Origin of the sequence: Aedoeadaptatus coxii, from assembly GCF_001553115.1 — a bacterium.
GTDB lineage: Bacteria > Bacillota > Clostridia > Tissierellales > Peptoniphilaceae > Aedoeadaptatus > Aedoeadaptatus coxii.
The window spans coordinates 1-57,671 of record NZ_KQ960183.1 but is presented as its reverse complement, the minus strand read 5'-3'; the positions used below and the strand labels follow the sequence as shown (position 1 = coordinate 57,671).

Genomic DNA, 57,671 nt, shown 5'->3' with positions numbered 1-57,671 from the left:
GCAATCTTTATTTCTTCAGCCATTCCAGGACTTATCTTGTCACCAAAGACCCATACTTCTTCACATTTTCCAAGAAGGACATAATTAAAATGCATGGCAAGTCTTCTCTCACTTTCATCACTCATAAACTGAGGAAATAAAAGATGTGGTGCGATGGGAATATTTCCTTCATCTAAAGCATAGCGAGAATACTTCTGTGCCTTGATTACATTATTTTCTACATCTCCAGAAAATGGACTGCAGATATATACCAGGGGATAGTATCTCTTCTCTGCATTTTTAATTGTTTGATAAGGAGTGGGGTCCTTGCACCCACTCCCGTTGTATAGTTCCTTATTCATAAATATCCCTCATTGTTTCACTACAAGTATTACAGCAAACTTGGGTAGAAACTAAATCCCCCTCTTCCAATACTTCAACTAAATCGACTCGAACTTCTTTTCCGCACTTTGGACAGGTGCAAAATACATTCTCATCATTTATTTCAATGCTTACTTCCATGACATCATTTATTTTTTCTTTAACATAAAACATGAATAAACCTCCTTAGTCTTTCTTATAAAATTCACTTTCAAATCCATCTGCATCTAAGATAAGTCCAGGTGCCCAAATAGGAGCTATGGACATGATTTCATTTATCTCTTCGATACTAGATGAATCACTTTCTATTACAACTTCATCATGAATATGCATGACGATATTAAATCCTTTTTTCTCCAGTCTCATCATAGCTTCAGTTAAAATATCTCTGGCTATTGCTTGAACAATATTTTCTACAAACTTTCCTCCGTAAGATTCTATCTTGTCCCACTTATTTCCTACTACGATTCCTTCATAGACAATTGATTCTCCACCAAATCGATTCATCCCTATTTTTGCCTTTGGATAAGCTAGTCTTCTTTTTGAGGGTAGTTGTATAAAAAGAATGCCTTTTTCATAGCTAATAACTAGGCTCTTATATTCTTCTTTACTTCTAGTCTTTACAACTCTTTTTACGACTGAATCTATATCCCACCACAAGCTTACGATGTTAGGATTAGCCTCTCTCCAAGAATCGACTATTGATTGAAGTTCATCTTCAGATAAACCCATCTCAATACCACCCATTGCTTTAAGAGCACCTAAGGCTCCTTGGTAGCCACAGTTGTGAACTAATTTCCCTGATACGGTAAAACGGTTATTCTTTCCGGCATTTCGTATATCATAAAGTCTAGTCTTGCTTCTATACCTTTCCAATTTTTTCTTTTCTCGAATACAGCTAATTCTGCATCTTCTATAATTTCGTCTCGGCTTAATCCTTTTGAAAGTTTCCTTATAACAACACTTCGTGCATAAGGCCAGTATTTTTGATGAAATTCTGTTAATACAGTATTTCTCTTGTTCGAAGCATTCTCTATACGAGTCGCAAATCTTAAGTTGCCTCTTTCGTAATGCCCATTGTTGTCTATTCTGTCTATTTCTAGTTCTCTTTTTGGCAATCCAAATCTTTCTATTAAATAAAGACCTGCCTCTAGAATTGATGGAAACTTGAATTTTATTCCTCTTTCTCCATAGTTTTTGAACTCTGGATCTTTTGGGTTGGTACACCTTTGCTTTGCTGCTGTTAGCCTTCTGTCCAACCATCGTGGAATTTGTCTTGTCTGGGAGCAAGCTTGACATCCTTTTGACCTTCCTGTTGTTAAATTTCCCCTGTCTTGCCATTGAATGCTTCCACAGCCTTGACATCTTGTGAGGACATAACAAGAATTCCAGTTTTTCGCCCATCTTTTTTCTGGGCTTATAATCTTCACCCACCCGTATTGTTCTCCTACCATCTCCTGATTGTAGGAGATGTGCTCCGCTGGTGGCAGCTTCTCCAAATTGTATTGGCTTTTCTTGCCCCTCGATCCATACGATATGGTCTTTTGTTGCTCTAAGCCCATCATATTCAATCACTTCTCCTATCCCCTTATATATAACTCCATCATGTGAAACCCAGTTTTCTCCATCCCATAATTTATGAGCTTTTGTAAGTTTTTCTATAGGAACTAACCCCTTATCTGTAAGAACCAACTCGCCTTCAGCAATACAAGCTAACGTCGCTATCTTTCCTTTTTGTCTAAGATGACCATTAACTCCATGCTTTTCAACTGGAACGCCAAACATCCTCGATGCTGTTCTGCAATAGATATCTTCTCCATTTTTAAAGGCATCCAGTACCCATTGTTCCCCTGCAAGCCATGCAAGGACACGGGCCTCTATTGCTGAAAAGTCTGAAATAATAAACCTGGTGCCTTCTTTTGCTATAAAGGCTGTCCTTATTAGTTGGGATAAAATATCAGAGGGCGATTCATATAGAATCTCCATAGTTTCGTAATCTCTATTTTTTACAAGACTCCTAGCTAGTTCTAAATCTTTTAGATTATTTCTTCTTAAGTTTTGAACTTGAATAAGTCTGCCTGAATATCTGCCAGTTCTGTTTGCCCCATAAAATTGGATCAGACCTCTTGCTCGATTATCTTTTCCTTTTACATTTTTCATAGCATCGTATTTTCTTACTGAAGACTTAGATAATTCTTGTCTAAGTTCCAATACCTCTTTAATATTACCTTCAGCATTTTTAAGAGCAGACTCTACGTCTTTTTTAGCTAATGAATCTATCTCTAAGTCTTTATTATTTAGCCATTCTTTTAGTTGTAAGGGAGAATTTGGATTTTCAAGACCAGTTAGTTCTATGGCTCTGTCCATATTCTCTTCTCGTAATATTTCATCAAATTTAATAGCTGAATCAACTAAAACTTCATCAATCAAAATCCCTCTATCATTGATGTTCTGGTCTGTCCAGTAGTTTTCCCATTCTGAATGAGGCATAGAGAATGCTGATAATTTTTTCTTAATCGCCATTTCTGTTTCCACATCTCTTCGGTTATATTCCTTAAAGGTAGACCACTTTTCTAAATCGTGATGTGGTAGATTTCTTTCCCTCATACCATTTGTCTTAGTTGGTTTACATGGAATAGAAAAATATCTTATAAGAGCCTTGCCTTCATTCATCTTTTGCTTATCTAGTTTTAAAACCTCTCCTACTTTTTCAAGCGATAGAGGTAGACCAAGATAGGCTGACCAAATCATAGTGCAGTACCAACCTTGAGGTTTTAATCTCTCTCCAAGAAATTTTGATAAACACACCCTTTCAAAATTTGCATTAAAGGCCCACTTTTCTATACTTTCATCACTAAGTGCTGCTAATATTTCTTCAGGAATAATCTCTCCACTTGCCAAATCTATGACCTTAACTTCTCCATCATCTATAGAATAGGCAAAAAGGAGGATTTCAAAATCCTCACTCTCGGCATATTTGTATACACCACTTTTGCCTAAATCAACTGAAGAATAGGTCTCAAGATCTATGGACAATTTCTTCATAGCTATCACTAAGCTTTGTTAATTCTGCTAAATTATTTTTTCTATCTTCTTTTATTTGTTTTTCTATTTTTCTGATATCTCTATCTAGTTCTTTTAGTTGAGCTTGTAAAAATCCAAGCTTATACCATAAAAAGGACCAAATAGCTAAAACTATTGCTGTAATTAAATAGTCCATTTCTACCTCCTATGCTAAGAAATCTTCGTCATCATCGTCCATAGCATCGAAGTCATCTGCTGCATTAGACCTATTTCCTAGAGGTTGACCATCTCTTAGCTTTTGAATATTTCCAAGCCCAACCGCTACGCCCTTATTGCCATTTACATTGTAGGCATAGAAGTTAAGGGATACCCTTGCATAAACCCCTGAGTAGACTTCACTTCTATCAAGAATAGGTTCTACATTTCTATCTACAATTTGAGGTGCTGTCATAGAGTTGGCATTTAAGAAATATGCATCAGCATATGCTTTATCATCTTTTTCTGTGTCACCATCTCTTAATGGAAGTTTGATAGCTTTCTTATTAGGTTTTTTCCCATTGAATTTAGAAAGTCCTTCATCAATAGCAGCATCTACTGCCTTTTCAATCTTCTCAATTGTCTTTTGGTCGCTCTTTGGGATAATGACAGATACTGAGTATCTTTCTTTACCACCATTGATTGACTTTGGTTCCCAGACATTTGCATAAGATAATCTAACCTCACCTGTAATTACTTTTGTTTTATTTATATTTGACATATTATTTACCTCCGAATTCTTCTTTAACATTGTCAATTTTTACTTCCTCTCGTTTGTCTCTAATGCTTACTAAGGTTAACTTTCCTTTTGGTTTTTCTAATAAGTCGGTGATATTTTCATCAAAGACTTTCTTACCTAGTAACTTAGTCATAGCTGTGATGCCAAGTAACTTCTCTTCAAAGGGGTTAAATCCCAGTTCTTTTACTTTGTTTATAACTTCATCTTCATCTCGGTATTTCCTATTAGACCTACCTTCGACAAGTTTTAGGTCCTTCCATCTATGGCCCTTCATTGCTTTTTCTAAAGCGTAAGCCTTGATATCTTTGACCCATTGTTCCAGTTCGTCTAATCTTGGTAGGATTTCTTCAATTTCATCGTCAGATAGTTCTGGTGGTAGGGTAAATTCCTCTTGTGCCAGTTTTAGGTTTTCTTCCGCTCTTTTCCTGCATTTATTCTTAGCTTTGCAGAAGATACACCATTCTCCACAAGAGAATTCTCCTTCGCCTATATATGCTTTCTCAGCAATCTCTCGTATGGTTTCTCCCCACTCATAAAGTTCTATCTTCTTGATTTCATAAGTTGAGATATTGCATCTTCTTGGTTGATAGATATGAAGAACTACTTTCTCGATATCATAAATTCCATCGAAGAGAGTCAAAGCACCAAGTCCATATAACATGAGTTGTGAATTCTCTTTAGCATCTACTAAAACTCCCTAACCATACTTTAGATCTATTACATGAAGTTCTTTTTCTCCAACAACTACACAGTCAGCAGTTCCAAAGGACTCCTTAACATATTCTGAAAGGTCAAGCCTTTCTTCAACAAAGACGGCTGAGCTTTCGTATCTACTTATTACTTCTGTTACATATGATGCATATCCTTCGGTTAACTCATCCATTTCTTCATCATAAAAATCCAAATCATCAGTAGGATCTTTAACATCTATGCCTAATAAATTCTTTAGTTTATATTCTGCTAGGGCATGAGCTGAGGTGCCTTCAAGTGCATAAGGACTAACCTCATCCTCATATTTTTGAGAAAGCCTAACGCTTGGTGGACAGTGAATCCATCTATTAGAAGATGATGCTGATAAAATAGCATGAGCACTCATTACAACTTCTCCACATCTGCTACCAAGTCTTTATAGTTACTTGGATCAATCTCAGATAATTTTTTAGCCCCATACTTTTCTAAGAGTTCTCTTATCTTTGCTGTATGACCTAATCTTGATTTGTCGGCTAGTATCTTTCTAACATCTTCAATCTCATAAATCTTTTCGTTCTGATTTACTTTTTCTTCCTTTTTAGGAACTTCCTCATTACTTTCTAAAGCTGTGAGAAGGACACCTATACTAGATGCAAGATTCTCTGCATCTTCTTTGATTTCCATTAGTAGCTTTATTCTTGACACTTTTTTCTCCTTTCTCGATTTCTCTAACATCCACTGAATCAACTGTCATCCCAGGGTCTAATAGATAAATTTGTCTGTAGCCTCCAAACAAAAATTTTATTAATCTGTTTGGAATTTTTCCGACTGCACCTTTAAGGACATTTGTCTTTTGTCCTTTCTCATTTGTTACATTGATGATTATTTTGTGCCTCATGTTTGCCTCCTTTCTGAAAGGGTCATCTCCCTTACAAATCACAGGCAAAGAAAAAGGACGAGTTTTTAACCTCGTCCTAAAATATTTAAAAATTATTTTTGATTGTTTCTTTTGCCTTATCCAAATGTTTCTTAACCGCAGCTGAAGATATATTCATTAAATCTGCAATTTCTGACTGCTTGTATCCATCCACAAACATCAACTTGATTACTAATCGCTGTTTATCCGTTAATAAAGAAAGTACATCTTCCATATGCTCCGACCATTCAAATTCTTCATTCATGTCTTTGGATTTAATAGTTGCTATTAATCTTTTATCGGGATCAATATCCCCATCGTTATCGAAATCAAGAGATAAGTTATAGTTCCTTGGGAATCTTTCCTCTACTTCTCCTTTTAACAAATCCTCATTAGGTTCGTATCCATGACTCTTTTTAAAGTCGCTTATAAATTCTTGTTTCCACGCATCTATTTCAGCTTTCTCTTCTTTAGTTCGTTCAGGTCTTAGATTCTTGTTGTTATAGTAAACTTCACTGTCGTCTAAAGCATGTAGTTTTTTGATGTCCACTTCTGTTATCCCATCTTTTCCTGGTTTTAGTTCCACTTTTGTTTCATCTGCAAACCTATAAACATACGTGGTTCTTTCGTCCGATCTAGTCTTTCTAATTTTCAAAATATTCCTCGCTTTCTTGCCCGATAGCAAGGAGCGAGAAATACAAATTTTACCTACAGTTTATGGAGCATAGTTGTCTTTCACCTAAAAAAGGCTATAAGAAACTAGAGGTACTCCATATACTTCTTTCAAAATTGATTGAAATTAGTTTATATGTGTATCTCACGCCCTTATAGCTAATCAGGCTTGATATAATTTGTAATAAAAAAAGCCTAATTCATCCGTTAAGATAAATTAGGCCGTCTTGCAGCTCTTAAAAATTTATGCTGATTTTTTGTAACTCTTTATGTCGTACTCTGTTTTATCTATTCTTTTAACTAAGGTGATACATCCACCTCTAGCTAGTTCAATACTTTGTCCGACTTCAAGTCTAACTTTAATTTCTTGTTTTTTATAGATATTTTGTAATATCCCAGTTTCTGCTTCAATTTTACAAATAAGTTTATTATTTGCATCTTTTACTTCTTGAATTTCTTTAATAGGCATCTTCCTTTCTTTATATTTTAGCTTGTGATAAAATAACTTCTTTCTTGTTGTTGATTTAATGGAACGCTCAACTTAAAAAAATATAGAAGTTATCTCGTTCCATCTATTCAACATAAATTATACCACATGTGTTGATTGCATGCAACACTTGTGCTATAATATTATTATAAGGAGGAAGTTTATGAAAGACACTTTGGGAAAGGTTATATCCAATAGACGTGAAGAGCTAGGCATCTCTCAGCGTGAATTGGCAAAAAAAGTAAAAATTAGTAATTCTACTGTTTCGAGAATTGAAAACGACGATAAAATAACTCCAGATAATAACACTCTTAAGGCTATATCTGAAGTTCTACAAATCGACTATAACTATCTGCTTGCCTTAAATAAGCAAATAGATGATGAACCAGAAATTCGTATTATTCAGAGAGCAGCAAGAAACATGGATCAAGGAAAAAAAGAAGAGATGTTAAAGGTATTAAAGAAGCATTTTGAAGAAGAATTTGGCAGTGCAGATGGAGATATGCAATAGTGAGGTATACTCCAGATTATAAGATTTCCCTAGAGAAATCATATGAATTATTGGAAGATGCCGATATCTCTGAAATTCCTGTTGATTTAAATAAAATTATTGATTGCTTTAGCAATGAAATCAGTGTAAAAACTTACTCTGAATATATGAATGATGCTAACTGTTCTTTACAAGATGTGATTGATTTTTTCGATAGTAATTTAGGCGCCTGTAGTTATAGACCCGATACAAATAAGTATATTATTTATTATAATGACGTGGATAAAACTGAAAACTGGATTAGATTTACCATAGCTCATGAACTAGGACATATTTTTATTGGCCATCACCAAATGTATGGTGTTGATGTTCTGTCCAGAAAAGGTGTTAGTAAGAATAAATACGAAGAACTTGAAAAAGAAGCAAATAATTTTGCTAGAAATCTATTATCACCAGCACCTCTTGCTGAACAAGTTGTTGTGTTTGAAAAAAAGAAAAATCCTAGCACACTATCGGATTTATTTAGCATAACAGTCCGAGCTGCTGAAGTTAGATTACAATATATTTCAAGAGACTTAAGAGATTTTTCTAATTCTATGCTTTCTTTTTTTAAAAACACATTTAATCCTCTCAGTATATATTGCCCTGAATGCGGAATGGAACATGAAAAAGAAGCAGACTATTGTGTTAATTGTGGTTCCAAGTCTTTGGCCTTTGGTTTTAAATATCAACCTTTAACTGATGGTATAGATTCTACTAAATATGATACGTGTATTATTTGTGGTTATAGAAACTCTAATCGCAATGCAAAATTCTGTCCAATTTGTGGAGTTCCCATATCTAACACTTGTTCAAATAATAAGGATCACAATGTTAAATTAACCGATTATTACTGCTCAACGTGTGGAAGCACTACTACAATGAAAGACCATATAAAAGAAAATAACCAGGAAAGAGGTGAGATAGATATGATTTATGATGATGGTGTAGAATTTGATGAATCAACAATGAAAGTAAAAATTTGTCCTAAATGCGGAAATGAAGAATTTAGTGATAATGCATTGTTTTGCAAAATATGTGGAACTAACTTATATAATGATTGTGAAGGAATTCATACTCAGAATTTTAATGGTTTTGATGATATTGTTGAAATACATCATAACCCAAGTAATGCCAGATACTGCGAAACTTGTGGGGCTAAAACAATATTTTTTATAGATGGAATCTTATGCGACCACAGTGAATACAATAAAAATTTTACTGATGATTCTAATTCAGGATTTGATTTTCCAAGTGATGACCAGCTTCCTTTCTAACTAAAAGAACTAGCCTATTTATTTTTGGCTAGCTCTTTTTTTATATTTTATATGTCTATTCTGTCCACTCTCCTATAAATATCTATTCTGTCTACACACCCCTAAGATTTTTACTATTAATATATTCCCACAAGGTGTTTTTCTAATAGAGAAATGGCTTTTAGGATTTCTTCTAAAACCCCAAAAGCCATTGATTTCAACAGTCTTATATCCTGTTATCTTATTTTCTTGACATCAATACTACAGTCTCCACGTGTGCCGTTCTCGGGAATTGGTCCACGGCCTCCAGGTGTTCCACTTTGTATCCGCTCGCTTCGAGGATTTCGATGTCTCTTTTTTGCGTCACGGGATTGCAGCTGATGTAAAGGATGCGGGGGGCGTTTAATGCGGCCAGTTTGTCGATGGCTTTCGGATGGATGCCGTCGCGAGGCGGATCCACGACGAGGAGATCGGGGCGCGTGGTAAGGGTATCGATAAGCTCCAGTACGTCGCCGGCGAGGAAGCGTGCGTTTTCGATGCCGTTGGCTTTTGCCGCGCGATTGGCATCCTCCACGGCGGATTCCACGATTTCGATGCCGATAACTTCTTTCGCTTCCTGCGCGAGGATTTGACCGATGGTTCCCGTGCCGGAATATAAATCGTAGACCACGCCTTTTTCTCTACCGGCCAGGGCGCGGGCTTTTTCGTAAATTAATTTCGCCGTATCGGGATTGGGTTGGAAGAAAGAAAAGGGCGCGATTTGAAAGTTTAAATCCAACAGACGCTCTTCCAAATAATCATCCCCTTCCAGGCGAAGAATTTTCTCCGGTTTAATGGCGTCGGCCCAATCGTCTGAAATGGTGTGATAAATGCTGGCGATGGTGCCTTTGAGGTTTAAGCTTTGCAAGAATGTAACAAAATCGTCTTCATCCACAGGATCCGACGTGGTCACCAAGTTCACGAGGTACGTATCCGTGGCGCGGGCATGGCGCACCACGAGGTAACGCAGGGTGCCCTCGTGGCACATGCGATGATAAAAGGGCGTGTTACGTTCGCGGAAATAACGCTCCACTTCCGCGCGAATGGTTTCCATATCCTCGGGCACCAGGAGACAACCTGAAGTGGAGACGATGTCGTAAAATCCTTTTTTATGATGAAGGCCGAGGGTTAAGGGTCCTCCCTTTTCCTCGTCGCCGAAAGTGTATTCCATTTTGTTGCGGTAATGGTAGGTTTGAGGCGCCATGGTATAGGGCACGTCCCGGCCATAGAGGTCGTCGAGCATGTCTTTTTTTAGCGCCGACTCCTTTTCGTAGGTCAACGTCTGATACATACAGCCGCCGCAAATGGAAGCGTGGGGGCAATCGGGGGCAGTTTCCATAGGCGACGGCGCCAAGGTTTCCACGATTTTTCCCTTTTTATTGTTTGCACGATTGCGCGTGATGCGCACGCCTACTTTTTGTCCGGGCAAACCGCCTTTTACGTGAATCTCTGTGCCGTCTTCCGTTTTTACTACGGAACGATTGGGAAAATGACGCTCTACAATCTCGCCTTCTCTATACTTTTTTGCCATAATGCCTCCTTTTCTGTTGCCCATATTATACCATGGATGGGTGAACTACCTTTATGAGGGTAAGTATTTACCGGTGATATTATGTTTAATTTTGACAATTCTTACGAAAGGCTGCCCGGTGCTTTTTTCCGCAAGGTGGATCCCACGCCGGTAGCGCAGCCTTCTTTTTTTATAACCAATCCTTCGTTCGCCGAGGCGTTGGGTTTAGACCCCGATGAACTTTTTTCTAATGAGGGGCTAAATGTTTTAAGCGGCAATAAGATGCCGGAGGGGGCGTCGTCCATCGCCATGGCCTATATGGGCCACCAGTTCGGCTACCCTGCCATCTTAGGCGACGGCCGCGCTATTTTAATCGGCGAGCAGATCACGCCCAATGGCGAGCGCCGCGATATTCAGCTGAAGGGCGCCGGCCGCACGGATTTTTCCAGGGGCGGCGACGGGCGCGCGTGTCTCGGCCCCATGATCCGCGAATATATCATGAGCGAGGCCATGTACGCTTTAGGCGTGCCCACGACCCGCGCTCTCGCCGTGGTAAAGACGGGGCAGCCCGTCTATCGGAGCCAAGAGGAAGAGGGCGCCGTTTTGACCCGGGTGGCGTCGAGCCATTTGCGTGTCGGCACTTTCGAATGGATTGCGAATATGGAGGGCGGCGATGTGGAAGCTCTTTTGGATTACGCCATCCGCCGTCACGATCCCGATCTCGCCGATTCGCCGGACAGGGCTTACAACTTTTTATGCCGGGTCGCCGAACGCCAGGGGAACCTCATCGCCCAATGGATGGCTTTGGGTTTTGTTCACGGCGTCATGAACACGGACAATATGACGATCTCCGGAGAAACCATCGACTACGGGCCCTGCGCTTTTTTAGATGTCTTCGACCCGAAGACGGTGTTCAGCTCCATCGATCACTTCGGCCGCTATCGCTTTGAAAATCAAGGGCAGATCGGCATTTTTAATTTAGATAAATTGGGGGATGCCCTTTTCAATCTTTTAGATAAAGATCCTGCCCGTGCAGACGAAAAAAAGAAAAGCGCCCTCAACCATTACGCCCGCACGTTTGAGACCGCTTATGTTAAAAAGATGGGCGAAAAATTGGGCTTTAAGAATATTTCCAAAGAGGACGAACCTATGATTCGGGAGTTCCTCTCCATTCTCTACGACGACACGCTGGATTACACGGAGGCTTTTTTACGCATCACTTACGGCGATCAAAAAGAAAAGTGGTCGCCCGCTTTTCGTGGATTTTACGAAAAGCTCGCGGAAAAAACCGGCGAGGAAGGGCAAGCTCTCCGTTTAAAAACGAATCCGGCAATTATTCCGAAAAATTATTTGGTGGAGCGGGCCATTCAGGAAGCGGAAGAAGGTGACAGCAACTTTTTGTTCCAGTTTCTTGATCTCTTAAAAAATCCCTTCGCCCACAGCGAGGCGCAAAAGGCGCTACGCACCGCGCCGGGCATTCCTCATTACAAAACCTTCTGCGGCACCTAATGGTACGTTTCGGCGAGGGATTCTTCTATGGTACAATAAAGAAAATATAAAAAAGGATCTGACGCTATGAATTACGAACTGGGCATTGTGGGCGGCATGGGGCCTTTGGCCACCTCCGTTTTATTCGATTACATCGTCCGCCACACGGCCGCTACTAAAGACCAAGACCATATTAACGCCCTCATTTTAAATCACTCCACGCTCCCCGATCGAACGGATGTAATTTTACACGGCAAGGACGAAGATTTCCTCGACGCCGTCAAGGGCGACTTCGATATTTTAAATGATTTAAACGTTCCCCTGATCGCCTTCCCCTGCAACACGGGCCATTATTTTTTCGACGCCATGTCGAAAATGGCGAAGGGCAAGATCATCAACATGATCGACGAGACTCTCGCCCGTTGTAAGGAAATGGGCGCAAAGAGCGTGGCCGTCTTCGCAACAGAAGGCACGCGCGCCACAAAGCTTTACGATCACTACGCCACTTTCCACGATCTCTGGGTGATCTACCCGACGGCGGAAGAGCAGGCGACGATTACGCGGATTATTTACGATGTAAAGGAGCTGGGCAAGACCCGCTTCCCCGAAATGGACGCCCTTCTCGACAAGTACACGGAAGATGCCGTAGTGATTTTAGCGTGCACGGAGCTTTCCACTTTGGGCATCGAAAGGGAACATGTGGTGGATACCACTCAGGTTTTAGGGGACGCTATTATTAAACGCTGCGGAAGAGAGAGGATGTAATGGAATTTACTTCGATTATTTTAGGAACGGATATTAACGCTTACGGCGTGGCGCGCTCACTCCACGAAGCCTACGGCGTGTGTTCCCACGCATACGGCGTCAAGCCTTTGCGCTTTACGAGGGCATCGAAAATTGTCGACGTGGAAGTTCACGAGGATTTCGACACGGACGAAGGTTTTTTGCGCACGTTAAAAAAGGTGGCGGAGCGTTTTCAAGGCGAAAAGCCCCTTCTCCTCACCTCCTGCTCCGACGGCTACACCGCCCTTATTGCCAAGCATAAAAAGGCGTTGGAAGAGGATTTCGTCTTTAATTACATCGATTACGATCTTCAACAAAAGCTGGAAAATAAAATCGACTTTTACGCTATCTGCGAAGAATACGGATTGGATTACCCGGCGACGAAGATTATTTCCAAAGAAACGAAAGACAATTTGGATTTAGGCTTCACCTTCCCCGTGGGCCTCAAAGCTAACGACAGTATCGAATTTGTGCACATGCACTTCGAGGGTAAAAAGAAGTTTTATAAAATCGACGATGCCGCGGAGTTAAAGCGCGTAGTCAATTTAATTTACGACGCCGGCTACATCGGCGAGTTGATCGTGCAGGATTTTATCCCCGGCAATTCTTCCGCCATGTTCGTCCTAAACGCTTATGTGGATAGCAGGGGCGAGGTCACCATGATGTGCCTGGGTAAATGCCTTTTAGACGAATGTCTCCCCTACGAAATCGGCAATTACAACGCCCTTTTAACCATCGGCGACGACGCCCTTTACGATCAGTACACCCGCTTTTTAAAGGCCATCGGCTACAGGGGATTCGCCAATTTCGACTTGAAATACGATGTGCGGGATCAAAAGTATAAGGTCTTTGAAATCAATATTCGCCAAGGCCGCTCCTCATTTTACATGACCGCCGGAGGCTGCAATTTTATGCGCTATCCCGTAGAGGATCTCATCGAGAACAAAGCACTCGCCCCTCATTACCACGACGAACGTGGACTTTGGCTTTTCGTCGATCCTTCCGTGCTTCGAAAATACGGCAGCAAAGAGGACAAGGAACTTATCGAAACCTATTTAAAGAAGGGCTTTAAATTTACCCAATGGTACGAAAAAGACCGCTCCCTTCCCCGCTATTTAGATTATATGCGCCGCCGCCTCTCCACGAGGAAATATTATCCGCAGTACGAGCCGGCGCGGCAAAACGATTAAAAAAAGAGCATGCCCTTAAAGGCGTGCTCCTTTTTGATTGTTATACATTTAAGGCGAATCGCAAGATGGCGAGAATAAGAATGTGGGCGGGATAAAAGGCGTAATTTAACCATTTATACTGCTTACCCCGCTCCCCGTTATAGGTAAGGGTGGCGAGAAAGCCGAGGCCCGACCAGAGTTCCTTGATAATGGAAAGGTAACCGAGACCTGCCGCCACCACGGGGCGATCTCTGAAGAGATAAAACAAATAGGCCACGATAATGGCGTGGTAATCGTAATCCAAACTGAAAAACATGGCGACGCCGCACATAAGGGCTACTACGAGAATGGATGCGCCGTACCAGCCGGCTTTCGATTTCTCGGCGATTTTGTCTTTTAAAATGTCCACGATCCAAATGGTCACTAAGGAAAGAGCCAAGGTGAACATCATATTGTTCCAATTCTTGTCGAAAAACACTTTCGATGTAAAGAGATCGAAGGGGATTTCCGAAATCAGCGCGAAAATCAGAAGATTGCGTAAATATTTCTGTTTCGAACGGGTGTTGAAAAAACCTTCCACGAGAAAAAACATAAAAATGGGAAAAGCGATGCGGCCCAAAATACTTAAAAGATTGCTAATGTGAAGCAAAGGCCCCGATCCCGTTAAATAGGGCGTGATCATCGAATTGTTCACGTGATCCAGTAACATGGATAAAAAGGCAATGTATTTTAATTGGGCGCCGTTTAAAAATTGATAGGGTTTCCCCTTGGTTTGTATAGGTGCCATAAAATCCCTCCGTTAAAATATGAATGAGTATTCATTCTATACTGCTATGAAAAATTTGTCCAGACTTTTTTACCCATCTTCTGTTTTCTTTAATACTCTTTTGTCTCGGCAAGTTCTTTTAACGCCCTCACCAAAGCGGTGAAACCTTCTTCCATTACCTCGGGCGCCATATTGCCGAAGCCTACAATAAGTTTGGGATAGGGCGCATTGTATTCCCCTTCGAAAAAATCCGAAAGGCCGTAAATGTTCATGTCGCGCTTCCGCAAATACTCTAAAAGTTCCTTTTCCTCCACGGGGATTTTGCAGGTCAGGATAAAATGAAGCCCCGCCCGCTTGTCGTCGATTTCAAAGAGAGGATCTCCTTCAAAAAAGCGAAGAGCCGCCTTTCGCTTTTTGTCGTACTGTTTCCTCTCCCGATTAAGTCGCCGCTCGAAATAGCCCCTCTCCATGTATTTGGAAAGGGCGCGCTGCACCATATTGGGAATGGGGCATGCCACCAGGGGATCTTTTTTTCTGTACATGGCCATAAGCTCGTCGGGCAAGACCATAAAGGACACTCGAAGCCCCGGGGAAAGGGATTTTGAAAAATTCGACATGTAAATAACCCGATCGGTAGTATCCAAACTTTTAAGCGCCGGAATCAGGCGGCCGTAGTATTTATATTCGCTGTCGTAATCGTCTTCGATGATGTAAGAATCGGTAGCTTTTGCAAAATTCAAAAGCTTCACCCGTCGATCCACTCGCAAAATACTTCCCGTGGGAAATTGATGAGTAGGGCTTACGAGGTAGACTCCACGCCTGCCGGAAAGTTTTTCGGGATCGATGCCCCCTTCGTCGATGGTGACAAAACCCGGAGAACGCCCTGTGGGCTCGAAGATTTTCTTCGTGTCGATATAGCCCGGGTTTTCCAAAAAATAACGATAATCTTTCGGCAAAATAAAAAACAAAATCCGAAACAGATATTCCATGCCGGCGGATAAAATCACATTTTCAGGCGACGCGTCGATGCCGCGAGATGCGCGGAGATAATGGCATATGGCGCGGCGCAAAGATGGGATTCCCTCCTTATCCCAAGCGTTCATTTCCGAATCTTCCCTCATGCTGTCCATCATGGCCCGCTGAAAGGGAACATCGGGGAAATCGAAAATACCGTTTTTATTTAAATCGAAATCGTAGCGGTAACGGGGGGCGAAAAGTTTCGCCTCCGCTTTTTCCTGCCGCGGCGTCTTATGTAAACACTCGATGGGCGATACGAAATAGCCGACGCGCTCCACGGCGTAAAGATACCCTTCGTCTAAAAGAACATCGTATGCCGAGGAGACCGTGTTCACGGAAATCCCCAAATGATGGGCGAGATCCCGCTTCGAGGGAAGTTTGGTGTCCTTAGCCATGCGATTCTGAATAATATCTTCTTTAATGTAGTCGTAAAGCTGCAGGTAAAGCGCTTTTCCCTCTTCAAAATTGACGGTGATCATCTGGTACCTCCCGATTTTTATGTTTTGGCACTTTTGATGATATCAAATTCCCCTTACAATGTCATTAGATTAACTTAAGGAGGTTCCCATGAACGAAGCATTTATTCAACTCACCGATTCCATGAAAGGTGGCGTCATTATGGACGTCACCACCCCCGAACAAGCGAAGATTGCAGAAGAGGCCGGAGCCGTCGCCGTTATGGCGCTGGAGCGCATCCCCGCCGACATTCGCGCTGCCGGCGGCGTGAGCCGTATGAGCGATCCGAAGATGATTAAAGAAATTCAAGAAGCCGTTTCCATTCCCGTCATGGCAAAAGTGCGCATCGGCCATTTCGTTGAAGCTTCTATTTTAGAAGCCATCCACATCGATTACATCGACGAATCCGAAGTCCTTACCCCGGCAGATACTACCTACCACATCGACAAAAAAGCATTTAACACGCCTTTCGTCTGCGGCGCCCGCAATCTCTCCGAAGCCCTTCGCCGTATTGAAGAAGGGGCCGCCATGATTCGCACAAAAGGGGAAGCCGGCACAGGCGACGTGTCTCAAGCTGTGGATCACCTCCGCGCCATTATGGGCGAAATCGCCATGGTGCAAAATAAAAAGAAAGACGAACTCTACAACCTCGCCAAGGAAATGGGTGTAAGCCACGATCTTCTCCTCTACGTGAACGAACACGGCAAACTTCCCGTGGCAAACTTTTCCGCAGGCGGCGTGGCCACCCCGGCGGACGCCGCCCTTATGCGCCGGCTGGGCGCCGAAGGCGTGTTTGTGGGAAGCGGCATTTTTAAATCCAACAATCCCGAAAAAAGAGCCAAGGCCATTGTAAAAGCCGTGGCACATTACATGGACGACAGCGTCATCGCCGAAGTGAGCGAAAACATCGGCGAGGCCATGGTGGGCATCAACCCCGACGAAATCGAAACCATTATGGCCACGCGATAAAATTAAAACTTCTTCTCCCTTAACCATAGAAAAGGCTGTGAGCGCAAAACTCACAGCCTTTTCTATTGGATGTTTTTAGTTTTATTTCGCCTTTTTAAACTGGGTTACATCTTTAAAAAAGTTTTCAGCAGGATAACCGCCGATGCCCGTTGCGAGAACTTGTTCCGGCGATACCGGGTTTAGTAGCGTGACGGCGTAGGCGATGCCCGTTTGTCCGTAGACATTACCCGAAAGGCTCAAGGCGAAGTTTAAGTCTTTTACGATCATATCGCCCTGCTCTTTTTTCGTAAATCTGGGATAGGTTTTAAAGAGCTCTCTATATTCTTCTACTCTTTTCCCCACGGGGGTAACGTAAATTTGCATGGTTTTCGCATCGTAAGTGCCTTTGAAATAGATCCCGCCCTCTTTATTTACGGCGGCGGCAAGTTGTTCGCCGACATTATTTACGACTTTTTCCGTAATGGGCCCTTTCATATAATCGCTGGATAAAATCACTACGCGGCGATCCGCATCCCAACTGATGGGCTTCGCTTCCAGTTCGCTTAGGATACGAATGGGGACGAAGGTGCGGCCGTCTTTAATGCGCGCCGGCACGTCGGAATGGATCGTGGTAGTTCTGTCGGCTGCCGTTACGCGAACGGCGGTGGAATCGATGGTATAGACGATGCGCGTGTCGCCGACGCTCAGGGTAACCGTGCGATCTTTTCCATTCCACTTCACATCGTAACCTAAACTGGTGGAGACGAAGCGAAGGGGCACGAGTGTTCTTCCGTTTTCGATATAGGGATTCACATCGCTTATGACGAAGTGATCTCCAACCCAAAGGCGAATGGGCGTGGCGGCTTCCGCCAGATTAGGCAGAATTAAAAGAATGGCGAGGGCCACTATGGCGGGCAATGATTTCTTCTTCATAACTCCTCCTTTTAAACTTTAAAGTATTATCTATTTCGATTATAGTGTAGAAAAATTTTTATAGCAAGTTCAGAAGCTTATAGTAAAAAACCCTCCGTGAGGAGGGTTTTTACCGCGCCGAGCGATGGGCTTCGGCGATTTCTTCGTTTTTATTTTTGTTTTTGTTCGCCTGATTCATCATCAGCTTGATCCGATTGGTTTGGTTTACAGCCGATGCCGAGGCGTCGTAATCGATGGGGATAATATTGGCCGTGGGGTACGCTTCTCTCACGGCTTTAATCACGCCTTTGCCCGTAATGTGATTGGGTAAGCAGCCGAAGGGTTGAACGCAGACGATGTTGCCTGCGCCGGCGCGAATAAGTTCCACCATTTCCGCCGTTAGGAGCCAGCCTTCCCCGTATTGATTGCCGAGATCCACAAATTCTTCGGCGTATTTCATAAGGGTTTCCACTTTTTCAGGGCCGTCAAATCGGCTCTTTTTAAGTTCTTCACGAATAATGCGACGATAGCTTTCCACGTAATCGATCATGCGATCGGCGAGGAATCCGCCCATTTTCGACGTGCCGTAGCGTTTTTCTTTGATCCGCGCGTTTTTAAAGGAATAGATCATGAAATCCGTAAGATCAGGCACGACGACTTCGGCGCCTTCCGCCTCCAATTGCCGTTGCACGTGGTTGTTTGCCTCGGGTAGGAATTTCGCCAGGATTTCCCCGACGATGCCCACTTTGGGGCGCACCTTGCCGTCCACTTCCACGGCGCTGTAATCCGCCACCATGTCCCGCACATTTTTGCGGAATTCTCTCCGGGAATAGTTAAAGTCTTTCGCCGTGAGTTTTTGGATCCAGCGATCGGTAATGGCTTTTTCCGCGCCCTTTTCCACTTCGTAGGGCCGGGTAGCGTTGGAAAGGCGCATAATTAAGTCGCCGTAAAGGAGATCCTGCACGCCTTTTTTTCCGATGCTTACCAATTGCCTTTTGGTGAAATGAAATCCCGGATGGCGTTCGATTCCCTGAATGGATGCCGCAAGGACGGGAATGTGGCCGTAGCCCGCGTCTTTTAACGCCTTCCGAATAAAGCCTACGTAATTGCTCGCCCGACAGGCGCCGCCGGTTTGACTCATTAATAGTGTCAGATTATCCGTATCGTAGCGGCCGCTTTTAACGGCTTCCATAAATTGGCCGACGACGAAAATAGACGGGTAGCAAGCGTCGTTGTTCACGTATTGCAGCCCCTCGTCCACTACGTGAGTGGAAAGATTAGGCAGCACTTCCACATTAAATCCTTCGCCGCGAAGCATAGGCTCTAAAATGGCGAAGTGAATGGGCGCCATTTGAGGAATTAAAATGGTGTGGGTTTTGCGCATGTCCTCGGTAAACACGACGGGGTCGTCGTAAAGGGCTTCCCGCTCTTTGTCCACTGTGCGATTTTCCACTGCCTGAATAAGAGAGCGAAGGCGAATTTTCGCCGCGCCTAAATTGTTGACCTCGTCGATTTTCAACACCGTATAGATCTTGTGATAAGATTCCAGAATTTCGTTGACCTGATCGGTGGTAACGGCGTCCAGGCCGCAACCGAAGGAATTCAGCTGCACCATTTCCAGATGGTCACTTTCCCCGACGATTTTCGCCGCGCGGTAGAGACGGGAGTGGTAATTCCATTGGTCGAGGACGCGAAGTTTGCCGTCTAAATTTTCTTCGCCGACGATGGAATCTTCCGAAAGGACGGGGAGCCCGAGGCCCGTAATCATTTCCGCCATGCCGTGGTTGATCTCCGGATCGATGTGATAGGGTCTGCCGGCGAGGACGATGCCCACGGTGTCCGTCTCTTCCAAAAATGCCATGGCACGTTTACCTTCTGCGCGCACATCGTCGCGGTAGCGAGCCTGCTCGTCGTAAGCCGAGGTCACGGCGCGCTGAATGTCTTTTTTCGGCACATCGGCGAATACTTCTGCTAATCGCTCCGCCAGTTTTTCCCGATTGTCGAAAGAAAGGAAGGGATTGATGTAATCTATTTTTTCTCTTTCCAAACTTTCCACATTGTTTCGAATCACTTCGCTGTAACCTGCCACTACCGGGCAGTTCAGCGTGTTGTCGGCACCTTTTAATTTCTTTTCTTCGTAGAAAATGGCGGGATAGAAGATTTTTTTAATCCCCTTCTTCACCAAATTTTCGATGTGGCCGTGAGTAATTTTCGCCGGGTAACACGCCGTTTCCGACGTAATGGATTCCAGGCCTTCCTCGTAAAGTTCCCGAGAGGACATATCGGAAAGTTCGACTCGATAGCCGATGGCGGTAAAGAATGTGTGCCAGAAGGGGTAGTTTTCGTACATATTGAGGACGCGGGGAATACCGATGGTGCCCCGCGGCGCCGTTTCAGGCAAGGGATCGTAATCGAAGACCCGCTTCAATTTGTAAGCGTAGAGATTGGGCAGGCGATCTTCCTCGCCCCTTACAATGCCCGCTCCCCGTTCGCAGCGATTGCCCGTAATGTAGCGGCTGCCGTCGCCGAAACGGTGGACGGCCAGGGCGCAGTTATTGGCGCATTGGCCGCAGCGGGTGTGTTTTGTCGTGTAAGTAAAGGCATCGATGGCGCTTTGATCTAAAAGAGTGCTTTCCCCTTCCCCTTTTTCCATGGCGATAAGCGCCATGCCGATGGCGCCCATGGTGCCGCTCATTTTCGGGCGGACAACTTCTCTGCCCGTAATTTTTTCAAAGGCGCGGAGCACGGCGTCGCTGTAGAAGGTACCCCCTTGGACGACGATGTGTTCGCCGAGTTTTTTAGGATCCCGCACTTTTATAACTTTTTGAATGGCGTTTCGAATGACGGAATAGGCGAGACCTGCCGAAATATCCGCCACGGTGGCCCCTTCTTTTTGCGCCTGCTTCACTTTCGAATTCATAAACACGGTGCAGCGGCTGCCGAGATCCACCGGCGCCTTCGCATCCAATGCCACGTGAGCGAAATCTTCCACGCTGTATTCCACGCCTTTGGCAAAGGTTTGGAGGAAGGAGCCGCAGCCCGATGAACAGGCTTCATTTAAGAGAATGGATTCGATCACATCACCGGACACTTTCATGGCCTTCATGTCCTGGCCGCCGATATCTAAAATAAAATCCACGTCCGGCTCAAAATATTGCGCGGCGCGAAAGTGGGCGATGGTTTCCACTTCCCCGTAATCCACTTTCAGCGCCGCCTTAATAAAATCTTCCCCGTATCCCGTGACGCCGGAAGAAGCGATGTAGGCATCGCCGTTTAAGAGATCGTAAAGCTCCAGGAGGTATTCCTTCACTTTGTCGAGAGGCGAGCCGCTATTGGGCCCGTAGGCTTCGTAAAGCACCTCTTTGTCCTTGGAAAGGGCCACCATTTTCGTCGTAGTGCTACCGGCGTCGATGCCCACGTAAACGGGGCCGCGATAATTTTCAATGGCTCTTCTCGGTAAATCATGGCCGTCGTGGCGCTTTCTAAAGGCCAGAAGCTCCTCTTCGTCTTTAAAAAGCGGCTCCAATAGAGCGTCTTCATCTACGTGTACTTCCCTCGTTTCCCCCAGCCGTGCGTAAAGATCGTCCACGGCGACGGGATCCGATTCCACGCTTTTTAACGCGGCACCTAATGCGACAAAAATTTGCCCGTTTTCAGGCGCAAAAATTTCACCCTCCGAAAGATTGAGGGTTTCGATAAAGCGAGCCTTCAGTTGATCCAAAAAGGTGAGAGGCCCGCCTAAAAATGCCACATTCCCTCGAATGGGCCTGCCACATGCCAAATTCGAAATGGTTTGGTTGACCACCGATTGAAACACGGAGACGGCTATGTCTTCGTGGGTGGCGCCCTGATTCATGAGCGCTTGCACGTCGGTTTTCGCAAACACGCCGCAGCGGGAGGCGATGGGGTATATTTTTTTGTGATGTTTCGCCAGCTCGTTCAGTCCCGATGCGTCGGTTTTTAATAAAGACGCCATTTGATCGATAAAGGCACCGGTGCCTCCGGCACAAATGCTGTTCATCCGCTGTTCCAAACTGCCGCGAAGATAAGTGATTTTAGAATCCTCTCCCCCCAGCTCGATGGCGATGTCGCTTTCGGGAATGTAGTGGGTAATGGCTTCCGTACCCGCCACCACTTCCTGAACGAAGGGAATATTTAAAAGCTCCGCCACGGCGATGCCGCCACTGCCGGTGACGTTCATCGTCGTGTCGTCGCCTGAAAATTTATCGTGAACCGTTTCCATAATGTCGGATACGGTTTTTTTCATATCTGAAAAATGTCGCCGATAAGTGGAAAATACAATCTTCTCCTCATCGTCCAGCGCCACAAGTTTCACCGTGGTGGAACCCACGTCTAAGCCCATGTGCAGCAACATTTTACAACCTTCTTTCTTATTAATACTGTTAGTTTTTACCATTGATGTAAATTATAACATTTTTTGATTAGAAAGGTAGGAATTCTTTTAATTTTAGTATACTTTCTTTATCTCAAGCGAAGCGGATGCTATTTGTCGACGGAGATGCCGATGCCGTATGCCCCAATGCCCGTGTGGGCGCCGATGCTCGCCGGCAGGGGATCGTAGCGCACCTGCGCCCGAGGAAATCCGTTGATCGCCAGATCCAACCAGCGATCCCTTTCCTCTTCTCCTATTCCAAAGCCCGCCACGCCGATGCGAATGTGTTCAGGCTTTACGTTTGAGAAGCGTCGATCCACGTCTTTATGAAGGGCGTCGATCATTTTTAATTGGGCTCGGTACATACTCCCCCGCACTTTTCCGTAGCTGTCGATTTTTTCTCCGCGAAAGGTAAGCACGGGCTTTATGTTTAATACGGTGGCGATGGCCGCCGCCGAGGATGTAATTCTGCCGCCGTTTTTCAGCTGATCGAGACTGGATACGGAAAGGTAAATGGTGCTGTTCGGGCCGTCTTCTTCCAATCGACGAAGGATTTTTTTGCCCGCCGTTTTTTTCTTCGCCAGACGAAGAGCATCCATGACGGAATCTTTTTGCGTCACGGAAATGCGGCGATTATCCACGACGTGTACTTTCCCGTCGTATTCTCGCGCCACCATCTTCGCCGAATTGCAAGAGCTGCTCAAACTGCTTGACATGGGAATGTAGACTACCTCGTCATAGCCTTTCCCCAAAATACCGTCCAGTTTATCCATTAAAAGACCGATGGGCGGCTGCGACGTAGTAACCTTCTCGCCTTGTTCCAGAAAACGGCAAAGTTCTTCCTCGTTTAAATTTTCCCCTTCGTAATAGGTATTCTCCCCGACGATAACGGGCATGGGAATGACGAAGAGGCCTGCATCTTCATCCGGTGTATGAATACCGCTGTTGGTATCGGTTAAAATGGCAACTTTCATCCTTCGCTCCTTTTTCTTTTTTATCTTCTGATTCTAATTTTCTCTTTTGTTTAAATAATAGGCCACGCCGAAAGCCGCCAGGGAAACGACGATTTTGATGGCGATCATAAGTGCAAATTGCGGCGAAAGAGGATTTAAAATCACATCGCCTAATAAGGTATTGGTAACGACGCCGATGGAACGGCCCAATAAGGGTGCCCCTAGGTAAACGGGGTAGAGCGTGTCACAGGCACCGAATTAAAACTTAGTATATCATATGGAAACCATCCGATGATGCGGACGATAAAATTTGAGAAGAATTCGTTTTTCTTCTGCATGGCGATGACCTTCTCCATCTTCGGGTAGCGAGGCAATATATAATCGATCCCCTCCCCGCCGGCCCATCTTCCGAGGAAGTAGGGAATGCTCAGAGTAATGGCGAGGCCCATATAGCTGATGGCCAGGACTTTTAAAGGCGAATAGAGCATGCCGCTGGCGAGATAGTGGGAAGGCAGGGGGATAACGATGGAAAGGCTCTTATTGCCGAAGAGGAGGAGCATAAGGGCCCCCCGCGAGGGAATTTCCCTCCGTATGGGACAGGAGGCTTTCTACCGTCATATGCATGAGAAAAGTAGCTACGAGGGCCAATACGAACGATATAAGGGCGACGAATTGAATCCTTTTTACTTGCTTGTGCAGCCTTTGATTGTTGCCCTTTGTTTTGTTTCCCTTGGCCATAGCTTCTCCTTTCTATTTTCCTTCGGGATCTCCTTTCTCGATCAGTTCCGATGCCATTGAGTAGAGCCTTTCCATGCGCTCGTCCAGGGCGGCGCTCATTTCCGCACACTCTACCAGTTCTTCTTCGATAAATTCCGAATTGGGAAGGCCCTTTTTATAGCGGATTTTGTGCTCTAGACTGGCCCACCAATCCATGGAAATGGTGCGCAGCTGCACTTCCACCTTCATCATTTTCTTGTGATCGTGGAGATAGATGGGAATTTCTACGATCAGATGTAAGCTTCGATAGCCGTTTGGTTTCGGATTTTTTATATAGTCCTTTTTCTCGATGAGCTTAATATCGTCCTGCTCCAAAATAGAATCGGCGAGGGCGTAGAGATCGGCGGGAAAGGAACAGATTACCCGAACGCCGGCAATGTCGTGCAGGTTTTCTTCGATACTCTCCACCGTCAAGGGATAGCCCTTTCGCACCATCTTCTCTCGAATGCTCTCCGGGGTCTTTAATCGCGTGCGTATGGATTCGATGGGATTGCGATCGTATTGCATGGAGAGTTCCTCGCTCAATACGGCAAACTTCGTCTCTACCTCCATCATGGCGCAACGATAATAGCTCATAAGTTCTTTATAAGGCTGAAGGGACTTTCGCACCAATTCGGAAACTTTTTGATTTTCCAATTGTTCCAAAAGTCGGGCGGTCAGTCGGTTTTGAATATCTTCAAATTCCAAAGTAACACCTATTTCTTTTTACATAAACCATAAGCAATAAGGCCTTCACCTTATTGCTTATGGCTCCGTTTTCTATTAGCTCTCGCCGTACCACACCTTGTCGGCGGAGGGTTTCCAGCTTGCGGCATAGGGTTTGCACTTGCCGCATAGATGTTCTACCGGTTCAGGCGATTGAAGATCGGTAGAGTGTACGCCGGTTTCGTTGACGATGCGCTGGAGAATTTCCGGATTTTCCAACATGGGGCAGGGTCTCAAGTGGTTTTCGTTGAAGGGTTGATTGTCGTGGTAGGCCATAAAGAGGGGCCGTTTCAGAATTTCCAAAAGGGAGTGGTCTCTGATGTTGGAATCCGAGTAGTGGATAAAGACGCAAGGCTCCGCGTCCCCGTTGGCGTTGATGTGGAAATAATTCCGTCCGCCGGCGATGCAGCCGTTCATATATTCCCCGTCGTTTTGGAAGTCCATGGTAAAGAGCCCTTCTCCGTGCTCCAAATTGCGAATGGCGCAAATGCGGTTTTTCGTGGCGAGTCGTTGCTCCGGCGTGGGGAGCAGCTCCACGGAAGCGTCGTTTCCTACGGGCATGTAGTGGAAATAGAGGGCGTAGCGGCAGCCTTTATCTACCATAAGATCGATAAATTCCTTGCTCGTTACGGATTCGCAGTTCTTCGAGGTGTAGCAGATGGAAGTACCGAAGATCAGTCCGTTTTCTTTTAACAGGTCCATGGCGTCCATAACACGACCGTAGACTCCTTCTCCCCTGCGGAAGTCGTTCACTTCCGGGGAGCCCTCCAAACTGATGGCGAGCATTAAATTGCCCACGCTCTTCATTTCGTCGCAGAAAGCCTGATCGACGAGTGTGCCATTTGTAAAGGCGAGGAACTCACAGTCCTTATGCTCTTTGCAAAGCTTAATAATATCGTCTCGTCTGACGAGGGGCTCGCCGCCGGTAAACATGTAGAAGTGGATGCCCAGCTCCTTGCCCTGTCTTACAATATCGGACATTTCGTCGTACGATAAGTTCAATTTATTGCCGTACTCAGCAGCCCAGCAGCCGGTACAGTGAAGATTGCAGGCGCTGGTCGGGTCCATGAGAATAAGCCAGGGAATATTGCAGCCGTGTTCTTTACGCATGGCATGCATGGTCTTCGTACCGCTTAACATGGCTTCGAAACCTAAGTTGAGGGCCGTCGTTTTAATGACGTGAGGATCCAATTCGTCGAGGCCCCGATTTAGGTAGTCGTTGAGGGCGGTGTCTTTATTTCCGACGAGCCTGCGGATCCAGTCGTAATCCAGTTCAAGCTCGTCCCCTTCCATGAATTTTTCCATTATGTCTACGAGCTTGAGCATTTCCCCTTCGCGGTCGTTGCGATTGACTTTTTTAAGTAAGACGTCGATTCCTAAACTCGCCGTCGTTCGTGCGGATAAGTGTGTAAGTTTTGCCATTACATTACCTCCTCATAATCGATACCGTGTTCTGTACCACGAATAAATTAAGGATGCCGTCGATGATTAAGTTGATTCCCATGAGCATGACGATGGCGCTGCGCCCTTCATAAGGTTTCATAAAGAGCATGGCCCCGGTTAAGGCGACCAGGAAGGAGCAGATCAAAATCATACGCCAACGTTTGATGCCGATCTTTCTGGCATCGAGAGCCGTCTGCATTCTCAAGAGGGCGTCGATCAGCATAAAGAGCCCCATGCAGACGACGATAAGATCTAAAAATCTCGTCGTTTGAAAGAGCATGACGATGCCCAAGAGGCCCGATAAAATTCCCATGGCGAAATCAAATTGAAAGGCCAGTTGCAGTAAATCTCTCGAAAAATAACTATAGAGCTTTACCGCGCCGAAGAAAAGTAAAAATACCCCTCCCAATTTGCAAAACACCTCGGCGGTCATGGTAGGTTTTAATAAAAACAGAGCGCCGAGGGCGATCAGGCCGACGGAAAAAGCGCTGTACATCTTTTTTACTTTTATTAAACGGTCCATTTTCTCACCTCGCTTAATTAAAGCATATCCCTCCCTGTACTTTATTCGTACAGACAAAAGAGGCAAAGTGTCTGAAATTCGAACACTTTGCCTCTTTTGACTGATAAAATTCAGTTTTTTCCGTGACCTTGAATGTATGCATCGATCATAGGGCCGATAGTGGCGTAAAAGGAGTTTTCGATGGTCTCCATTAAATCCTCTTGAGAACCTTTCATCTTCCCCTCCACCCAGCGAAGGGTAGCCGCCAAAACGGCGTCGCTGTAAAAGTAGGTAATGTACTCTTTCCCCTTGAGGGAAAGTTGCGTGCTTTCGGATTCAACTTCCACGAAGCGGCCGATAAAGGAACTGACGGCGGATTCCACATAGCTTATAATGACCCGCCTACTTTTTGAGCGGTAGAGGTGGATGATGGCCTCCTTATGTTCCATAAGAAACCGGACGGTTCGCAGGTATTCCTCGCCGAAAGTATTTTCCGGCCGACTATCTTCCCGAAATTTCATGCCCTCCCTTTGAAAGGCGCTTTCCAGAAGATCGTAAATATCCTCGTAGTGATAGTAGAATGTATTGCGATTTATTTCCGCCACTTCGATAATCTCTTTTACGGTGATCTTATCGAAGGATTTTTCCTTTAATAATTCCATAAACACGTCGATCATGGCCTCTTGCGTGTGCTTGCTCAACCGCTCACCTCCTCTTTATCGGCTTTCGCTTACAGCTGCCCCCACTTTAGGCACTAATTGTTTTTTACGGGAAAGGAGACCTTCCGCCATAAATTGATCCCCCTTGATTTTCGCGCCGAATTGGCGAGCCAAGGGCTCTTTAAAACTTCCCACGACGATGACTTCGGAAAGCTCCCTGAAAATATCGGTGATCATGAGGATAAAAGAGGAGATGGATTCTTTTTGAAGATAGTCCTCCATGGCCGCTTTTAACGGGCCTTCCACCGATTCCGTACTTTCCAAATCCATGGTGAAGATCTGGCAAATGCGCACGGTGTTGCCCTCAAAGGTAAAGTTTTTCACATCCGTATTTAAAAGTTCTTCCGGCTTTTTCCCCTCGAGGCTCGTGCCCGCTTTAAACATTTTCATGGCGAAATCCTCCACGTCGATACCGGCAATTTTGCTCATTTTATTTAAAATGTAGCGATCCGTCGCCGTAGATGTGGGCGAGCGGAAAAGAAGGGTGTCGGAAATAATGGCGGCACATAAAAGCCCTGCCACTTTCCTGGAAGGGGTGATGCCGTTTTCGAAAAACATTTTGGAAATAATCGTCGCCGTGGAGCCCAGGGGCTCATTTCGGAAATAAATCGGCGACGACGTAGCCACATTGGCGACCCGGTGATGGTCTACGATTTGCACGATTTCCGCCCAATCCAAGTCGTCGATGGATTGGTTCCGTTCGTTGTGATCGACGAGAATGATCTTTTTCTTCACATCCGTAATGAGATGGTATCTGGAAATACTGCCGACGACGCGGTTTTCGTCGTCCAACACGGGATAGGAGCGGAAGCGGGATTCCGTCATTTTCTCCCGTACTTCGTCGATTAAATCGTCTTTGTGGAAGACCACCAGATTTTCCTTCGTCATTACGTAACCTACGGGCACGGCTTGAGGTAAAATCCGCGCCACCATAAAAGTGGAAAGACCCGTGGAAATAACCGTAACATTATGTTCTTTGGCGAGCTTTAACAATCGCTCGTCCAATTGTGTGGAAATCGTAAGGATCAACACGGCGACGTTTTTCAGAATGGTAGCTTCCTGATCGTCTACGTCGTCTCCGACGATAACCACGTCGCCTTCGTCGATAAGGTTTTGGTTTTTAATAGCCTTTATAGCCATTTTCCCCGAAAGAGGACGGGGCTTTTCCGGCAAATGAATCCAATGGCCCTTTAAAACGTCTTTAATGTTTTCCAGGCTCGTGTTCGACCTCCCCATAATCGTGTCGTCCCAAATTTCCATGTAGGACGCGGCAATATTGGAAAGGCTCACGATGCCGATTAAATTTTCCTCGCCGTTTACTACGGGAAGGGAGGTAATATTGTTTTTCTGCATAATCTCCATGGCGCCTGCCATGGAAAGATCGGGGTTCACGCAGTACGCGCCGTCTATTTCCAGATCTCGAATTTGCGGCTTAATGGATGTCTTGAGTCGCGGCTTTTCCGCGTCAAAAAAATCCAGTACAAATTCCGTCTCCCGGCTTAAATTCCCGAGGCGAATAGGTTCTGCATGAAAGCCCATTTTATTTTTTAAATCGGCAAGGGCGATGGCCGAGCAAATACTGTCTGTGTCCGGATTTTTGTGTCCGGTAATGTAAATTTTATTTTTCATAACCCCTCCAAATCTTAGCTATTATAACATAATTATTTTTAATCTAAGAAGCGACGGAAAGGGATTTTGAAAGAGTCTATTTTTTCGGCAGAAACTTTCCCAATAAAAAAACTCGGCCCGCTTTTGCAGACCGAGTCTTTATTCGTTTATGCTTGTGCCATTTCTTTATCTTCTTCGATTTTTTGGAAAGATTCGATAATGGAATCAGCTAATGCATCTAATTCTTTGTCGCCGGAATCGGTGAGGGAAGAGGAGATGGTCACTTCGCCGCCGAGGACGTCCATAAGTTTCATCTTTTCGTCGAGGAATTCTTCCATTCTGGAACCTGCTTGAGGTGCCCATGTGCCGTTTTCGATAATGCCTACGGTGCGGTTTTGGAGATTGAGCATGCGAATTTCGTTTAAGAAATTATGCATAACGGGGTAAATTTCCAAGTTGTAAGTTACCGACGCCAAGACGATGTGGCTTAAGCGGAAGGCTTCCGATACGAGGTAGCTGACGTGGGTGTTGGACACGTCGTACATATGAACATTGGTCATGCCCCGTTCGCAAAGTTTCGTCGCCAAACATTGTGCGGCATATTCCGTGTTGCCGTACATGGAAGCGTAAACGAGGAGTACGCCGTCTTCTTCCGGTTCGTAGCGAGACCATTTGTCGTATTTTTCGATAAAGTAGCCCAGATCTTTTCTCCAGACCGGTCCGTGTAAGGGGCAGATCATTTTAATGTCGATGGTGCCCGCTTTTTTAAGAAGGTCTTGAACGTGGGGGCCGTATTTGCCGACGATGTTGGTCAGGTAACGGCGAGCGTCGTCGAGCCAATCGCGATCGAAGTTGACTTCGTCGGCGAAAAGTTTGCCGTCCAACGCACCGAATGTACCGAAGGCATCGGCGGAGAATAAAACGCCGTTGGTGGTGTCGAAACTTACCATGGCTTCGGGCCAGTGAACCATAGGAGCGGCTACCCATGTGATTTCGTGCTTGCCGAAACTCATGGCGTCGCCTTCAGCTACTTCGATTTCCTTGCCGTCGACGTGGAATCCGAATTGGCGCATCATCATGAAGGCTCTTTCGTTGGAAATCACTTTCGCATTGGGATAGCGCATTAAGATTTCATCGAGACTTGCCGCATGGTCGGGTTCCAAGTGGTTGATGACGATGTAATCCAAATCGCGACCGTCTAAAACGTGTTGAACATTGTTAATAAATTCTCTGCAAACAGCCCAATCCACTGTGTCGAAGAGGACGGTTTTTTCGTCCATCAACAAATAGGAGTTGTAGCTGACCCCTCTGGGAATGGGGTGAATATTTTCAAATAGGTGAAGGCGGTGTTCGTTGGCGCCTACCCAGTATAAATCGTCTGTTACTTTTCTTACGGTATACATGCTTTACCTCCTGGATCCTCTCTATTTAAAAGTACGATCTTCCGGGAAACTTACCTTGATGAAGTTATCTTTTTCTTCACCGCATTTCGGGCAAATATATTCTTCCGGTAATTTATCGAAAGGTGTTCCCTCTTCGATTTCGCTTTCTTCGTCTCCCTTTTCAGGATTGTATTCGAAACCGCAACCTTGGCAGACGTAAATATCGTCTTTCGGAGCGGTCTTTCTCGGTTTTTGACGTTTCATCTTCACCATTTCAGGTGCTTCGCCTTTTCCTTCGGTGCCTAAGGCTTCGATAATAAGGGGCGCTACTTCTTCGATATCGCCGACGATACCGTAGTCGCAGTTTTTAAAGATCATGGCGTTGGACGCGTTGTTAATAGCGACGATAGTAGCCGCATCTTTAATGCCCTTTAAGTGTTGGCCTGCCCCGGAAATACCGGCTGCGACGTAAAGGTTGCCGCGGAATTTTTGACCGGACATACCGACATAGCGATTAATGGGGAGAATCTTATCGGTTTCGGCGACCGGTCTTGAAGAACCGATGGCGGCGCCGAAAGCACGTGCCAAATCTTCTGCAAGTTCCAAGTTTCCGCCAAAGCCTTTACCCATGGAAACGACGCGTTCCGCATCGAGAATAGGTGTTTGAAGGTCGATGCCGACGCTGAAATCGTAACCGTCTTTTCGAAGGGCGGCAATAAGGTTTTTAACGTTTTCTTCTTGATTGTCGCTGTCGAAAATTTCTCTCTTACGAACGCCGGTAATGGGGCCCTTGGCCGATTTCTTTTTACCGCCGCCGGAAGATCTTGCCGCTTTACCGATGATGTTGGCTGCAATGACGACTCTTTGAATTTCGTTGGTACCTTCGTAAATTGTGGTGATCTTCGCATCTCTATAGGCGCGTTCGACTTCCATGCCTTTCATGTAGCCGCTGCCGCCGTAAATTTGAAGGGCGTCGTTGACGACTTCGAGGGCCATATCCGAAGCGAACATTTTAGCTTCCGCAGCTTCCAAGCTGTAGCGTTCGCCGTTTTGTTTCATTTCAGCTGCGCGATAGATTAAAAGACGTGCTGCGTCGATTTTGGTGTACATATCGGCGAGCTTAAAGGAAATACCTTGGTTGGCTGCAAGAGGTTGGCCGAATTGAACACGTTCTTTCGCATAAGCCAGGGCGTGTTCATAGGCGCCTTGTGCAATACCTAAAGCTTGTGCGGCGATACCGATGCGGCCGCCGTCCAATGTGGACATGGCGATGTTAAAGCCCTTGCCTTCTTTGCCGAGCAAGTTTTCTTTAGGAACTTTAACATTATTGAAGTGAAGTTCCGCCGTCGTGGAGGAACGGATACCCAATTTGTCGTAGTGATCGGAGAAGGTGAAGCCTTCGAAATCTTTTTCTACGATAAAAGCACTGATACCGTGGGTTCCGATGTCCGGCGTGGTAACGGCGAATACGACATAGGTATCGGCTGCCGGTGCATTGGTGATGAAAATCTTTTGACCGTTTAAAATGTAGTGATCGCCTTCCAAAACGGCCGTGGTTTCGGTTTCGCCGGCGTCGGAACCTGCGTTGGTTTCCGTCAAGCCGAAGGCGCCGAGTTTTTCACCTTTTGCAAGGGGAACTAAATACTTTTGTTTTTGTTCTTCCGTGCCGTAGTGATCGATAGGATAAGTACCTAAGGATGTGTGGGCGGATAAAATAACGCCGACACCGCCGTCTACGCGGGATAATTCTTCAACGGCAATGGCGTAGGAAATGACATCGTCGCCGCTTCCACCATATTCTTCAGAATAAGGAAGGCCCATAATACCTAAATCGGCCATTTGCGCGACAATGTCTTCAGGGAATTTGTTTTCTTGGTCGAGTTCAAAGGCGACCGGCGCAACGACAGTTTCCGCAAACTCGCGAACTTTTTTTCTTAATGCTTCATGCGCCTCGGTGGTTTTGTATAACATGTTTCCTCCTTGCAATCGATCTCATTAACTAGAATCTCAACGTATGTGGTTTTGATTTTCGCGACTACATACTACACCTCTCGTGTATAGATTATACTAGCACAAGAGTTTCGCCTTGTAAACACTATTACGGCGTGTAAGTTAAAAATTTTTCGATATCTTTTTCCAATTCGAGCTTACATTCTTCATTTACCCTCATCTGTCGCTATTACACAATATTTCAAAAAGTTTTTTTGCGAGGTCGCGGCATTTTAAAAAACCGTTCGTCATTTGGCACAGACTTTTAAAAATAATTCTTTTTTTCGGAGAAATTTATTTTTTCCATCGGCGTGGATAGATTTTTTCTTTTGTTTCATTATGAACTCGTTTTCAGCAAGGAAATCACATGCTTTTGGATCGCGCTTTTTCCGTACTATGTATATTATCTTTAAATCCGTTAAAATACATTATCCTTTCAATCTTTTCGTTTGTAATTTTGTCGACGTTATATTTTGCTGTGAAAACGAACAATTTTCGCTTTTTCGCTTTCATTTTCTGTCAATTCGGTCTATAATCGTCTTGAAATAAACTTACACACCCAATAATAGGAGGTAGTTCAAATGACTATGATTCAAAATCCAAATGCGAAAGTAATTCTCGTCGGCGACGGTTCCGTCGGTTCTTCTTTCGCTTTCGCCATGACCCTTAAAGGTCTCGGCCGCGAACTCGGTATAATCGACGTTAACAGCAACAAAGCACGTGGCGACGCCATGGACTTAACCGCTGCTTTAACCTACAACTCGGCAAAACGTATTTACGCCGCAGAATATTCCGATTGCGCCGATGCCGACATTATCGTCATCACCGCAGGCGCTCCCCAAAAACCGGGCGAAACCCGTCTCGACTTGGTTCACAAGAACCTCGCCATCATTAAAGATGTCGTCGAACAAATTATGGAATCCGGCTTCAACGGTATCTTCCTCGTAGCTGCAAACCCGGTCGACATTTTAACCTATGCCGTCTTAAAGATTTCCGGTTTCCCGAAAGAACGTGTTATTTCTTCCGGTACCTCTTTGGACTCCGCTCGTTTCAGCGACGAAATCGCTCGTTACTTAAACCTCGATGCTCGCGACGTTTATGCCAACATCATGGGCGAACACGGCGATACTTCTTTCCCCGTTTGGTCCAACGCATCCGTCGGCGGCCGCCACATCGACTTATGGTTAGCTGAAAGAACCGACGATGTAGAGGCAGCTAAGGAAAAAATCTACACCGACGTTCGCGACAAAGCGTATCGCATTATCGACACCAAGGGTGCTACCTATTACGGCGTCGCTACAGTACTCGCTAAGATCTGCCGCATCATTATCGAAGATTCCCACTCCATCATCACCCTCGGTGCTTACATGGACGGCGAATACGGATGCAACGATATCTACCTCGGTACACCCTGTGTATTGAGCCGTAGCGGTATCCAAAAGATCATCGAAGTTCCTTTGACCGACGAAGAAAAAGAAAAAATGCAAATTTCTTACAAAGCCGTCAAGGAAGTTCAAGACGAAGGTATGGCTCGCTTAGGTTTCTAAGAAGCCGCAGCTCATCAAAAATTCTCTTTAACAGAAAAAGCGCTCGATGCCACCGAGCGCTTTTTTATTGCTTGTTATTCTAATAATTCACGTCGTTGCCTTTCGCCCATTCTCCGCCAGCAATAATAGGCGTAGAGATCGTTGGCGAGGAAGGCGACGAAGCATACCGCCACCGATGCATAGCGTACATCGTCCCATGTGGCGAAAACCCATAACACGATGAGGATCACGTCGTTGGCGGCGTAGGCAATGGAAAAATAATGGCTTCTCTTGTAGGTAAGGTAGACGGCGACAAAACTCGTGGTCACCGAAAGGGTACTCGGGTAAAGATTGGCCGTGTCGAAGTAGCGGAGGACAAAGTAAAAGAAAACAGTCACCCCTACGGCCAATACCGTCATCTGCCTATATTCTCTCTTCGTCATCGTCGCCACTTCCACTTCACTTTTATCCCCCTTGTAGGGATGGCGCATCCAGGCGACAAAGGCCAACACCGCCATGGGCATGGTCATGCCCAGATAGGTGATCATCTCGCCGTAATAGGCGTAGCTGTAAGAAATAATGCCGTATATCAAGCTGAAGATCACCATTAAAATCTGGCCGAAGGGATTGCCCTTGGCGTCGAATAAAATCGAGGTTATGCCGATTAAAGACGCGACGAGGGTAATAAAATCGCCTCCGCCCCGGGCAAAGGAAAAAATAATGGCCAGGGCGGATAAAATCCAAAGTAATTTTTCTTCTTTTGTAAAATAATGTATCATTATAACTCCGAAAAAGCATTCTATAAAAAACGTCGAATGCTTTTTATTTTATGCTTTGTCGTAGCGGCTGTTGCCTAAGAAATCTTCCGTCTTTTGAAGCTTACCCTCGTCTACGAGATCATCCAGGGCCGAAAGCAAACTTTCCCGCGTGTAGCTGAAGCCTTTTTTCTCCAGTTCCGTGAGCACGGCGAGTACATTGGCCGATGCGGATATGGGGAGAAACTCGCCGACGGCGATGAGGAGATTTTCCAGATCTTTTCCCCTGCTCTTTAAGAGTTCGTCGAAGGGATTTTCCGTGTGAGGCGAGGTGGTGCGCGCCATGCGAATTCGGGCAAAGGTGGTGCGTCCCAAATGAGACGACGAAATAAACACATCCCCCGTTTGAAGATAAGGCAGCCGCGCCGATTCCTCTTTGCTAATATCCGTTTCATCGCGAATGGTGTCGATGTCCTGCGCCCTTACGGTTCTGTAAATCATCTTGCAGTTGAGCTGGGCAGTAACCGTATCGTCTAAGAGAGTGGGCCGTTGAGTGGCGAGGATTAAAAACACGCCGTACTTCCGACCTTCCTGTGCAATTTCACGGATGACGGACTTGGACGGGGAGGGAATGCCCTTGGGGGCAAAGGTGTGGCTTTCGTCGGTAATAACGAAAAAGGGCGGGAAGTATTCGCCGCTACCCGGGCGCAGAAGTTGATCGTCTTTATACTCCCTGCGCTTTTTGTAGAGATTGCGAATCAGGTAGGTGGCGTACATTTGAATGGTCTTGACCGAACCTTGAATGACGGCGATTTTTCCCTGGAAGATAGTTTCCTCCACCGGCGTCGAATCGCCGTAAAAGAGGCCGTCGCGCTCCAAACTGTTGACCCGCCACAAAATGCCCTTGAGGGATGAAATATTCGTGGAGCGGCCGTAGCGCTCGAAAACTTTTTGAATGCGCTGCCATTCCTTTTGTTTAGGCCCCGCCTCCATGGTCATTTCACGGATCTTTTCGATGCCGCCGATTTCGTGGCCGGCGATTAAGTCTTCGATGCGACCCTGAAAGCCCTCGAAATTATTGCCCTTTTGGAATAACAAATCCACCGTGCCCTTCATAGCCTCGGAAAGATCGGATTTTGCGTCTAAAATATTTTTCAGATCGCCGCTGGACATATCCTCGAAGCGAATGCCTACATCGCTTCCGATTTGAAAACGGCGATGGCCCTTTTCGTAGCTCTTACCCCCTTGGGCAGGCTCGGTAAAATCCATTTCGTAGTGGGGATCTAAAATAACGCCGGGGATTTTCTGCTCCATAAGCTCTTCCAAAATGACCCGCATACCGAACGATTTCCCGCTGCCGCTGCCGCCGAAAATGCCGATGTGGGGGTATTGGTGCATGGCGCGAAGATCCAATACATAGGGCACGTCTTGTTGAGGATGAGACGCCCCCTCTTCATATAAATCGTAGAGATTTTTCAGATGGTCTTCCATTTCGTCGTAAAGGTATTCGGTGTTGCGAATACTTCCGAGAACGAGGCCGTCTTTCGGCTCCGTGGGCACGAGAATATCACGAATTTCCGAAAACTTCGGCGCCCTGCCGTCGCTTCCCGTAAGGGGTGGCTCGTTGGTTTCCCTTAAAAAGCGAACCTTGGCGATGTAAATGGTTTCGTTGTGAATGTCGTAGCCCAATTGCTTTAAAGAGGCGAGGACGTCGTCGTCGACGAAATCGCCGCCGATATCCATAGGGATAAAGCGATTATAGGTTTGGGACTCCACTACTTCCCCTAAAATCGTGCCCTGCACCGGGTCGTCGATCATAATAAATTCCGCCACGCGGAAATTATGATCCCGACTCCCTACCGTAACCTCCCGGGGATTGGTTAAGCCTAATACTTTAATTTGCATCTACACTCTCCGATCTATTGTCGATTAACGGAGAACCTTCTCTCCGTTTTTTAAAATTTGCGCCATTTCCGCACGCTTCATGGGGCTCTTCGGATTGAGGCGGCCGCTCGTATCGCCGTTAATAATGCCCTTTTCCACCGCCCACGCCATGGGTTTTACGGCGTAGGCCGAAAGATCGCCTCGATCCTTAAAGCGATCAAGATTGACCTTCGTTGCGAGGGCTTCATTATTTTTCGCCGCGTAACGATACATTATGGCCACGGCATCTTGCCGGGTAATGGGATCGTTCGGCTTAAAGCTGCCGTCGCCGTATCCCGCCACGATATTATTTTCCTTGGCCCAGCTCACCGCCTTAAAGCTCCAGTGGTTTGCGGGAACATCTTTAAAGGAAGAGGGGTTCTTCGCCGATTGTCCGCCTTCCATATTGTAAATAATCTGCGCCATTTGCGCCCGAGTTATGGACGTTTCCGGACTGAAAATATCTGCACCCAGGCCCGTCATAAGCCCTTTTTCGTAGACGTAGCGAACCGCCGGATAGTACCAGCTCCTTTCCGCCACATCCCCAAAGGGAAGGCCCGTAGCCTTCGCTCCGGCGAAGTAACCGCCGGTAAAGTTGCCTACTTTCTTCGATTCTTCTCTTTTCTTTCCGTCGCCGTAGCGCAGCTTAGCATTATCTAAGCGTCCTTCGCCCTTTAATCCGTCGGCGGTTTGGGACAGGGAGATGGTACCTGCTGCCGTTCCCTCGACGGCGTAATAGTTTTCTTCCCTTCCCTTTTTACTGTTTCGTACAAATTCCGCTTCTACACGTCCTTTTGCACTGTCTAAGGTAATGCTTCCGTCAGGTTTAAAGGCGAAAGCTATCGCTCCTTCCGCCTTGGCTTCCATGAGTTGATCTTTGTAGGAAACCATAGCGTCCACGGGCTTCGCGCCTTCAGTGGACATTAAGCAATACCCCGCTCCTTTTTCCGGGAGCGCAATGGCGTAATAGCTATCGCCTTCGCCCCCTGCGAGAACGCTCCAGGGAAGATCCGTGCGGTCCATGTTCCGCGTATCGATAGTCCAGCGCTTTTTGCTTTCGAAAGATTCCAATTGAAAGACCGTTCCCGGCTTAATAAAGAGGACGCTGTCTTCATCGGCCACTTCTTTTAATTTAAAGGGATCCAATGCGTCGATGCGGGGAGCAATATCGGAGATTTTTCCCACATTTAGTGAGGCCGTCGAGGAAATAAATTGTCCGCTCTTGGAGTTGACGTAAAGCTTCGTGCTTCCTAAAGCGCCGGGATCATTGGAGTCATAATAGTCGATGACGTAATCATAACCCGTTTTATCGCTCGCTGTCATGTGGTACATAACGAGAGCGTGGCTCCAATGCTTTCCGTCCGACCCCTTATAGCCATAAGAAAAAAGTACAGGCGGCGCACCGTTCTTTTCCACATCGTGCATATATTGAACCAGCTTTTGGACACCCGTTTTATTCTTTCTTATGCGGAAGGCCTTATCCCGAGGCGCAGACCAAAATTGGGAGGATTGGTAGAGGTGGATAATATCCTTGGCACTGTCTTTTGTCGCTTTGGCGATGGTGTCGCTGTTTTTTAAGGGACGATTATCGTAATCTTTTAAGCCCAATCGTTCCTTATCCAGCTTGTTTTCATTGGCCAAAATCGATGTAAAGGCCATGCCGTAGCAATTACCGCCGGCATTGTGTTTCATTCCCTTGTCTATAAGCTTGCGCTCTTTCGGCGGCAAACTATCGTAAAGAGATTGAACATAGCTATTGGAAAAAACATGGTCTTTTAGATGTGCGAAGTTCGGGAAACTCCAGTAATTTTCTCGCAAGACCATGGAGCGAATATCCAATTGTTTTACACTGCGCTCCGGCAGATAATCGTCGTTTGTGTAAGTGAGGGTAATCTTATCACCGGGTTTCGGCATCTTGCCACGGAAGCGAATCTTCCACTGAATGTCTGAGTATTTTCCGTTTATCTTGTCGAGCTTTACCTCGCTTTCCGCACTGTATCCGGCTTCTCTATTATCTCTTACGATTTCATATCCGGCGGGGAGGCTCAGCTTGAAGCGAAGATTTTTTAGATATGCCGCCTCGGGCTTTTTCTCTACGGTGACAGACACATCGTAGGTACGGTCATTGTCGCCGCCGGATATAATGCGCTCTGTGATAGTGTAGGGGGCCGGCACGCGGGTCCGCTTATTCTCGATGATCTTCTTTTCAAATCGACGCAAGACGCTCTCAAATTCACCCACATTCGATTCTTTCATCTCGTAAAATCCTCGGTTTTGGAGACTGTGAAGAATCAGCGTGCCCATTCGCCTCTTCAGATCGAAGGTCTTTATAGTATAGGCGGCATATTCCTTCGGCCCGCCGTCGCCGCTATAAATGGGAAAGCGAATAGAATAAACTTCCTGATTTTTGCAGAAGGGCTCCGCCACTTTCATCGTATCCATAAAACCTTGGGTTACGAGATTTTCATAGCGCCCGTAGTCCGAATCACTTTTTACGAAATCAAAGGCGCGGTCGGCAGTTCTCAATATATCGCAATCGTTGTCGATAATAAGGAGTACCTTTCGGTAACTCGGGTCGTCCTTTTTTTGAAGCTCCTTTACGCGAGCGATACTGTCTTTAAAGGTGTGTTCACCGTTTCCGAAAATAAGATTCACGCGATGAGTAAATCCGCCGTAATTTCCGAAGAAATAGCCGTAGCTATCTTCCGATAATGTATCGTTTTTGACTACAACGGACACGCGGTTTTTCGGGTTCTGTCTCTTGATTCGCTCGGCAAAATCGGTAATGGACCCGGCAAAACGGGTTTCCTCGGGAAACATGGATCCGGCGTCCATTAAAATGTAGACATGCACCGGCTCATTCCCCTGCGCCCATATGGGGGCAGATGAAAACAAAATGGCGATGGCAAGTATCATAAGTAAAAATGCTCTTCTAAAACCCTTCATGTCATGCTCCTTTCATCGATGCAAATTTTTACACTCTCCGGTCCCTTTCCGATACGAAAAATCGTTCCATCATGTCTCTATCCATGCTCTCTTCCATTAAAAGCTGAAGATCCGTCGGGGATACCTTCACCCTTTTATCCACCACGTCGATCCAGAAGGGCACGCCCCGCCCTTTTTTCGGCGTCAGCGTGTAGAGAAGCCTGGCCAGGGTCATAAGCTGATCTTTTTGCTCCTCGAGGACATCGAGGCCCACCACTTCCCAGTGATCTGTAGGGCGGTAAAATCCGCTGGTAAGCCCGGCCGCCTCTTTGCTCATTTCCCCCGCCTCTTCCTTAGCGCGCTCGGAAAGAAGCAGGAGTTCGCCGCGATCCAGCTTGCCGGCTAAAATTTCTCTGTCGTAAAAGGCCCGTGCCTTTCCCATGCGCTCGGCAATATCCCGGGTCTTAATGTCTTTGATGGCGCCGACGAGAAGGATATTTTCCGAGATACAGCGGCTCCTTAGCTCCTCCCATTTTTCCCGTGAATTGATTTTATAGCGTAGAAGGCCCCCGTCCATCATTATAATGTTTACGTCGCTTTCGTCGATTATGGCAATAGCCGCTTCCAGTTCCACCTCCGCCAAATAGCGGTCGTGAATTTTTTCGGCGCTCATGGCGTCATCTTCTGTGAGCACCGGGGTATAAACCCGCCGCACCCGCTTTTCTTCCCCTTTCAGGCTCAGTGCCAGGCCCTGAAAGAGCTCGATGTAATGGGGATGGGCGCCGCCGCTTCTGACCACGGAGCCGTCCACCCCGGCCACCGTGCCTATGTTTTTCAGCTCCTCCTCGTTTAAAGGATCTAAATGAAACAACGTGCCGATTTCTTCTGTGAGGCTTCCCTTAAAATCCTTTTTCGACATGGAGAAAAGGGGATCGTATTTTTCTTTCAACGCGCGGTTTAAGGCGCGCATCTGGTTTTGAAATTCGTAAAGATCCTCTCGATTCAAAGCTTTAAACTCTCCTTATACACTAAATTCTTCGGCAGATTCAACGCCTTCGCCACGCTCTTCACCGCCTTGGAAGGGCTCTCGCCACCGTCCATTCGCTCCCGAAGGGCCGCGGCGATGTCGATTTCCTCTTCTTCCCCTTCCCCGGGCATAAGTACCACGGCAAATTCCCCTTTAATGGTAAAGTCCTCCATGTTTTGCAGGAAATCCGCCGCCGTGGTCTCCACTCGCTCCTCGTACATTTTGGAGATCTCCCGCACGAAAATTAAAGGGCGATTGCCGAGAGCGGCCAGTACATCTTCGGCGAAACGTTGAATTCGATGAGGCGCTTCGTAAAAAATCACGGGCACGGGAATGTCCGCTAACTCTTCCAACGTTTTCACTCGGGCGCCGTGTTTTTGCGGCAAAAAGCCCCAGAAGAGGTAGCGCCCTTCGTCGAGGCCGGCAATCACCGAGGCGCATACGTGGGCGGAAGGGCCGGGCAAAACTTCAAAAGGTCTGCCCTCTTTTAAAAGAGCCGAAAGCAGTACCGCCCCCGGGTCGGAAACGCCGGGCATACCTGCGTCGCTGATAAGGGCAATGTCCTTCCCTTCGTCCAATCGTTTTAAAATGCCCCCGATTTTTTCCTCTTCGTTGAATTTATGGTAACTCTCCAAAGGGGTGTGGATGTCGTAGTGTTTTAAAAGGGGCATGGAATGGCGAGTATCTTCCGCCAAAATCAGATCCGCTTCCTTCATCACCCTGAGCGCCCTGAGCGTTATGTCTTCCAAATTGCCAATAGGCGTCGGGCAAAAATAAACCTTACCTGCCATAATATCCTGCCACCTCCTCGGTGTAATCATCAACCTCGTAAATGTAAAGAGGGCGTGCCATATGTAAAAAACTGCCGCCGCCCTTAACCGCCGTAAATAAAATGCGCCGCGCCTCTTCCCCTTCTCGCCAATAGACCGGGCGGAGATGTGTTAAGGTCATATTCCCTTCCTTTAAGTCTACGAGAATATCTTGAAAGTGCGCCACGTCCACGACGGCGTAAAGGGCGCCTTTAGGTTTTAAAAGTTTCGATGCTTCGTAAAACCAACGCATGTCCTCGTCCAAATGTTTCGCCCGCGCCACGGCGACGTTTTTATTTTGAAGAGAGGATTTATAAAAAGGGGGATTGGTCCAGATCGTGTCATATGTTCCCAGATCCAGCGTTCTGAAATCGCCGCAGCGAATCTCCATAGACATGCCGTTTTCCCCTGCACTTTTTTCCAAAAGCTCTACGGCTTTAGGCTCTATATCCACCGCCGTTACAGACGTCGCATCGTCGTAAGCCGCCATGGCCAAAAATCCGCTGCCGCATCCCAGATCCAGCATATCCCCTTTCGCCTTTCCATAGGCGGCGAGAAGGACGGAATCCATGCTAAAGGCGAAAATGCCCTTTTCCTGATAAATGGTTTTCTTGCTCTTCGGCATATAATCTTTTCCCACACTATCTCCTCTCGCTAAAAGACTGATTACCCGTCGATCTCTTTCATTTTTCTCCGCTTTTTATTTTGTAATAGAATCCACACAACGGCCGCCGAAAGTATAAGGGCGAATAACCCGATCCAGCCCGGTTGTAAAAACCCCGGATCCACTGCGCCGTAAAGTTTGCTCACGCCAAAGAATAGAAAAAGGGCGGCGGCGAGGTAGCTGACCGCCACTTGCGGAATGTTTTTCCCTACATATTTTCCGACGAGGATCCCCATAGAGGACACCACGATCATAGACGAGACGGTGGCGCAGAAAATAAGGAAGGGGCGGGCGCTGCTCATGGCCAGCGTCATGGCCATCAGTTGGGTTTTATCGCCCAGTTCGCCGATAAAAAAGGCGAAGGCGATGGTCATCACAGGACCCCGGGACGTAGCCTTTACTTCCTCTTCCTCATCCTCGTACTGAATGGAGAGAGTGGAAAGGCCGAAAAAGAGAAACAATACCCCCGCCACAATTTGTAAAAACCCCACATCTTTAAAGATGCCGGCGATCAACATGGCCGCCAAAATGGCCAACCCGTGATTGATGCCGATACCTAAACCTACGCCTGAAAGTACGGTTCTCATTGGGTATTGGGTGGCGAAGGCCAATGCTAAAAACTGAGATTTATCCCCCATTTCGCCGACAAATACCATACCAAAAGCTTCTAAAAATTCGCGCAAACAAAGCTTCCTTCCTAATTCTTCCTTATTTCTTCTCGAGCAAAATTAACATGCTCACGCCGTCGCCGGATGGTACCGTGCCCTCGTGTGAGATAAATGCGGTTTTATCGAAATACACTTTGCAGCGGTAGCGACTGTTTTCTCCGGTAAGGGCCAAATCCTCCGGAGCCACGGTTTCTTTTTCTCTCTTTAGAATATGAATCTTTTCCCGAAGATCGCGGAGATCTACCGAAAGAACGGGATCCTCACTTCCCGGGCAGAGAATATCTACAATGCCTTTATGGCGACGGATGCGAAGGCCTTCCCTGGCGATTTCCTCATCGTCATAGGTTTCCACCATGTACATTCGGTCGTATCCCTTAATGTGGAAGCTGTGGTCCTCACCGAAATTTAAACTTAAATCCTCCGAATCTACGGCCTCGTCCAATACGTTATCTATAACGTCTTCACTCGCCCCTTGAAAATAAGAAATTCCAGAGACGTCGTGGTTCAATCGCAGATAATCTACGATGTTTTGAATCTCCATACGATCCGCCTTTGAAATCTTATCCGGCTCTACGATCTTACCGCCCTTGAGCATGCGGTTTTCAAGGAGAAGATCTTCGAGCCTCCCCTTTTGAGAGCGGAAGGAGACACTTTGCGCCCCGATGGGTCCGCCAAAGACGGCAGCGAGAAAAATCAACGTCAACGTCATGGGGAGTACCATATGCATCTCCCGCTTCTCCACCATAAAGTGAATCATGGCGAAAGTAAGCCATAGCCCTATGGAGAAGACCATGTAGCGGCTTTCCGTCATGCCATATTGGCTCACCCGCAGAAACCATGCGTAATACATAAGTGCCAAAAGGGGAATTGATGCCGGCGGCATGTATTTTCTGAAATAGTAAATCGCCGTGTGTTCCCTATCGTGATCGACGACAAAGAGCACGAGTACGCCGAGGGCCAGGGGCCAGAGAATTAAATGAACCACACTCGTCGTCGGCAGTTCCCGAAGGGCGATGATCTTGACGATGTAAAGGTAGAGAAGGGCGACGTAGGCCGACAAGACCGGCACGAGAATATTTCCAAACACATTGTCCACGAGGGAAAGGACGCCTTTGTGTTTTTCTTTGTTTCCGTCACCGATGCGCGCCAAGAAGAATAGAGCCATCAGGGGCAGGAAACACACACTTACCACATAGAATAGTGCATCTGAAAAAACGACGAGGCCGAAGAGAAGATCGGCGCCTGCGAGTAAGAGACTGATCCCTAAAAATACCACGAAGGCGTAAAGGTAACTGATTAAAATATTCACCGCCATGGTGATAACGTGGACTCTGAAATCCCGCTCCTGATGAATCACTCCCGCAAAAAAGACCGTGAGCCCCACCGCTGCCAGAAGAAGCAGGAATTGCCACGATAAATAGATGGCGGTGCCGATTGTTTGAAGCTCCGCCAGTCGAATATAGCACGCCAAAAGGGTGACTGCGGTAAATAAACCGCCGAAGAGTTTCCATTTTCTATTCTCAGTTTCTCTTTGCGAATCTGCAAAAAGCGTGGCCGACAGGCTGATAAAAAAGCCTAAAATGGCCAAGCCGCTTAAAAGAAGAGGTTGCTGACCAAAAATAGTCTTGACCGTACCGGTCTTGAACCAATAGCACTGAAAAACACAGGCCAAGAGGGCAAAAACAAAGCTGAAGGGATAGTGGCGAAGGGCACTTTTCGCACGAAAAGTCAATTCGTTAAATCGCCTGTTCATAACATCCTCCTACATCATGGGCGCCAACACGCGCAACACGCGGCCTGCGGCCCGCTGCCAAATGGTAAAATCATTGCACATTTCCCGGGTAAAGAGAGTGGATACCTCGAGGGTATCTCGAAAATCTTCTTCCACTTTCGCCGCCATGTCTTTGTCGTAAAAGTACGCGCCGCATTCGAAGTGTAAAAAGAGGGAGCGGTAATCACAGTTAATCGTTCCCACGACAGCTTTCGTTCCGTCGGACACTACGTTTTTCGCATGGATAAAGCCGGGGGTGTACTCGTAAATTTTGACGCCGTTGTCGATCAAATCTTTATAATAGCTCCGAGTCACGAGGAACACCATTTTTTTATCGGGGATATGGGGGGTGAGGATCTTCACATCCACCCCGGTGTGGGCCAAGTGAATAATATCGCTCTTGGTCTCGTCGTCTAAAATCAAATAGGGCGTGGTAATATGCAAATATTTCGTCGCCTGATTGACGATGTCGTTATAAACTTCTTTCCCAACGCGGTTCACACCGTAGGGATCGTCGCCGAAGGGCACGACGTAGCCCGTGTGGCGTCCGCGGTATTCGTATTCCGCGGGAATCAAATAGGGCTCGAAGTTTTCCGGCATGTTTTCCGACACGCCCCACATGGAGAGAAACATATTGGTAAAGGAGCGCACCGCCGATCCGTATAGGGCGACCCCCGTATCTTTCCAATGGCCGTAAAGCTCCCGCTCGTTAATGTATTCGTCGGCTAAATTCACGCCGCCGGTAAAGGCGACCTGATTGTCGATGACGAGGATCTTTCGGTGATCCCTGTGGTTTTGATACAAACTCAATAGAGGGAGAATGGGCTTGAAAATTTTTGTCTTAATACCCAGTTTTTCCATCTCTTTATGGTACGTAAAGGGAACCTTCGTAAGGGCCGTGGTGCCGTCGTACATTAAACGCACTTCCACGCCGCTATCCGCCTTTTCCTTTAAAATTTCCAAAATGTCGTCCCACATTTTGCCCTGCTCGATAATGAAGTATTCCATAAAGATAAAGCGCTTGGCTTTTTTCAACTCGTCGAGCATGCGATGCCAATAGTCTTCCCCTAAGGGAAAATAGTCACATTCCCCATTGCGATACACCGGGTAATCTTCTTCATTCCATAAAAACCGCGCCGTGTTGTAAAAGAGGGGATCTTCCATGCGCGTTTCTTCCATGACTTCCGGGTCTTGTCTGAAATAGCTGATGTTGCTCTTTTTGGTAAACTCGAATTTTTCCGAAAACCATAGGCGGAACACATCCCATTTGCTCCCTATGTAAAGAAAGGCGCCGAACACCGGCAAGACGATAATCGTAAAGAGAAAGGCAACTTTGTACACCGGGTCGTTTCGTCTGTCGTTTACAATATGTAAACCGACGAAAAGATCCAGAACAAAAATGCCCGCCTGGAGCACTTCCCGATGTTCGCTGAAAAAGCGACTGACAAATAATATAATGGCAAATTGCACGAAAAATAAAACGCCGTAGACGATCATGCGCGCCAATATGCTCACTAGGGAATTTTTTATATAAAAGCGTGTGTGTTTCATGTTGACCTCCTGGCTAATCTAAGCCCTCAAAATATTAGGGACTATCCTACTACTTCTATCGCCCTTTATTGTATCATGCTACGGATTGTGTTTGGGCGCTCCGTTAAAAATTGCAGCTTGCGGCACAAAAAAAGAACACGCGTAAACGTGTTCTTTCTTTAGCGACGTCTTCCGTGTCGCAAGCGAGCCAGCGCACGGTAAAGGGCGAGTTGTGCTTCTTTTATTCTCTCCTTGCTTTCCGTCGCTTTTAATTCTTCCTCTGCTCGCTTCTTTGCCGCTTCGGCCCGTTCCCTATCGATATCGTCGGTCCACTCGAAAGCGGTGGTGGCAATGGTGCAGACATCGTTTTGCATGGAAACGTAGCCGCCGTGAACGACGGCTTTTTTCTCTTGGCCGTTTTCGAAAATACGAACGGCATCGTAAGCCAAAGGCGTGACGATGGGAGCGGTGCCTTTCATAAGCATCATATCCCCCATAATGCCGCGGACGATAATTTTATCGACTTGTTGCTCGAAACCGTCCGCATAGGGTGTTACGAGGCGTAAATCGATCATGCCTTCGCTCCTTCTTCACTTTCCAACTTCTTCGCTTTTTCCAACACTTCGTCGATGGAGCCGGCGAATAAGAAGGCGGATTCGGGAATGTCGTCATGAACGCCGTCTAAAATTTCCTTAAAGCCCCGTACCGTGTCGCCGATGGGCACGTACTTGCCGTCGATGCCTGTAAACTGGCTGGCGACGCTAAAGGGTTGGGAAAGGAAACGTTGAATTTTACGAGCGCGGGCGACGGTGGTCCGTTGTTCTTCGGAAAGTTCTTCAAGACCCAATACGGCGATAATATCTTGAAGATCTTTGTATTCTTGCAATACTTCCTGTACGCGTCGCGCCGTTTGATAATGTTCTTCCCCGACGACGTTCGGGTCTAAAATACGGCTGGTGGAATCCAAGGGGTCTACCGCCGGGTAAATACCCATACTCGCAATGTCACGAGACAAGACGGTAGTGGCATCCAAGTGGTTAAAGGTCGTGGCCGGTGCCGGGTCGGTTAAGTCGTCGGCAGGGACGTAAACCGCTTGTACCGATGTGATGGATCCCTTCTTCGTCGAGGTAATGCGCTCTTGCAAGGCGCCCATTTCCGTGGCAAGGGTGGGCTGATAGCCTACCGCCGAGGGCATGCGGCCGAGAAGGGCCGATACCTCACTGCCCGCTTGAGTAAAGCGGTAAATGTTGTCGATAAAGAGGAGCACGTCTTGCCCCGCTTCGTCTCTAAAATATTCCGCCATGGTAAGACCCGTCAAGGCGACGCGCATACGGCTTCCCGGCGGCTCGTTCATTTGACCGAACACGAGGGCGGTCTTGTCGATAACGCCGGATTCGATCATTTCGTAATAAAGGTCGTTCCCTTCACGGGTACGTTCCCCGACCCCTGTAAAGACGGAAATGCCGCCGTGTTCTTGAGCGATGTTGTGAATAAGCTCTTGAATCAATACGGTTTTGCCGACGCCGGCGCCGCCGAAGAGGCCGATCTTTCCGCCCTTAGCGTAGGGGCATAAAAGGTCGATAACTTTAATCCCCGTTTCGTACACTTCATTGCCCGTGTCCTGCTCGTCAAATGCCGGAGCTTTTCTGTGAATGGGCATGTGTTCCGCATCGGAAGGAACGGGTTTGCTGTCGATGGGCTCGCCTAAAACATTAAACATTCTCCCGAGGGTCGCTTTTCCTACGGGAACGGTAATGGCGCCGCCGGTATCCAGGGCTTCCATGCCCCTTCTCAAACCGTCGGTAGCGCCGAGGGCGATGCAGCGCACCACATCGTCGCCGATATGCTGAGCCACTTCCACCGTAAGTTGTTCGTCGCCATTTTGGATGGTAATGGCGTTTAAAAGACTCGGTAAGCGTTCCGGGTCAAATTCAATATCTACCACCGGTCCGATGACCTGGCAGATTTTTCCTATATTCTCTTGCATACAGACCTTCTTCCTATTGTACTGCGTCCGCAGCTGAGACGATTTCGGTGATTTCACTGGTAATCGCAGCTTGTCTTGCGCGGTTATAGTTCGTTTCAAGATCATCGATCATATCGTTGGCATTGTCCGACGCGTTTTCCATGGACATTCGACGGGAACCTTGTTCCGATGCCGCCGCTTCAATGAGGGCGCCGAAGATGGCCGTTTCCACATACATGGGAATCAGGTAATCCAATACGGATTCGGGAGACGGTTCAAATTCGATGCTGCTCTTTGTAACGGGCCCTTCTTTGGCTTTTAAATCCTCCGAAGGGAGAAGTTGCAATACTTTCGGCTTATAGCTGATCGTCGATTCAAATTCCGTGTAGATCATGCGTATGGAATCCACTTCGCCGCTTCTGTAAAGTTCCACGGCTTGTAAAGCCAAGCTCCGTGCGTCGTTATAGGTGGGCTCGTCGCTCAATCCTATATAGGCGCCTACAATATCATAATCTCTGCGTTCAAAATAATCTCGCGCCTTCGTACCTACGACCATCAGTTTAGAATCCGAGGGGGCGTCTGCCATGGTTTTTTCAGCCAAGCGTTGAATATTGGCATTGTATCCCCCTGCCAAACCTTTGTCCGATGTAATGACGATGTAAAGTGCCGTTTTTTCGTCCCGCTTTTTAAGCAGGGGATGGCCGTCGCCTACGATGGCGAGAATGTTTTGGATATCGTCTACCACGGTTTGAAAATAAGGTCTTGTCCTTTCGAGGCGAACCCGCGCGCGGCGGAGTTTCGCCGTCGATACCATTTCCATGGCTTTCGTTATCTGTAAAATATTATTAATTCCGCGTATACGCCGCTTGATCTCTCTCGTAGATGCCATTGGAAAACCTCCTATTTCGTCTTCTTAAATTCGACGAGACTTTCCTTAATGGCCTCTTCAATCTCCGGCGTTAAGTCTTTTTCTTTTTCCAATTGTTCCACGATGTGGTGATAGTTGTTTTCCACAAAGAGGATATAATCTTTTTCAAATTCGGAAACTTTTTCCACGTCCACATCGAGCATATAACCTTTGGTCACCGCGTACAGCACGAGCACTTGATGTTCGAGCTTCATCGGTTGGTATTGAGGTTGACGCAAGACGCGCATCATCCGTTCCCCTTGAGCCAATGTGCGGCGGGTTTCTTTATCGAGCTCCGAGCCGAATTGGGCGAAGGATGCCAGGTCGCGGTACTGTGCCAAATCCAATTTCATCGAACTGGAAATTTTCTTAATGGCTTTTGTTTGTGCCGCGCCGCCGACACGGGATACGGAAAGGCCGGTGTTAATGGCCGGGCGTTGCCCTGCAAAGAACATATCCGTTTCCAGGAAGATTTGCCCGTCGGTAATGGAGATGACGTTGGTGGGAATATAGGCGGAAATGTCCCCTGCCTGTGTCTCGATAATGGGCAGGGCCGTAATGGATCCGCCGCCGTATTCCTTGCTCATGCGCGCTGCACGCTCGAGTAATCTCGAATGCAGATAGAATACGTCGCCGGGGAAAGCTTCACGTCCCGGCGGACGACGTAAAAGAAGACTCATGGTTCTGTAGGCTACGGCGTGTTTGGATAAATCGTCGTAGACGATGAGCACGTCTTTACCCTGTGCCATAAATTCTTCCGCCATGGTAACGCCGGCGTAGGGGGCGATGTATTGAATAGGCGAAAGTTCCGCCGCCGTCGCCGCTACGACGATGGTGTGATCCATGGCGTCGTGTTGTTCTAATGTGTCGACGATTTGCGCCACCGTCGACGTCTTTTGACCGATGGCCACGTAAATACAAATGACGTCGGTATCTTTTTGATTGATAATGGCGTCGATGGCGATGGCCGTTTTACCTGTTTGGCGGTCGCCGATAATCAACTCCCGTTGACCCCGACCGATGGGGAATAAAGCGTCGATGGCTTTGGTTCCCGTTTGAAGGGGCACGTTCACCGATTCTCTCGTAATGACGCCGGGGGCGATCTTTTCGATGGGCATGGTCTTGTCGTAAGGGTAATCCCCTTTGCCGTCGATAGGCGCGCCCAAAGCGTTGACGACCCGCCCTAAAAGGCCTTCGCCGACGGGAACTTGTACTACTTTACCCGTAGCTTTAACTTCATCCCCTTCTTTAATGTCGGCATCACCTAATAAGACGACGCCCACATTGCCTACTTCAAGGTTTTGCACCATGCCGTAGATTCCTCCGGGGAATTCGATGAGTTCGCCGGCCTTTGCGTTTTGCAGTCCGAAAATACGGGCGATGCCGTCGCCGACTTCGATGACGGTGCCCACATCTTCCATGACCAAATCTACATTATAATTCTTGATCTGCTCCCGAATCACGGAGCTGATCTCTTTTGATCTCAGATTCATATCTCACCTCTCTATGCATTGTGTTTAAGGGTTCGCTTAAGATCGTTAAGCTGTCTATGAATCGAGCGGTCGATGACGCCGTGATCGGTGACGAGTTTCACCCCGCCGATTAGGCTTTTATCGATTCTCTGACGCACTTCCACTTCTCCGCCTCTGGCGCCTTTATAGGCATCTCCAATGGCGCGGAGTTTGTCTTCTGTAAGTTCAAAAGGCGTTAAGACGAGGATGCGCTCGATGTTTCTCTCCTCGTAACAAAGATCTTCATAGGCATTTAAAATATCGGCGACGAGATGGCTTCTCCTGTTGTCCGAAAGGACGTAGAGAAAGTTTAAAAGGGTCGCCGGAATATCTTTTGCGAAAATACCTTCGATGATTTCGCGCTTTCTTTCGTTGGAAATTCGCGGATGCATAAGGGCGAGTCGTAAATCGCTATTTTCATAGGCTGTGCGAATCGTATCCAAATCGTCGAGCATAAAATCATCTTGTTCCAATGCCACTTCATAGAGGGCGACACTGTATTTGGTAATCGCTTCATCAAACATGGCGCTTCTCCAAATCTTGGATCAAGCCATTGATCAGTTCGTCGTTATGCTTTTCATCGATGGTGTCGTTTAAGAGTTTTTCAGCGATCATGACGGCGAGATCCGATGTTTCATTTTGCACATCTTGGCGCGCCTTCGCCTTTTCCCGTTCGATATCGGCCTTGGCCTTTTCGATCATGGCCGTTGCACGGGTCTGCGCTTCTTCCGAAGCGGACTTTTCAAGTTCGCGACCTCGTTCCCGGGATCTTTCGATGATTTCGGCACCTTCTTCTTTGGCGTCTCTCAATTTTTGTTCATAATCGGACTTTAAGCGTTCCGCTTCCACGCGTTCTTTTTGCGCCTCTTCGATTTCCGAGGCGATGGACGCTTGCCGCTTCGCCAAAAAATCGTTCATCGGTTGATAGACGAAATGGCGAATGACGAGAAACAGGATGAGGGTGGCGCCCCATTGTGCCAAGACATTCCATAGATCCGGCACGACAAAAATTTCCATAGGGACAACTCCTTTCGTGTGATTCTGTTTCCCGAGCTTATCCTAATAAGGGTTTTACAAATAATAAGATAATGGCAATAACCAAACCGTAAATACCGGTGGTTTCGGCGACGGCTTGACCGAGCAACATGGTTTGAACGATGTCACCTTTCGCTTCCGGTTGACGACCGACGGCTGCTGCCGCTTGACCTGCCGCGTAACCTTGACCGATACCGGGGCCGATACCGGCAATAACTGCTAAGCCCGCGCCAATGGCGGAACAACCTAAAATGAACGCTTCACTTGTGATTTGCATAATGTTTCCTCCCTATGCTGTTTTATTTATAATTACGACCGCTTCGCCGCTTGTCGTGCGGCAATTTCTTCAGGATCCGCCATATTGGAGTTGATATAAGTCATCGACAACATGACGAAAATGAATGTTTGCAATAATCCGCTGAATACGTCGAAGTAACCGTGCAGTGGCCATGCGACGACGGGGATTAAAAATTGAGAAATCAAACCCAGACCTTGGTATACCAAACCCATAATCAACACACCGCTTAAAATATTGCCGAACAGACGGAAGCTCAATGAAATGGGGTTGGCGAGCTCCCCTAAAATATTGATCGGCGTTAAAATGGCGATGGGTTCGGCGTATTGTTTTAAATAACCTCCGATTCCCTTCGTCTTAACGGAGAAAAAGTGGATCAGGACAAAGGTAATAAGCGCAAGGGCCAAGGTGACATTGTAATCGCTCGTAGGCGGTACAAAACCTAAAAGGCCGGATAAGTTTGCGCAAAATAAAAAGGTGGCCAAGGTGAGCATATAAGGCGCAAAGCCTAAATTGTGCTCGCCCATGGTTTGCGTCGTCAAGCCGTTAATGGCGTCGACGGCGATTTCCACAATGTGCAAAATACCCGTGGGCTTGTCGTGAATATCGGCTTTTTTGATTTTTGAGTGAATATACAGGCTCAGAATCGTAAGCACTGTGACGATAACAAAGGTCGTGAACAGCGATTCGTGGAGCCAGATGTCCTGCCCTCCTGCATGGAAGACAATACCACGTTTCAAAAGCGCCCTCCTTTCTTACTGCGAAGATAGTCGAACATGTTCCTAATTAAGATCACGTATTTTATGGACAACAGACCGAAGAAAGTCGTCGCCAAACTTAAATACTCCGCCTTCGCCGAAACGGCGAGGACGACGGCGTAAAGTGTGAGACGTAAAAAATAGTGCACGCCGACAAAAACTGACGCACCTCTTTCCGTCTTCTCCACCGCCCGAGAGAACGTGAAAAACATTAATTTGAACATCGCCATGGCGATGAGACAGCCGAAGACCCAGCCCCCTACATAGGGTTTCCAGTTCTTTATAAGCAAGATCATCATCCCCGAGGCGAAAAGCATGACGCCGAAGGCGATGGCAATGTATTCGTTCGTAAATCGGTCCTTCATAGATTTTTTCCGAGTTTAAGAATATTGCCGATGCCGGCGGCGATGCCGATTAAAGTAAAGACGATTAAAAGGATGCCGCGGCTGTTGAATTTTTTCTCGAGCCAAAGGCCGAACAACATACAGCCTAAAATAGGAATCAACACATTGAGTCCTACTTGTGTAATCAAGGCCAAACCCGTGTACGGCGACTTTTTCATGAGCACCCTCCTTTCATCCCACTATTCTTCTATTTTAGCGGAGTATCACAATAGATTCAATGTATTCAATCTATTTTATTCCCTGTTATTCAATAGATAATCCTTCCCCTAACGTTGATACCCGTGGGGTAACGTGACGATGTCGGTGGTGAGGCGCGGCATTTTCGTATCTTCTAAAAGCCCGAGGAAGGTAACGGCGCCGTCGCCGTAACGGGCTTTGATGCCGTGAAGAGCTTTATCCAATGCCTCTTCTTTTTTCTGCTTGTCGTAATCGGAAAACATGTCCCTTTGAATGGCGTGTTTTTCCGGCACGAGGCGAATGGCCCGAAGGGTAATGGCACGAATAGGCAGGCGACCGTCGTAACGGGAGCGGTATAAATCGAAGGCGCCGTCCCGAAGCAAAAAGGACGTTTGCCCGCCGTAGGGAAGGACGGATTGAAAACTGTAGCCTACGAAATGGGAATCTTTCAAATGCAAATCGATTCCCTCCGCCTCCAACCCGTATTCCCGAAGTCGGCGAGAGACTTTAAATGAAAGAATTTGTAAAATACGCCGCACCTCCACGTCGTTTAAGAGATCTTCCCGCAAGGTGATGCCGTTGCCCACGGTTTTAATTTCCGGCCGGTAATCGTAATCGGCCACGGGATCGTCGTCGAAGCCCCACACTTTTTGCCAAAGCTTTACCCCGACGACGCCGAGCCGCTTTCCGAGGAGCATAGGTTCTGTGCGCGCCAAATCTCCCAAGGTAATAATACCCAGACGATTGAGCTTTTCCTTCGTCTTCCGTCCGATGCCGATCATGCTTTCCACGGGAAGCGGATAGACGATGCTCCGGTATTGATCTTTCGGGATCACCGTTACGGCGTCGGGCTTTTTCATGTCGCTTCCCAGTTTCGCAAAAGTCTTTGTAAAGCTTACGCCGATGGAAACGGTAATGCCCAATTCTTTTTTAATCCTCTTCCGAATGGTGTGGGCGATGGTTTCGCCGCTTCCGAAAAGATGGACGGATCCGGTGACATCGAGCCAACATTCGTCGAGACCGAAAGGCTCCACCTGATTGGTATAATCGTAATAAATTTTCCGCGCCCGACGGGAAAAATCCAAATAGTCGTCGTAATGAGGAGGCACGACAATAAGATTCGGGCATTTTCGATGGGCCTCCCAAAGAGGCTCCGCCGTTTGAATGCCGTAAGCCTTCGCCTCCTGACTTTTCGCCAGCACAATGCCGTGGCGATCTTCTTCATGTCCCCCAACCACCACGGGTTTGCCGCGAAGGGCGGGATTTTTTTGAATCTCGATGGAGGCGTAGCAGCTGTTCATGTCCGAATGTAATATTACCCGTTCCATAGGCCAACCTTTCTTGACAAAAGGCGCAATTCAAATTATGATTTACGCAATTAGAATTCTTATTTGCGTTTATTTTACGCAATTTAATTGCGTGTATCAAGGTTTATTTTAATTTTTACGAAATTGAATTGCGTGTTTGAGGTGACTATGACCTTTGGAGAAAAAATAAAATCCCTACGCAGGGAACAAAAAATGACCCAGCAAGCATTGGCCGACGCCCTGAATGTTTCGTTGAGGACCATTTCAAATTATGAAACCGGCGGCCTTCGCCCCCGTTACGAAGAAACCTACGACAAGCTCGCCGAGCTTTTTAACGTGCCTAAAGCCTATTTATTAACCGACGAGGATGCCTTTGTGCTTCACGCGCGGGAACGCTACGGCCATAAGGGCGCAAAGGATGCGGAAGAATTGGTGGAAGGGGTTATCGGCCTTTTTGCCGGCGGTCGATTAGACGAAGAGGACAAGCAGGCCGTGTTCGAGGCCATTCAGGAAGCGTATTTCCGAGCGAAGCTTGAAAATAAAAAATACGCCCCTAAGGGCGGAAAGGGCGATGTGTAAATGTCTCGCTACGAACGTCTTTACCGAGAGGCTTTGCGCATTCGCAATCGCCACGGCCCCGATCCTAAAAAGGCCCTCGAAGAAGAGGGCGTGATCTTAATTCCCATGGACACGAGTACACGGCTTTTGGGCATGTACAAAGTGATTTTAAAAAATCCCTTCGTCTTTTATAACGACAGAGTGGACGAAGCCATTCAGCGCATGGTTTTCGCCCACGAATTAGGCCATCATCTGTTCCATCGCGATTTTGCAAAAGACGGGGAATTAGTGGAGTACACGCTCTTCCATTTAACCGACGAGCGGGAACTGGAGGCGAATATTTTTTGCGCCCATTATCTTTTAGACGAAGAACAGGTCTATCAAATGGCGAAAGCGGGCTATTCCTACCCCGATATGGCAAAGGCCTTTTCCGTAGACGTCAATCTGATGATCTTTAAACTCAACGAAATGCAGCGCATGGGCTACGATTTAGGTTTTAAAGAAGCTCCGGACAACGGCTTCTTCTCAAAAATCGACGGACGCCATGACGTATGACAGTCAGAAGAAAGAGGTGTTGTTTTGAAACATTGTAAACCTTACGTATTTATTTTTGCCCTTGTTCTATTCCTTTTGGCATCCGCTCACCCGGCGGAAGCCGCCGCCATAAAAGAAAACGGCCGCGTTCAAATTTCCCCCGGCGTCATTCGTCGGGAAATGCGGGTAAACGTCGGCGGCAGAAACCACATCGTCGATGTCATTCAAGTGAATCTCAATAATCCCTACGCATCCTTAGAGGTTTTGGCAGGCGCCGGCACCTACACGCGAAAAGATACCGTCTTAAACATGGCCAATCGCACCGATGCCTACGCCGCCATTAACGGCGACTTCTTTAATATGACGAAGCAAGGCGCGCCCTTCGGCCCCTCCGTCGTCGGCGGAAAACTTCAATCCTCTCCTCTGCAATCCATCGGCCTGTACGGCTTCGGCGTCGACGGAAACAGACGAGCCCACATCGAATCCTTTACCTTTTCCGGCGGCGCCTACGCAAGTGACGGCGCCAGCTACCCCATTAGTGGCCTGAACAAAGCCGATTACATTATTAACCACACCCAAGTTCACTCTCATAAAGACGCCATTCAACTTTACAACGACTTTTGGACGGCGCGCACGAGAGGCCTGAAGGGAAGCGGCGAAGTCCTCGTAGCGGGAAACGGACGGGTGGAAAAAGTGTCGTTAAATGGCCCCCTTCCCATGGCGACGCCTAAGGGCAAATACATTTTGCAGGTCAACGGCCGCGCCAAAGACTTTATTCGCAAACACGTTCCCGTCGGAAGCACCCTGCGATTAAACTACCGAGTCAATCCTAACAGAAACTGGAAATTTTTAATCGGCGGCCACGCCCTCCTCGTGGAAAACGGCCGACCGAAACTTTACACCATGGACGCCGATTCCATCGACGGCGTGCGGGCGCGGAGTGCCGCCGCCATTTCAAAAGACGGCAAGACCGTGTACCTTCTCGCAACGGAAGGACGCAATCGCAAATCCGGCGGCATGCGTCTCGCCGAATGGGCTGCTGCCGTATCCTATTTCGGCGTCGACAAGGCCATTAATTTAGACGGTGGCGGATCCACCACCATGGTGGCGAGAAGCCACGGCGATTTCAAAAATACCGTCATCGCCCATCCCGAACGCAACGCCGCTCAAAGACGAATCGTCAACGGCATCGGCGTCATGAACAAAGCGCCTCGCACCGCCGTCGCCGGAGGCGAAATCGCAGGGCCCAATTCCCTCGTTCTCGGCGAAGTTGCTACGTACAAACTTAAAAAAGCGTGGGATTCCAATTACCATCCCGTACAACCTACCTCCGTCGGCTACAGCCTAACCGACACGGCTTTCGGCAAAAACGCATGGATTTACAGTCGCTTCCTCTCGCCCAACATGGGTAAGACCAACATCGTCTTAACCATGAAAAACGGCGTCACCGCCCAACTCCCCGTAACCATTTCAAGCCCTGCGGCCATGAAAAGTTTAAACCTCGCCGCCACGAGAAACGGCAATCGCATCACCCTCGCGCCGAAAGGTAAAACGAAAAACGGACGCTTAATCGAGCTCGACCCCAACCAAATGAACTGGAATGTGAAAAACGCACAGGCCGCCATCGATACGGAAAGTTGGAAAAAACCGACAGGCCAAGGGCTAAACGCCCCCGCCGCCGTCTTTACGCTAAAACCCGACGGCCACGCCTACGCCGCCATCGAGGCTACTTTCGGAAATCAAAGTGCTTATTACCTCGTCGATTCTCCGGGCTATACGAAACTTGCCATGACCGTAGGAAAAACCGCCTACACCGTCGCCGGCAGAAAGATGACCATGGACACGACCCCCGTCATCGAAAACAGTCGCACCCTCGTGCCCCTGCGCTTCGTCTTGGAAAGCTACGGCGCCGATGTGCAATGGAATCCCGAAGAGCGCACCGCCATCGTCCACTATAAGGGCAAAACACTGGAGCTTCCCACCGATCGCAAGGAAGCGCACATCAACGGAAAGAGCGTACCCCTCGATGTGGGCGCCGCCATACGAGATGACCGCACCGTCATACCCCTGCGCTTCGTCGCGGAAAACCTGGGTATGGAAGTATATTATGGAAAGAGCGATCGCACCATTTCCATTTACGAAAAACAATCGAGATAAAGAGAAAATCCATTGGGGAAAAGACCTCAATGGATTTTTTAATAGATTTTAAGAAATGATTCTCGTAACATCATTTCTTTCAAATGCAAGCCATTCATCTTAAAGATTTTCCGGAAGATTGTTTCTAGAAAAAGTAAAGCATTCTTTCAAATATCTTTTTCTCGAATCTTAGGAGGAGGGAATAGGGCGTTGCGAT

Annotated in this window: 54 protein-coding genes and 1 pseudogene (1 of these 55 running past the window's edge); 10 read left to right on the top strand and 45 right to left on the bottom strand. The window is 46.9% G+C overall.

Going from position 1 to position 57,671, the window contains the following annotated elements; all coding sequences use genetic code 11:
• From HMPREF1863_RS08515 to HMPREF1863_RS08470, 10 genes and pseudogenes are all read right to left on the bottom strand, one after another.
• Window positions 1-341 carry the 5' portion of a DUF7768 domain-containing protein gene (locus HMPREF1863_RS08515; RefSeq protein ID WP_068370061.1) on the bottom strand. Its footprint begins 46 nt before the window's first position, so only the first 341 of its 387 coding nucleotides appear in the window; it begins with the start codon at window positions 339-341; its stop codon lies off the left edge, out of view.
• On the bottom strand, window positions 334-534 hold the full coding sequence (locus tag HMPREF1863_RS08510; protein WP_009431911.1) for a hypothetical protein: 201 nt from the start codon (window positions 532-534) through the stop codon (window positions 334-336). Before HMPREF1863_RS08510 ends, HMPREF1863_RS08515 begins: the two co-directional genes overlap by 8 nt.
• Before the next feature lie 12 nt (window positions 535-546).
• The gene (locus tag HMPREF1863_RS08505) at window positions 547-3,405 is read right to left on the bottom strand and encodes a DNA polymerase (RefSeq protein WP_068370058.1); all 2,859 of its coding nucleotides are present in this window, start codon (window positions 3,403-3,405) and stop codon (window positions 547-549) included.
• On the bottom strand, window positions 3,380-3,580 hold the full coding sequence (locus tag HMPREF1863_RS08500; protein WP_002834902.1) for a hypothetical protein: 201 nt from the start codon (window positions 3,578-3,580) through the stop codon (window positions 3,380-3,382). Before HMPREF1863_RS08500 ends, HMPREF1863_RS08505 begins: the two co-directional genes overlap by 26 nt.
• Before the next feature lie 9 nt (window positions 3,581-3,589).
• Window positions 3,590-4,141: a DUF2815 family protein gene (locus HMPREF1863_RS08495; protein WP_094208053.1), complete on the bottom strand. Its 552-nt coding sequence runs from the start codon at window positions 4,139-4,141 to the stop codon at window positions 3,590-3,592.
• A gap of 1 nt (window position 4,142) precedes the next feature.
• Window positions 4,143-5,255, bottom strand: a pseudogene (locus HMPREF1863_RS08490) (DUF2800 domain-containing protein).
• Entirely contained in the window at window positions 5,255-5,533 is a 279-nt protein-coding gene (locus HMPREF1863_RS08485; protein ID WP_192867038.1) for a hypothetical protein, read from the bottom strand. Before HMPREF1863_RS08485 ends, HMPREF1863_RS08490 begins: the two are co-directional and overlap by 1 nt.
• Window positions 5,496-5,747, bottom strand: coding sequence for a hypothetical protein (locus tag HMPREF1863_RS08480; protein WP_068370048.1), 252 nt, complete (start codon window positions 5,745-5,747; stop codon window positions 5,496-5,498). The genes HMPREF1863_RS08485 and HMPREF1863_RS08480 overlap by 38 nt, the downstream gene beginning before the upstream one ends.
• 85 nt (window positions 5,748-5,832) lie before the next feature.
• Entirely contained in the window at window positions 5,833-6,420 is a 588-nt protein-coding gene (locus tag HMPREF1863_RS08475) for an RNA polymerase sigma factor (RefSeq protein ID WP_068370045.1), read from the bottom strand.
• Between the two features lie 261 nt (window positions 6,421-6,681).
• Window positions 6,682-6,906, bottom strand: coding sequence for a hypothetical protein (locus HMPREF1863_RS08470; RefSeq protein WP_019117877.1), 225 nt, complete (start codon window positions 6,904-6,906; stop codon window positions 6,682-6,684).
• A 181-nt stretch (window positions 6,907-7,087) separates the two neighbouring features.
• On the opposite strand from HMPREF1863_RS08470, the gene HMPREF1863_RS08465 reads away from it, so the two are divergent.
• Both HMPREF1863_RS08465 and HMPREF1863_RS08460 read left to right on the top strand, forming a co-directional pair.
• Window positions 7,088-7,435: a helix-turn-helix domain-containing protein gene (locus HMPREF1863_RS08465; protein ID WP_068370042.1), complete on the top strand. Its 348-nt coding sequence runs from the start codon at window positions 7,088-7,090 to the stop codon at window positions 7,433-7,435.
• On the top strand, window positions 7,435-8,730 hold the full coding sequence (locus tag HMPREF1863_RS08460) for a double zinc ribbon domain-containing protein (RefSeq protein ID WP_068370039.1): 1,296 nt from the start codon (window positions 7,435-7,437) through the stop codon (window positions 8,728-8,730). Before HMPREF1863_RS08465 ends, HMPREF1863_RS08460 begins: the two co-directional genes overlap by 1 nt.
• A gap of 220 nt (window positions 8,731-8,950) precedes the next feature.
• Here HMPREF1863_RS08460 and rlmD read toward each other — a convergent pair whose 3' ends face one another.
• Window positions 8,951-10,279, bottom strand: a complete 1,329-nt coding sequence (gene rlmD / locus HMPREF1863_RS08455) for a 23S rRNA (uracil(1939)-C(5))-methyltransferase RlmD (protein WP_068370036.1) — start codon at window positions 10,277-10,279, stop codon at window positions 8,951-8,953.
• Window positions 10,280-10,360: 81 nt separating this feature from the next.
• On the opposite strand from rlmD, the gene HMPREF1863_RS08450 reads away from it, so the two are divergent.
• From HMPREF1863_RS08450 to HMPREF1863_RS08440, 3 genes are all read left to right on the top strand, one after another.
• A complete protein-coding gene (locus HMPREF1863_RS08450) occupies window positions 10,361-11,767 on the top strand; it encodes a protein adenylyltransferase SelO (protein WP_068370033.1) in 1,407 nt (468 codons plus the stop codon).
• Window positions 11,768-11,833: 66 nt separating this feature from the next.
• Window positions 11,834-12,511: an aspartate/glutamate racemase family protein gene (locus HMPREF1863_RS08445; protein WP_068370030.1), complete on the top strand. Its 678-nt coding sequence runs from the start codon at window positions 11,834-11,836 to the stop codon at window positions 12,509-12,511.
• Window positions 12,511-13,719: a carboxylate--amine ligase gene (locus tag HMPREF1863_RS08440; RefSeq protein WP_068370027.1), complete on the top strand. Its 1,209-nt coding sequence runs from the start codon at window positions 12,511-12,513 to the stop codon at window positions 13,717-13,719. The genes HMPREF1863_RS08445 and HMPREF1863_RS08440 overlap by 1 nt, the downstream gene beginning before the upstream one ends.
• Before the next feature lie 40 nt (window positions 13,720-13,759).
• Here HMPREF1863_RS08440 and HMPREF1863_RS08435 read toward each other — a convergent pair whose 3' ends face one another.
• Together HMPREF1863_RS08435 and pdxR are read right to left on the bottom strand one after the other, a co-directional pair.
• Window positions 13,760-14,485 (bottom strand): TraX family protein, encoded by a 726-nt coding sequence (locus HMPREF1863_RS08435; protein WP_068370024.1) that lies wholly within the window; start codon window positions 14,483-14,485, stop codon window positions 13,760-13,762.
• Between the two features lie 89 nt (window positions 14,486-14,574).
• Window positions 14,575-15,960 (bottom strand): MocR-like pyridoxine biosynthesis transcription factor PdxR, encoded by a 1,386-nt coding sequence (pdxR, locus tag HMPREF1863_RS08430; protein WP_068370021.1) that lies wholly within the window; start codon window positions 15,958-15,960, stop codon window positions 14,575-14,577.
• 88 nt (window positions 15,961-16,048) lie between these two features.
• Between pdxR and pdxS the strand changes: the two genes are divergently transcribed.
• On the top strand, window positions 16,049-16,906 hold the full coding sequence (pdxS, locus tag HMPREF1863_RS08425) for a pyridoxal 5'-phosphate synthase lyase subunit PdxS (protein ID WP_068370018.1): 858 nt from the start codon (window positions 16,049-16,051) through the stop codon (window positions 16,904-16,906).
• A gap of 81 nt (window positions 16,907-16,987) precedes the next feature.
• Here the strand turns inward: pdxS and HMPREF1863_RS08420 are convergent, their stop codons facing one another.
• The 12 genes from HMPREF1863_RS08420 to HMPREF1863_RS09005 all read right to left on the bottom strand — a co-directional run bounded on the left by HMPREF1863_RS08420 (window position 16,988) and on the right by HMPREF1863_RS09005 (window position 32,250).
• A complete protein-coding gene (locus HMPREF1863_RS08420; protein ID WP_068370015.1) occupies window positions 16,988-17,818 on the bottom strand; it encodes a copper amine oxidase N-terminal domain-containing protein in 831 nt (276 codons plus the stop codon).
• Between the two features lie 109 nt (window positions 17,819-17,927).
• Window positions 17,928-22,172, bottom strand: coding sequence for an acyl-CoA dehydratase activase-related protein (locus HMPREF1863_RS08415; protein ID WP_068370012.1), 4,245 nt, complete (start codon window positions 22,170-22,172; stop codon window positions 17,928-17,930).
• A 128-nt stretch (window positions 22,173-22,300) separates the two neighbouring features.
• Window positions 22,301-23,164 (bottom strand): DegV family protein, encoded by an 864-nt coding sequence (locus HMPREF1863_RS08410; RefSeq protein ID WP_068370009.1) that lies wholly within the window; start codon window positions 23,162-23,164, stop codon window positions 22,301-22,303.
• A gap of 33 nt (window positions 23,165-23,197) precedes the next feature.
• Entirely contained in the window at window positions 23,198-23,353 is a 156-nt protein-coding gene (locus HMPREF1863_RS09170) for a hypothetical protein (RefSeq protein WP_157065112.1), read from the bottom strand.
• Between the two features lie 11 nt (window positions 23,354-23,364).
• Window positions 23,365-23,703: a VTT domain-containing protein gene (locus HMPREF1863_RS08405; RefSeq protein ID WP_068370006.1), complete on the bottom strand. Its 339-nt coding sequence runs from the start codon at window positions 23,701-23,703 to the stop codon at window positions 23,365-23,367.
• 190 nt (window positions 23,704-23,893) lie between these two features.
• Window positions 23,894-24,607 (bottom strand): GTP pyrophosphokinase, encoded by a 714-nt coding sequence (locus tag HMPREF1863_RS08395; protein ID WP_068369998.1) that lies wholly within the window; start codon window positions 24,605-24,607, stop codon window positions 23,894-23,896.
• Window positions 24,608-24,682: 75 nt separating this feature from the next.
• A complete protein-coding gene (locus tag HMPREF1863_RS08390; protein WP_068369995.1) occupies window positions 24,683-26,047 on the bottom strand; it encodes a radical SAM/SPASM domain-containing protein in 1,365 nt (454 codons plus the stop codon).
• A gap of 4 nt (window positions 26,048-26,051) precedes the next feature.
• Window positions 26,052-26,591 carry an HdeD family acid-resistance protein gene (locus HMPREF1863_RS08385; RefSeq protein WP_068369993.1) on the bottom strand — a complete coding sequence of 180 codons (540 nt, stop codon included), beginning with the start codon at window positions 26,589-26,591 and terminating at the stop codon, window positions 26,052-26,054.
• Between the two features lie 110 nt (window positions 26,592-26,701).
• Entirely contained in the window at window positions 26,702-27,271 is a 570-nt protein-coding gene (locus HMPREF1863_RS08380; protein ID WP_068369990.1) for a TetR/AcrR family transcriptional regulator, read from the bottom strand.
• A gap of 15 nt (window positions 27,272-27,286) precedes the next feature.
• Window positions 27,287-28,918: a putative manganese-dependent inorganic diphosphatase gene (locus HMPREF1863_RS08375; RefSeq protein ID WP_068369986.1), complete on the bottom strand. Its 1,632-nt coding sequence runs from the start codon at window positions 28,916-28,918 to the stop codon at window positions 27,287-27,289.
• Between the two features lie 146 nt (window positions 28,919-29,064).
• Window positions 29,065-30,300: an FprA family A-type flavoprotein gene (locus tag HMPREF1863_RS08370; protein WP_068369983.1), complete on the bottom strand. Its 1,236-nt coding sequence runs from the start codon at window positions 30,298-30,300 to the stop codon at window positions 29,065-29,067.
• A 21-nt stretch (window positions 30,301-30,321) separates the two neighbouring features.
• Entirely contained in the window at window positions 30,322-32,250 is a 1,929-nt protein-coding gene (locus HMPREF1863_RS09005; protein ID WP_083508591.1) for an acyl-CoA dehydrogenase family protein, read from the bottom strand.
• Between the two features lie 605 nt (window positions 32,251-32,855).
• Between HMPREF1863_RS09005 and HMPREF1863_RS08360 the strand changes: the two genes are divergently transcribed.
• Entirely contained in the window at window positions 32,856-33,815 is a 960-nt protein-coding gene (locus HMPREF1863_RS08360; protein ID WP_083508596.1) for an L-lactate dehydrogenase, read from the top strand.
• Between the two features lie 74 nt (window positions 33,816-33,889).
• Here the strand turns inward: HMPREF1863_RS08360 and pnuC are convergent, their stop codons facing one another.
• The 20 genes from pnuC to dinB all read right to left on the bottom strand — a co-directional run bounded on the left by pnuC (window position 33,890) and on the right by dinB (window position 54,247).
• On the bottom strand, window positions 33,890-34,573 hold the full coding sequence (gene pnuC, locus HMPREF1863_RS08355; protein ID WP_068369978.1) for a nicotinamide riboside transporter PnuC: 684 nt from the start codon (window positions 34,571-34,573) through the stop codon (window positions 33,890-33,892).
• 48 nt (window positions 34,574-34,621) lie between these two features.
• Window positions 34,622-36,454 carry an ATP-binding protein gene (locus tag HMPREF1863_RS08350; RefSeq protein WP_232300143.1) on the bottom strand — a complete coding sequence of 611 codons (1,833 nt, stop codon included), beginning with the start codon at window positions 36,452-36,454 and terminating at the stop codon, window positions 34,622-34,624.
• Window positions 36,455-36,478: 24 nt separating this feature from the next.
• Window positions 36,479-39,418 carry an S-layer homology domain-containing protein gene (locus HMPREF1863_RS08345; RefSeq protein WP_068369975.1) on the bottom strand — a complete coding sequence of 980 codons (2,940 nt, stop codon included), beginning with the start codon at window positions 39,416-39,418 and terminating at the stop codon, window positions 36,479-36,481.
• 28 nt (window positions 39,419-39,446) lie between these two features.
• A complete protein-coding gene (locus HMPREF1863_RS08340) occupies window positions 39,447-40,403 on the bottom strand; it encodes a DNA double-strand break repair nuclease NurA (protein ID WP_068369971.1) in 957 nt (318 codons plus the stop codon).
• Entirely contained in the window at window positions 40,400-41,215 is an 816-nt protein-coding gene (gene rsmI, locus HMPREF1863_RS08335; protein ID WP_068369969.1) for a 16S rRNA (cytidine(1402)-2'-O)-methyltransferase, read from the bottom strand. The genes HMPREF1863_RS08340 and rsmI overlap by 4 nt, the downstream gene beginning before the upstream one ends.
• Entirely contained in the window at window positions 41,205-41,873 is a 669-nt protein-coding gene (locus HMPREF1863_RS08330) for a tRNA1(Val) (adenine(37)-N6)-methyltransferase (RefSeq protein WP_068369967.1), read from the bottom strand. Before HMPREF1863_RS08330 ends, rsmI begins: the two co-directional genes overlap by 11 nt.
• 26 nt (window positions 41,874-41,899) lie before the next feature.
• Window positions 41,900-42,580, bottom strand: coding sequence for a TMEM165/GDT1 family protein (locus tag HMPREF1863_RS08325; RefSeq protein ID WP_068369964.1), 681 nt, complete (start codon window positions 42,578-42,580; stop codon window positions 41,900-41,902).
• A 25-nt stretch (window positions 42,581-42,605) separates the two neighbouring features.
• Window positions 42,606-44,318, bottom strand: coding sequence for a DUF4153 domain-containing protein (locus HMPREF1863_RS08320; protein ID WP_068369961.1), 1,713 nt, complete (start codon window positions 44,316-44,318; stop codon window positions 42,606-42,608).
• Window positions 44,319-44,327: 9 nt separating this feature from the next.
• Entirely contained in the window at window positions 44,328-45,887 is a 1,560-nt protein-coding gene (cls, locus tag HMPREF1863_RS08315) for a cardiolipin synthase (protein ID WP_068369958.1), read from the bottom strand.
• Between the two features lie 158 nt (window positions 45,888-46,045).
• A complete protein-coding gene (gene atpC / locus HMPREF1863_RS08310; protein ID WP_068369955.1) occupies window positions 46,046-46,441 on the bottom strand; it encodes an ATP synthase F1 subunit epsilon in 396 nt (131 codons plus the stop codon).
• On the bottom strand, window positions 46,438-47,853 hold the full coding sequence (gene atpD, locus HMPREF1863_RS08305; protein WP_068369951.1) for a F0F1 ATP synthase subunit beta: 1,416 nt from the start codon (window positions 47,851-47,853) through the stop codon (window positions 46,438-46,440). Before atpD ends, atpC begins: the two co-directional genes overlap by 4 nt.
• Window positions 47,854-47,866: 13 nt before the next feature.
• A complete protein-coding gene (atpG, locus tag HMPREF1863_RS08300; protein ID WP_068369947.1) occupies window positions 47,867-48,721 on the bottom strand; it encodes an ATP synthase F1 subunit gamma in 855 nt (284 codons plus the stop codon).
• A gap of 11 nt (window positions 48,722-48,732) precedes the next feature.
• Entirely contained in the window at window positions 48,733-50,232 is a 1,500-nt protein-coding gene (gene atpA, locus HMPREF1863_RS08295) for a F0F1 ATP synthase subunit alpha (protein WP_068369945.1), read from the bottom strand.
• A gap of 11 nt (window positions 50,233-50,243) precedes the next feature.
• Complete coding sequence (gene atpH, locus HMPREF1863_RS08290) at window positions 50,244-50,774, bottom strand: ATP synthase F1 subunit delta (protein ID WP_068369942.1); 531 nt, start codon at window positions 50,772-50,774, stop codon at window positions 50,244-50,246.
• Complete coding sequence (gene atpF, locus HMPREF1863_RS08285; RefSeq protein WP_068369939.1) at window positions 50,767-51,267, bottom strand: F0F1 ATP synthase subunit B; 501 nt, start codon at window positions 51,265-51,267, stop codon at window positions 50,767-50,769. Before atpF ends, atpH begins: the two co-directional genes overlap by 8 nt.
• A gap of 37 nt (window positions 51,268-51,304) precedes the next feature.
• Entirely contained in the window at window positions 51,305-51,562 is a 258-nt protein-coding gene (gene atpE / locus HMPREF1863_RS08280; RefSeq protein WP_068369937.1) for an ATP synthase F0 subunit C, read from the bottom strand.
• Window positions 51,563-51,594: 32 nt separating this feature from the next.
• Window positions 51,595-52,320: a F0F1 ATP synthase subunit A gene (gene atpB, locus HMPREF1863_RS08275; RefSeq protein ID WP_068369934.1), complete on the bottom strand. Its 726-nt coding sequence runs from the start codon at window positions 52,318-52,320 to the stop codon at window positions 51,595-51,597.
• The gene (locus HMPREF1863_RS08270; protein WP_068369931.1) at window positions 52,317-52,703 is read right to left on the bottom strand and encodes an ATP synthase subunit I; all 387 of its coding nucleotides are present in this window, start codon (window positions 52,701-52,703) and stop codon (window positions 52,317-52,319) included. Before HMPREF1863_RS08270 ends, atpB begins: the two co-directional genes overlap by 4 nt.
• Window positions 52,700-52,900 carry an AtpZ/AtpI family protein gene (locus HMPREF1863_RS08265; protein ID WP_068369928.1) on the bottom strand — a complete coding sequence of 67 codons (201 nt, stop codon included), beginning with the start codon at window positions 52,898-52,900 and terminating at the stop codon, window positions 52,700-52,702. Before HMPREF1863_RS08265 ends, HMPREF1863_RS08270 begins: the two co-directional genes overlap by 4 nt.
• Window positions 52,901-53,008: 108 nt before the next feature.
• Window positions 53,009-54,247 (bottom strand): DNA polymerase IV, encoded by a 1,239-nt coding sequence (dinB, locus tag HMPREF1863_RS08260; RefSeq protein ID WP_068369925.1) that lies wholly within the window; start codon window positions 54,245-54,247, stop codon window positions 53,009-53,011.
• A 147-nt stretch (window positions 54,248-54,394) separates the two neighbouring features.
• Here dinB and HMPREF1863_RS08255 point away from each other — a divergent pair, with 147 nt between their 5' ends.
• The 3 genes from HMPREF1863_RS08255 to HMPREF1863_RS08245 are packed head-to-tail and all read left to right on the top strand — an operon-like array spanning window position 54,395 to window position 57,475.
• Window positions 54,395-54,805: a helix-turn-helix domain-containing protein gene (locus HMPREF1863_RS08255; RefSeq protein ID WP_068369922.1), complete on the top strand. Its 411-nt coding sequence runs from the start codon at window positions 54,395-54,397 to the stop codon at window positions 54,803-54,805.
• On the top strand, window positions 54,806-55,339 hold the full coding sequence (locus HMPREF1863_RS08250) for an ImmA/IrrE family metallo-endopeptidase (protein WP_068369919.1): 534 nt from the start codon (window positions 54,806-54,808) through the stop codon (window positions 55,337-55,339).
• A gap of 24 nt (window positions 55,340-55,363) precedes the next feature.
• Window positions 55,364-57,475, top strand: coding sequence for a stalk domain-containing protein (locus HMPREF1863_RS08245; protein WP_068369916.1), 2,112 nt, complete (start codon window positions 55,364-55,366; stop codon window positions 57,473-57,475).
• Window positions 57,476-57,671 lie beyond the last annotated feature (196 nt).

Bases quoted from the DNA above. Each gene is read 5' to 3' on its own strand.
- HMPREF1863_RS08405 (WP_068370006.1), bottom strand. From the start codon at position 23,703: ATGCTCCTCCTCTTCGGCAATAAGAGCCTTTCCATCGTTATCCCCCTG.
- HMPREF1863_RS08265 (WP_068369928.1), bottom strand. From the start codon at position 52,900: ATGAAAAAGTCGCCGTACACGGGTTTGGCCTTGATTACACAAGTAGGA.
- HMPREF1863_RS08270 (WP_068369931.1), bottom strand. From the start codon at position 52,703: ATGAAGGACCGATTTACGAACGAATACATTGCCATCGCCTTCGGCGTC.
- HMPREF1863_RS08415 (WP_068370012.1), bottom strand. From the start codon at position 22,172: ATGTTGCTGCACATGGGCTTAGACGTGGGTTCCACCACGGTGAAACTT.
- cls (WP_068369958.1), bottom strand. From the start codon at position 45,887: ATGAAACACACACGCTTTTATATAAAAAATTCCCTAGTGAGCATATTG.
- HMPREF1863_RS08500 (WP_002834902.1), bottom strand. From the start codon at position 3,580: ATGGACTATTTAATTACAGCAATAGTTTTAGCTATTTGGTCCTTTTTA.
- HMPREF1863_RS08420 (WP_068370015.1), bottom strand. From the start codon at position 17,818: ATGAAGAAGAAATCATTGCCCGCCATAGTGGCCCTCGCCATTCTTTTA.
- pdxS (WP_068370018.1), top strand. From the start codon at position 16,049: ATGAACGAAGCATTTATTCAACTCACCGATTCCATGAAAGGTGGCGTC.
- rlmD (WP_068370036.1), bottom strand. From the start codon at position 10,279: ATGGCAAAAAAGTATAGAGAAGGCGAGATTGTAGAGCGTCATTTTCCC.
- atpD (WP_068369951.1), bottom strand. From the start codon at position 47,853: ATGCAAGAGAATATAGGAAAAATCTGCCAGGTCATCGGACCGGTGGTA.
- HMPREF1863_RS09005 (WP_083508591.1), bottom strand. From the start codon at position 32,250: ATGTTATACAAAACCACCGAGGCGCATGAAGCATTAAGAAAAAAAGTT.
- atpF (WP_068369939.1), bottom strand. From the start codon at position 51,267: ATGGAAATTTTTGTCGTGCCGGATCTATGGAATGTCTTGGCACAATGG.
- HMPREF1863_RS08320 (WP_068369961.1), bottom strand. From the start codon at position 44,318: ATGAACAGGCGATTTAACGAATTGACTTTTCGTGCGAAAAGTGCCCTT.
- atpA (WP_068369945.1), bottom strand. From the start codon at position 50,232: ATGAATCTGAGATCAAAAGAGATCAGCTCCGTGATTCGGGAGCAGATC.
- HMPREF1863_RS08505 (WP_068370058.1), bottom strand. From the start codon at position 3,405: ATGAAGAAATTGTCCATAGATCTTGAGACCTATTCTTCAGTTGATTTA.
- pnuC (WP_068369978.1), bottom strand. From the start codon at position 34,573: ATGATACATTATTTTACAAAAGAAGAAAAATTACTTTGGATTTTATCC.
- HMPREF1863_RS08345 (WP_068369975.1), bottom strand. From the start codon at position 39,418: ATGAAGGGTTTTAGAAGAGCATTTTTACTTATGATACTTGCCATCGCC.
- pdxR (WP_068370021.1), bottom strand. From the start codon at position 15,960: ATGATCACCGTCAATTTTGAAGAGGGAAAAGCGCTTTACCTGCAGCTT.
- HMPREF1863_RS08410 (WP_068370009.1), bottom strand. From the start codon at position 23,164: ATGAAAGTTGCCATTTTAACCGATACCAACAGCGGTATTCATACACCG.
- HMPREF1863_RS08435 (WP_068370024.1), bottom strand. From the start codon at position 14,485: ATGGCACCTATACAAACCAAGGGGAAACCCTATCAATTTTTAAACGGC.
- HMPREF1863_RS08470 (WP_019117877.1), bottom strand. From the start codon at position 6,906: ATGCCTATTAAAGAAATTCAAGAAGTAAAAGATGCAAATAATAAACTT.
- HMPREF1863_RS08445 (WP_068370030.1), top strand. From the start codon at position 11,834: ATGAATTACGAACTGGGCATTGTGGGCGGCATGGGGCCTTTGGCCACC.
- HMPREF1863_RS08385 (WP_068369993.1), bottom strand. From the start codon at position 26,591: ATGGACCGTTTAATAAAAGTAAAAAAGATGTACAGCGCTTTTTCCGTC.
- atpH (WP_068369942.1), bottom strand. From the start codon at position 50,774: ATGTTTGATGAAGCGATTACCAAATACAGTGTCGCCCTCTATGAAGTG.
- HMPREF1863_RS08510 (WP_009431911.1), bottom strand. From the start codon at position 534: ATGTTTTATGTTAAAGAAAAAATAAATGATGTCATGGAAGTAAGCATT.
- atpE (WP_068369937.1), bottom strand. From the start codon at position 51,562: ATGCAAATCACAAGTGAAGCGTTCATTTTAGGTTGTTCCGCCATTGGC.
- dinB (WP_068369925.1), bottom strand. From the start codon at position 54,247: ATGGAACGGGTAATATTACATTCGGACATGAACAGCTGCTACGCCTCC.
- atpC (WP_068369955.1), bottom strand. From the start codon at position 46,441: ATGATCGATTTACGCCTCGTAACACCCTATGCGGACGGTTTCGAGCAA.
- HMPREF1863_RS08255 (WP_068369922.1), top strand. From the start codon at position 54,395: ATGACCTTTGGAGAAAAAATAAAATCCCTACGCAGGGAACAAAAAATG.
- HMPREF1863_RS08465 (WP_068370042.1), top strand. From the start codon at position 7,088: ATGAAAGACACTTTGGGAAAGGTTATATCCAATAGACGTGAAGAGCTA.
- HMPREF1863_RS08450 (WP_068370033.1), top strand. From the start codon at position 10,361: ATGTTTAATTTTGACAATTCTTACGAAAGGCTGCCCGGTGCTTTTTTC.
- HMPREF1863_RS08440 (WP_068370027.1), top strand. From the start codon at position 12,511: ATGGAATTTACTTCGATTATTTTAGGAACGGATATTAACGCTTACGGC.
- atpG (WP_068369947.1), bottom strand. From the start codon at position 48,721: ATGGCATCTACGAGAGAGATCAAGCGGCGTATACGCGGAATTAATAAT.
- HMPREF1863_RS08495 (WP_094208053.1), bottom strand. From the start codon at position 4,141: ATGTCAAATATAAATAAAACAAAAGTAATTACAGGTGAGGTTAGATTA.
- HMPREF1863_RS08485 (WP_192867038.1), bottom strand. From the start codon at position 5,533: ATGGAAATCAAAGAAGATGCAGAGAATCTTGCATCTAGTATAGGTGTC.
- HMPREF1863_RS08250 (WP_068369919.1), top strand. From the start codon at position 54,806: ATGTCTCGCTACGAACGTCTTTACCGAGAGGCTTTGCGCATTCGCAAT.
- rsmI (WP_068369969.1), bottom strand. From the start codon at position 41,215: ATGGCAGGTAAGGTTTATTTTTGCCCGACGCCTATTGGCAATTTGGAA.
- HMPREF1863_RS08350 (WP_232300143.1), bottom strand. From the start codon at position 36,454: ATGCAAATTAAAGTATTAGGCTTAACCAATCCCCGGGAGGTTACGGTA.
- HMPREF1863_RS08360 (WP_083508596.1), top strand. From the start codon at position 32,856: ATGATTCAAAATCCAAATGCGAAAGTAATTCTCGTCGGCGACGGTTCC.
- HMPREF1863_RS08480 (WP_068370048.1), bottom strand. From the start codon at position 5,747: ATGAGGCACAAAATAATCATCAATGTAACAAATGAGAAAGGACAAAAG.
- HMPREF1863_RS08390 (WP_068369995.1), bottom strand. From the start codon at position 26,047: ATGGCAAAACTTACACACTTATCCGCACGAACGACGGCGAGTTTAGGA.
- HMPREF1863_RS08370 (WP_068369983.1), bottom strand. From the start codon at position 30,300: ATGTATACCGTAAGAAAAGTAACAGACGATTTATACTGGGTAGGCGCC.
- HMPREF1863_RS08375 (WP_068369986.1), bottom strand. From the start codon at position 28,918: ATGAAAAATAAAATTTACATTACCGGACACAAAAATCCGGACACAGAC.